Origin of the sequence: Bartonella tamiae Th239 (assembly GCF_000278275.1) — a bacterium.
GTDB lineage: Bacteria > Pseudomonadota > Alphaproteobacteria > Rhizobiales > Rhizobiaceae > Bartonella > Bartonella tamiae.
The window spans coordinates 1,828,104-1,885,774 of the sequence record NZ_JH725147.1; the positions used below are offsets into that span (position 1 = coordinate 1,828,104).

At 38.2% G+C, this 57,671-nt stretch carries 59 protein-coding genes and 1 pseudogene; 34 read left to right on the plus strand and 26 right to left on the minus strand.

Going from position 1 to position 57,671, the window contains the following annotated elements:
- Positions 1–58: 58 nt before the first annotated feature.
- Positions 59–385, minus strand: a complete 327-nt coding sequence (locus ME5_RS08245) for a hypothetical protein (protein WP_008040157.1) — start codon at positions 383–385, stop codon at positions 59–61.
- Positions 386–531: 146 nt separating this feature from the next.
- On the opposite strand from ME5_RS08245, the gene ME5_RS08250 reads away from it, so the two are divergent.
- The gene (locus ME5_RS08250; protein WP_245256556.1) at positions 532–1,329 is read left to right on the plus strand and encodes a glycoside hydrolase family 25 protein; all 798 of its coding nucleotides are present in this window, start codon (positions 532–534) and stop codon (positions 1,327–1,329) included.
- A gap of 332 nt (positions 1,330–1,661) precedes the next feature.
- Here ME5_RS08250 and metF read toward each other — a convergent pair whose 3' ends face one another.
- Positions 1,662–2,579 carry a methylenetetrahydrofolate reductase [NAD(P)H] gene (gene metF, locus ME5_RS08255; RefSeq protein ID WP_008040166.1) on the minus strand — a complete coding sequence of 306 codons (918 nt, stop codon included), beginning with the start codon at positions 2,577–2,579 and terminating at the stop codon, positions 1,662–1,664.
- Positions 2,579–3,622: an ArsR/SmtB family transcription factor gene (locus ME5_RS08260; protein ID WP_008040172.1), complete on the minus strand. Its 1,044-nt coding sequence runs from the start codon at positions 3,620–3,622 to the stop codon at positions 2,579–2,581. The genes metF and ME5_RS08260 overlap by 1 nt, the downstream gene beginning before the upstream one ends.
- Positions 3,623–3,796: 174 nt before the next feature.
- Between ME5_RS08260 and ME5_RS08265 the strand changes: the two genes are divergently transcribed.
- Complete coding sequence (locus tag ME5_RS08265) at positions 3,797–4,102, plus strand: DUF2293 domain-containing protein (protein ID WP_008040173.1); 306 nt, start codon at positions 3,797–3,799, stop codon at positions 4,100–4,102.
- 226 nt (positions 4,103–4,328) lie between these two features.
- Here the strand turns inward: ME5_RS08265 and ME5_RS10905 are convergent, their stop codons facing one another.
- The 3 genes from ME5_RS10905 to ettA form a co-directional block, all read right to left on the minus strand.
- A complete protein-coding gene (locus ME5_RS10905) occupies positions 4,329–5,012 on the minus strand; it encodes a L,D-transpeptidase (RefSeq protein ID WP_008040175.1) in 684 nt (227 codons plus the stop codon).
- A gap of 476 nt (positions 5,013–5,488) precedes the next feature.
- Positions 5,489–6,253 (minus strand): trans-aconitate 2-methyltransferase, encoded by a 765-nt coding sequence (tam, locus tag ME5_RS08275; protein ID WP_008040176.1) that lies wholly within the window; start codon positions 6,251–6,253, stop codon positions 5,489–5,491.
- 416 nt (positions 6,254–6,669) lie between these two features.
- Positions 6,670–8,319: an energy-dependent translational throttle protein EttA gene (gene ettA / locus ME5_RS08280; protein ID WP_008040179.1), complete on the minus strand. Its 1,650-nt coding sequence runs from the start codon at positions 8,317–8,319 to the stop codon at positions 6,670–6,672.
- Between the two features lie 222 nt (positions 8,320–8,541).
- On the opposite strand from ettA, the gene ME5_RS08285 reads away from it, so the two are divergent.
- The 3 genes and pseudogenes from ME5_RS08285 (at position 8,542) to ME5_RS08295 (ending at position 10,944) form a co-directional block, all read left to right on the plus strand.
- Positions 8,542–9,180 carry a hypothetical protein gene (locus ME5_RS08285; protein WP_245256516.1) on the plus strand — a complete coding sequence of 213 codons (639 nt, stop codon included), beginning with the start codon at positions 8,542–8,544 and terminating at the stop codon, positions 9,178–9,180.
- A gap of 334 nt (positions 9,181–9,514) precedes the next feature.
- A pseudogene (locus ME5_RS10795) lies at positions 9,515–10,225 on the plus strand (glycosyltransferase family 2 protein); the annotation flags it as partial.
- Between the two features lie 383 nt (positions 10,226–10,608).
- Entirely contained in the window at positions 10,609–10,944 is a 336-nt protein-coding gene (locus ME5_RS08295) for a lipid-A-disaccharide synthase N-terminal domain-containing protein (RefSeq protein WP_008040183.1), read from the plus strand.
- A gap of 298 nt (positions 10,945–11,242) precedes the next feature.
- On the opposite strand, the gene ME5_RS08300 is transcribed toward ME5_RS08295, so the two are convergent.
- Both ME5_RS08300 and ME5_RS08305 read right to left on the minus strand, forming a co-directional pair.
- Positions 11,243–12,919 carry an ArnT family glycosyltransferase gene (locus tag ME5_RS08300; RefSeq protein WP_245256517.1) on the minus strand — a complete coding sequence of 559 codons (1,677 nt, stop codon included), beginning with the start codon at positions 12,917–12,919 and terminating at the stop codon, positions 11,243–11,245.
- Positions 12,920–13,385: 466 nt separating this feature from the next.
- Positions 13,386–14,684 carry a UDP-glucose dehydrogenase family protein gene (locus ME5_RS08305; protein WP_008040187.1) on the minus strand — a complete coding sequence of 433 codons (1,299 nt, stop codon included), beginning with the start codon at positions 14,682–14,684 and terminating at the stop codon, positions 13,386–13,388.
- A 93-nt stretch (positions 14,685–14,777) separates the two neighbouring features.
- Between ME5_RS08305 and pncA the strand changes: the two genes are divergently transcribed.
- Positions 14,778–15,386: a bifunctional nicotinamidase/pyrazinamidase gene (gene pncA / locus ME5_RS08310; RefSeq protein WP_008040188.1), complete on the plus strand. Its 609-nt coding sequence runs from the start codon at positions 14,778–14,780 to the stop codon at positions 15,384–15,386.
- Positions 15,387–15,639: 253 nt separating this feature from the next.
- Here pncA and ME5_RS08315 read toward each other — a convergent pair whose 3' ends face one another.
- Complete coding sequence (locus tag ME5_RS08315; protein ID WP_008040190.1) at positions 15,640–16,716, minus strand: DUF475 domain-containing protein; 1,077 nt, start codon at positions 16,714–16,716, stop codon at positions 15,640–15,642.
- Positions 16,717–17,487: 771 nt separating this feature from the next.
- Between ME5_RS08315 and ME5_RS08320 the strand changes: the two genes are divergently transcribed.
- The gene (locus tag ME5_RS08320) at positions 17,488–18,099 is read left to right on the plus strand and encodes a YceI family protein (protein ID WP_008040191.1); all 612 of its coding nucleotides are present in this window, start codon (positions 17,488–17,490) and stop codon (positions 18,097–18,099) included.
- A 495-nt stretch (positions 18,100–18,594) separates the two neighbouring features.
- Positions 18,595–19,821 carry a cytochrome b/b6 domain-containing protein gene (locus ME5_RS08325; RefSeq protein WP_008040192.1) on the plus strand — a complete coding sequence of 409 codons (1,227 nt, stop codon included), beginning with the start codon at positions 18,595–18,597 and terminating at the stop codon, positions 19,819–19,821.
- A gap of 979 nt (positions 19,822–20,800) precedes the next feature.
- Here the strand turns inward: ME5_RS08325 and ME5_RS08330 are convergent.
- Positions 20,801–20,986: a hypothetical protein gene (locus ME5_RS08330; protein ID WP_008040193.1), complete on the minus strand. Its 186-nt coding sequence runs from the start codon at positions 20,984–20,986 to the stop codon at positions 20,801–20,803.
- Between the two features lie 644 nt (positions 20,987–21,630).
- On the opposite strand from ME5_RS08330, the gene ME5_RS08335 reads away from it, so the two are divergent.
- The 3 genes from ME5_RS08335 to ME5_RS08345 all read left to right on the plus strand — a co-directional run bounded on the left by ME5_RS08335 (position 21,631) and on the right by ME5_RS08345 (position 25,635).
- Positions 21,631–21,933, plus strand: coding sequence for a DUF2218 domain-containing protein (locus ME5_RS08335; RefSeq protein ID WP_008040194.1), 303 nt, complete (start codon positions 21,631–21,633; stop codon positions 21,931–21,933).
- A 766-nt stretch (positions 21,934–22,699) separates the two neighbouring features.
- Positions 22,700–24,169, plus strand: a complete 1,470-nt coding sequence (locus tag ME5_RS08340; RefSeq protein WP_008040195.1) for a glycoside hydrolase family 32 protein — start codon at positions 22,700–22,702, stop codon at positions 24,167–24,169.
- 203 nt (positions 24,170–24,372) lie between these two features.
- Positions 24,373–25,635 carry an oligosaccharide MFS transporter gene (locus ME5_RS08345; RefSeq protein ID WP_008040196.1) on the plus strand — a complete coding sequence of 421 codons (1,263 nt, stop codon included), beginning with the start codon at positions 24,373–24,375 and terminating at the stop codon, positions 25,633–25,635.
- A 179-nt stretch (positions 25,636–25,814) separates the two neighbouring features.
- Here ME5_RS08345 and ME5_RS08350 read toward each other — a convergent pair whose 3' ends face one another.
- The 3 genes from ME5_RS08350 to ME5_RS08355 form a co-directional block, all read right to left on the minus strand.
- On the minus strand, positions 25,815–26,765 hold the full coding sequence (locus tag ME5_RS08350; RefSeq protein WP_008040197.1) for a ketopantoate reductase family protein: 951 nt from the start codon (positions 26,763–26,765) through the stop codon (positions 25,815–25,817).
- 197 nt (positions 26,766–26,962) lie between these two features.
- A complete protein-coding gene (locus ME5_RS10415) occupies positions 26,963–27,118 on the minus strand; it encodes a hypothetical protein (RefSeq protein ID WP_196793577.1) in 156 nt (51 codons plus the stop codon).
- A 782-nt stretch (positions 27,119–27,900) separates the two neighbouring features.
- Positions 27,901–28,086, minus strand: coding sequence for a hypothetical protein (locus ME5_RS08355; RefSeq protein WP_008040193.1), 186 nt, complete (start codon positions 28,084–28,086; stop codon positions 27,901–27,903).
- Positions 28,087–28,814: 728 nt separating this feature from the next.
- On the opposite strand from ME5_RS08355, the gene ME5_RS08360 reads away from it, so the two are divergent.
- Complete coding sequence (locus ME5_RS08360) at positions 28,815–29,366, plus strand: DUF924 family protein (RefSeq protein WP_008040199.1); 552 nt, start codon at positions 28,815–28,817, stop codon at positions 29,364–29,366.
- A gap of 237 nt (positions 29,367–29,603) precedes the next feature.
- On the opposite strand, the gene ME5_RS08365 is transcribed toward ME5_RS08360, so the two are convergent.
- From ME5_RS08365 to ME5_RS08395, 5 genes are all read right to left on the minus strand, one after another.
- Positions 29,604–30,086 carry a carboxymuconolactone decarboxylase family protein gene (locus tag ME5_RS08365; protein ID WP_245256518.1) on the minus strand — a complete coding sequence of 161 codons (483 nt, stop codon included), beginning with the start codon at positions 30,084–30,086 and terminating at the stop codon, positions 29,604–29,606.
- A gap of 191 nt (positions 30,087–30,277) precedes the next feature.
- A complete protein-coding gene (locus tag ME5_RS08370) occupies positions 30,278–30,619 on the minus strand; it encodes a hypothetical protein (protein WP_008040201.1) in 342 nt (113 codons plus the stop codon).
- Between the two features lie 1,357 nt (positions 30,620–31,976).
- Positions 31,977–32,786, minus strand: a complete 810-nt coding sequence (locus ME5_RS08380) for an XRE family transcriptional regulator (RefSeq protein WP_245256519.1) — start codon at positions 32,784–32,786, stop codon at positions 31,977–31,979.
- Between the two features lie 780 nt (positions 32,787–33,566).
- Entirely contained in the window at positions 33,567–34,103 is a 537-nt protein-coding gene (gene sodC, locus ME5_RS08390) for a superoxide dismutase family protein (RefSeq protein ID WP_008040204.1), read from the minus strand.
- A gap of 641 nt (positions 34,104–34,744) precedes the next feature.
- Positions 34,745–35,035, minus strand: a complete 291-nt coding sequence (locus ME5_RS08395) for a hypothetical protein (RefSeq protein WP_008040205.1) — start codon at positions 35,033–35,035, stop codon at positions 34,745–34,747.
- A gap of 601 nt (positions 35,036–35,636) precedes the next feature.
- Between ME5_RS08395 and ME5_RS08400 the strand changes: the two genes are divergently transcribed.
- A complete protein-coding gene (locus tag ME5_RS08400) occupies positions 35,637–36,047 on the plus strand; it encodes a hypothetical protein (RefSeq protein WP_008040206.1) in 411 nt (136 codons plus the stop codon).
- A 709-nt stretch (positions 36,048–36,756) separates the two neighbouring features.
- Here ME5_RS08400 and ME5_RS08405 read toward each other — a convergent pair.
- Together ME5_RS08405 and ME5_RS08410 are read right to left on the minus strand one after the other, a co-directional pair.
- The gene (locus ME5_RS08405; RefSeq protein WP_008040207.1) at positions 36,757–37,419 is read right to left on the minus strand and encodes a hypothetical protein; all 663 of its coding nucleotides are present in this window, start codon (positions 37,417–37,419) and stop codon (positions 36,757–36,759) included.
- Between the two features lie 256 nt (positions 37,420–37,675).
- Complete coding sequence (locus ME5_RS08410; protein WP_008040209.1) at positions 37,676–38,359, minus strand: hypothetical protein; 684 nt, start codon at positions 38,357–38,359, stop codon at positions 37,676–37,678.
- Positions 38,360–38,867: 508 nt separating this feature from the next.
- Between ME5_RS08410 and ME5_RS08415 the strand changes: the two genes are divergently transcribed.
- The 4 genes from ME5_RS08415 (at position 38,868) to ME5_RS08430 (ending at position 42,146) form a co-directional block, all read left to right on the plus strand.
- Positions 38,868–39,389 (plus strand): PBSX family phage terminase large subunit, encoded by a 522-nt coding sequence (locus tag ME5_RS08415; RefSeq protein WP_245256520.1) that lies wholly within the window; start codon positions 38,868–38,870, stop codon positions 39,387–39,389.
- Positions 39,390–39,701, plus strand: coding sequence for a phage tail fiber protein (locus ME5_RS08420; RefSeq protein ID WP_245256521.1), 312 nt, complete (start codon positions 39,390–39,392; stop codon positions 39,699–39,701).
- A gap of 3 nt (positions 39,702–39,704) precedes the next feature.
- Positions 39,705–40,178, plus strand: a complete 474-nt coding sequence (locus ME5_RS08425; RefSeq protein WP_008040216.1) for a hypothetical protein — start codon at positions 39,705–39,707, stop codon at positions 40,176–40,178.
- Positions 40,179–40,250: 72 nt separating this feature from the next.
- Positions 40,251–42,146, plus strand: a complete 1,896-nt coding sequence (locus ME5_RS08430) for a phage tail tape measure protein (RefSeq protein ID WP_245256522.1) — start codon at positions 40,251–40,253, stop codon at positions 42,144–42,146.
- On the opposite strand, the gene ME5_RS08435 is transcribed toward ME5_RS08430, so the two are convergent.
- Both ME5_RS08435 and ME5_RS10665 read right to left on the minus strand, forming a co-directional pair.
- Entirely contained in the window at positions 42,143–42,961 is an 819-nt protein-coding gene (locus ME5_RS08435) for an OB-fold protein (RefSeq protein ID WP_425338864.1), read from the minus strand. The genes ME5_RS08430 and ME5_RS08435 overlap by 4 nt on opposite strands.
- A gap of 206 nt (positions 42,962–43,167) precedes the next feature.
- Positions 43,168–43,341 carry a hypothetical protein gene (locus tag ME5_RS10665; RefSeq protein WP_008040222.1) on the minus strand — a complete coding sequence of 58 codons (174 nt, stop codon included), beginning with the start codon at positions 43,339–43,341 and terminating at the stop codon, positions 43,168–43,170.
- A gap of 564 nt (positions 43,342–43,905) precedes the next feature.
- On the opposite strand from ME5_RS10665, the gene ME5_RS08440 reads away from it, so the two are divergent.
- The 13 genes from ME5_RS08440 to ME5_RS08500 all read left to right on the plus strand — a co-directional run bounded on the left by ME5_RS08440 (position 43,906) and on the right by ME5_RS08500 (position 50,696).
- On the plus strand, positions 43,906–44,133 hold the full coding sequence (locus ME5_RS08440; protein ID WP_008040223.1) for a hypothetical protein: 228 nt from the start codon (positions 43,906–43,908) through the stop codon (positions 44,131–44,133).
- Entirely contained in the window at positions 44,134–44,478 is a 345-nt protein-coding gene (locus ME5_RS08445) for a phage baseplate protein (protein ID WP_008040225.1), read from the plus strand. It begins immediately after the preceding gene.
- 7 nt (positions 44,479–44,485) lie between these two features.
- Positions 44,486–44,797, plus strand: coding sequence for a phage baseplate plug family protein (locus tag ME5_RS08450; protein ID WP_008040226.1), 312 nt, complete (start codon positions 44,486–44,488; stop codon positions 44,795–44,797).
- The gene (locus ME5_RS08455) at positions 44,790–45,425 is read left to right on the plus strand and encodes a baseplate hub protein (RefSeq protein ID WP_008040227.1); all 636 of its coding nucleotides are present in this window, start codon (positions 44,790–44,792) and stop codon (positions 45,423–45,425) included. The genes ME5_RS08450 and ME5_RS08455 overlap by 8 nt, the downstream gene beginning before the upstream one ends.
- On the plus strand, positions 45,409–45,615 hold the full coding sequence (locus ME5_RS08460) for a baseplate hub protein (protein ID WP_008040228.1): 207 nt from the start codon (positions 45,409–45,411) through the stop codon (positions 45,613–45,615). The genes ME5_RS08455 and ME5_RS08460 overlap by 17 nt, the downstream gene beginning before the upstream one ends.
- Positions 45,612–46,310, plus strand: coding sequence for a Gp138 family membrane-puncturing spike protein (locus ME5_RS08465; protein ID WP_008040229.1), 699 nt, complete (start codon positions 45,612–45,614; stop codon positions 46,308–46,310). The genes ME5_RS08460 and ME5_RS08465 overlap by 4 nt, the downstream gene beginning before the upstream one ends.
- 42 nt (positions 46,311–46,352) lie before the next feature.
- Positions 46,353–46,730: a hypothetical protein gene (locus ME5_RS08470; protein WP_008040230.1), complete on the plus strand. Its 378-nt coding sequence runs from the start codon at positions 46,353–46,355 to the stop codon at positions 46,728–46,730.
- The gene (locus tag ME5_RS08475) at positions 46,723–47,928 is read left to right on the plus strand and encodes a baseplate J/gp47 family protein (protein WP_008040231.1); all 1,206 of its coding nucleotides are present in this window, start codon (positions 46,723–46,725) and stop codon (positions 47,926–47,928) included. The genes ME5_RS08470 and ME5_RS08475 overlap by 8 nt, the downstream gene beginning before the upstream one ends.
- The gene (locus ME5_RS08480) at positions 47,925–48,599 is read left to right on the plus strand and encodes a baseplate wedge 1 family protein (protein WP_008040232.1); all 675 of its coding nucleotides are present in this window, start codon (positions 47,925–47,927) and stop codon (positions 48,597–48,599) included. Before ME5_RS08475 ends, ME5_RS08480 begins: the two co-directional genes overlap by 4 nt.
- Positions 48,600–48,622: 23 nt before the next feature.
- Complete coding sequence (locus ME5_RS08485; protein WP_008040233.1) at positions 48,623–49,006, plus strand: hypothetical protein; 384 nt, start codon at positions 48,623–48,625, stop codon at positions 49,004–49,006.
- Positions 49,007–49,078: 72 nt separating this feature from the next.
- Positions 49,079–49,516 carry a DUF2793 domain-containing protein gene (locus tag ME5_RS08490; RefSeq protein ID WP_008040234.1) on the plus strand — a complete coding sequence of 146 codons (438 nt, stop codon included), beginning with the start codon at positions 49,079–49,081 and terminating at the stop codon, positions 49,514–49,516.
- Entirely contained in the window at positions 49,513–50,091 is a 579-nt protein-coding gene (locus ME5_RS08495) for a glycine-rich domain-containing protein (RefSeq protein ID WP_008040236.1), read from the plus strand. Before ME5_RS08490 ends, ME5_RS08495 begins: the two co-directional genes overlap by 4 nt.
- A gap of 5 nt (positions 50,092–50,096) precedes the next feature.
- Positions 50,097–50,696, plus strand: coding sequence for a hypothetical protein (locus ME5_RS08500; RefSeq protein ID WP_008040239.1), 600 nt, complete (start codon positions 50,097–50,099; stop codon positions 50,694–50,696).
- A 44-nt stretch (positions 50,697–50,740) separates the two neighbouring features.
- Here ME5_RS08500 and uraH read toward each other — a convergent pair whose 3' ends face one another.
- Positions 50,741–51,163 carry a hydroxyisourate hydrolase gene (gene uraH, locus ME5_RS08505; protein WP_008040242.1) on the minus strand — a complete coding sequence of 141 codons (423 nt, stop codon included), beginning with the start codon at positions 51,161–51,163 and terminating at the stop codon, positions 50,741–50,743.
- 538 nt (positions 51,164–51,701) lie between these two features.
- On the opposite strand from uraH, the gene ME5_RS08510 reads away from it, so the two are divergent.
- The 4 genes from ME5_RS08510 (at position 51,702) to ME5_RS08525 (ending at position 53,780) form a co-directional block, all read left to right on the plus strand.
- Positions 51,702–52,367 carry a lysozyme gene (locus ME5_RS08510; RefSeq protein WP_008040244.1) on the plus strand — a complete coding sequence of 222 codons (666 nt, stop codon included), beginning with the start codon at positions 51,702–51,704 and terminating at the stop codon, positions 52,365–52,367.
- A gap of 15 nt (positions 52,368–52,382) precedes the next feature.
- Positions 52,383–52,652: a hypothetical protein gene (locus ME5_RS08515; protein ID WP_008040246.1), complete on the plus strand. Its 270-nt coding sequence runs from the start codon at positions 52,383–52,385 to the stop codon at positions 52,650–52,652.
- A 159-nt stretch (positions 52,653–52,811) separates the two neighbouring features.
- Complete coding sequence (locus ME5_RS08520; RefSeq protein ID WP_008040249.1) at positions 52,812–53,363, plus strand: type 1 glutamine amidotransferase domain-containing protein; 552 nt, start codon at positions 52,812–52,814, stop codon at positions 53,361–53,363.
- 69 nt (positions 53,364–53,432) lie between these two features.
- On the plus strand, positions 53,433–53,780 hold the full coding sequence (locus tag ME5_RS08525; protein ID WP_008040250.1) for a hypothetical protein: 348 nt from the start codon (positions 53,433–53,435) through the stop codon (positions 53,778–53,780).
- A 309-nt stretch (positions 53,781–54,089) separates the two neighbouring features.
- Here the strand turns inward: ME5_RS08525 and ME5_RS08530 are convergent, their stop codons facing one another.
- Genes ME5_RS08530 through ME5_RS08540 form a run of 3 tightly spaced genes read right to left on the minus strand, consistent with a single transcriptional unit; the run spans position 54,090 to position 57,519 of the window.
- Entirely contained in the window at positions 54,090–55,724 is a 1,635-nt protein-coding gene (locus ME5_RS08530) for a dipeptide ABC transporter ATP-binding protein (RefSeq protein ID WP_008040252.1), read from the minus strand.
- Positions 55,721–56,572, minus strand: coding sequence for an ABC transporter permease (locus ME5_RS08535; protein WP_008040254.1), 852 nt, complete (start codon positions 56,570–56,572; stop codon positions 55,721–55,723). Before ME5_RS08535 ends, ME5_RS08530 begins: the two co-directional genes overlap by 4 nt.
- On the minus strand, positions 56,572–57,519 hold the full coding sequence (locus tag ME5_RS08540; RefSeq protein WP_008040256.1) for an ABC transporter permease: 948 nt from the start codon (positions 57,517–57,519) through the stop codon (positions 56,572–56,574). Before ME5_RS08540 ends, ME5_RS08535 begins: the two co-directional genes overlap by 1 nt.
- Positions 57,520–57,671: the final 152 nt, after the last annotated feature.

A 57,671-nucleotide genomic window follows, 5' to 3' on the forward strand; every position in this document is an offset into this window, starting at 1 on the left:
GTATCACGAATGAGTGCATCCATTATCGCCAATGAATATCAATGAAAAAAGATTCACATTATTTCGTATTGTTAAAAGACAAAGGACGATTCATTGACTCTTGCGCTGTTTTAGCCGCACGTTCGCCAAATTCTTCTGCCTGTTCTTGACTTTGCCCGCTTTTCAAAGCAGCTTCAATAGCATCGGCGCGTGCCTGACGAATAGCTTCCTGTTTTTGTTCAACTGTCATATTAAAAGGTGTACGCATCTCTTCTGGTATAGACGTTTGTGAGTATTGAGAATTTGAAGCCCCCCAAAAAAAATGGAACGCCCATTTTCCGCCAAAAAACACCAATAGCAGAACAATCAGAAGACCAATAATGCGACTCCAACGAAGTTTTCTCATATTTTTTTTCCAATTATAATTTTCATATGCCATTCTTTTACTTTTTTAAGCGATGGTCAATCTATGATAAAAGTGGCCAATGATCAAAGTGGGAGTTAAAATTGTTATTTCAAAATAGTGCACCAAAGTGGTTACGTCAAACCTTTATTCCGGTGATTTTGGGTTGTTTTCTTTCTGGCTGCGCATCATCATCTTATGATATTGCTGATCTCATACAAGAGCCTAAAAAAGTTAGTTCAAGCCTTGCGCTTGTCACAGTCAATGCTCCACGTTTCAATGATCGCAAACCTCATGAATGGGGCAATAAAAATCCATGGCAGTATCCCGTACACGGGACGGATGTTTCAAAATATCAAGGCGCTATTGATTGGGCAAGTGTCGCCAAAAGCGGGATTTCATTTGCTTTTATCAAAGCGACTGAAGGCGGTGACAGAGTTGATGAATATTTTGTCCGTAATTGGAATGGCACAAAACAAGTTGGTCTGCCGCGTGGTGCTTATCATTTTTATTACTATTGCCGCAGCGCCCAAGATCAAGCAAAATGGTTTATTAAAAATGTCCCAAAAGATAATAGTGCCCTTCCACCTGTTTTAGATATGGAATGGAACCATCTTTCTCCCACGTGCAAAATACGACCACCTGCTGCAACAATACGCAGCGAAATGCGTGTCTTCTTGAGTATGATTGAAAAACATTATGGGAAAAAACCCATTATTTATACAACAGTTGATTTTTTTGATCGTAACGATCTCGATCAAATCAAAGGATATAATTTTTGGCTTCGCTCTGTTGCAGGACATCCTGAGGAAAAATATGGCCCACATCCATGGACATTTTGGCAATATACAGGCACTGGCACCATTCCTGGTATTACAGGCGATGTTGATATTAACGTTTTTACTGGCAGTCGAAATGATTGGAAAAAATTTGTCAATAATGGTTAAAACGCAGACAAAGTCGCATTTTATAAACATTTCTTATAAGCGATCATAATGATAATTATAAAATAAAAAAAACCCGACCGAAGAAAACTTCAGTCGGGTCCTATCAGAGGGATACCAGTTGCGGGGGGGATTATGGTATCCCTTATCGATATGTCTGTCGTGTTTATAAAACAAAACAGTAAAATCGATATGATGTTTTTTTGAACTGACTGCAAGAATTTGTTTAAAAAAAAACGTATCTGAGACAAATTTTATTATAATTTTACCGATAATAAAAAAGAAATATTATATATTGTCTCATTTTGACGCAATTTTTTTTATATCGATAAAAATCAGTCTGTATGATTCTCATTATATCGTTTATCAGCACGAATACCGATCAAATGACACATTGCATAAACAAGTTCTGCACGATTTAACGTATAAAAATGAAAATCCTCAACGCCTTGTTCCACAAGTTCTAACACTTGTTCTGCAGCGACAGCGGCAGAAACAAGCGCATGTGTTTTCGGGTCATTTTCCAATCCGTCAAATCGTTGTGCTAACCACTCAGGTATATGTGTACCATTTCGTGTACAAAAATTTTTGACTTGCCAAAAATTATGAATAGGCAAAATTCCCGGCAAAATAGGAATTGAAATCCCCGCTTTGCGAACTTTTTCAATATAGTCTTCATAAAAATGATTGTCGAAAAAACATTGTGTAATGGCTTTTGTTGCGCCCTGATCAATTTTTCGTTTTAAAAAATCAATATCAGTTGCAAAATCAGGACTTTCAGGATGTTTTTCTGGATAAGCAGAAACGGTGATTTCAAAATCAGAATCTATCGCTTTAAGACCTTTCACAAGATCAATTGCATTGGCATATCCACCTGGTGTTGGTTCATATCGTCCACCAATACCATTGCTAGGATCACCTCGTAGAGCAACAAAATGACGAATACCCATAGCGCGAAATTGTCTTACAACATCATCAACCTCATCACGTGTTGCATCCACACAGGTCAGATGTGCAGCAGCCTTTAAGCGCGTTTCATTAATAACACGCTCTACCGTGCGGCCTGTACGTTCTCGCGTCGATCCCCCAGCACCATAAGTGACAGACACAAATTCTGGCTCAAGCGGTGCCAAACGCTCCACTGTTTCCCATAGTGACAATTCCATATTTTCACTTTTTGGTGGAAAAAATTCAAAAGAAACTTTGAGTTTTTCGCCAATATCTGCTCGGCGAGAAAGTTTTTTGGGTGCCATTAGGCTATCTCCATAAAAGGGGGCTTATGCATTGCCATCAACAAACGAGGATCACGCGCTAGCCAAAGTTTCACAGTAAGCCCCTTTGCATCACCACTTTTTGTTGGTGCAAAACTAATGGTTTTTTCAAGATTTAATCCGCTTTCTTCTAGCCAGTTTTTCATTTGCTGATCGGAAAAGCCCAACCGCAAATGGGCATGATGTTCACGCAAAAATTCTAAATCATGCGGGGCAAAATCCACCACAATCAAACGTGCGCCTGCACGCATAACACGTGATGCCTCACGCAGTGCCATTTGAGGATCATCTAAAAAATGAAGTACTTGATAAATAGTGACAAAGTCAAAAGATTCACGTTCAACAGGTAATTGTGAGACATCCCCAAGACGCACTTGCGCATGTTGGATTGCATGATGATCAAGATTCACACGCGCAACTGACAACATATCACGATTTATGTCCACACCAACTGCACGTGTATAAAGTGGTGCAAAAAGTTTTAATAAGGATGCCGTCCCCGTTCCTATATCCAACATCGCTTGAAATGGCGTATTACCAACAATTTCCACCATTGTTTTTTCAATCGTAGTGTCATCAATATGCAAAAGACGTAAATCGTCCCAATGGGCTGCATTTTTTGAAAAATAGCGCGCAGCATTTTGGCGGCGCTGTTGTTTAACTTGTTCAAGCCGCTCTAAATCATGAGTAATGGCCAAATCATTTATGTTTAAACGTTCAGTAACAGAGTTAATTAATCCTTTTCTTAAAACACATTCAGATAAAGCAAAATAAGCCCATGCCCCTTCTTGATAACGTTCAATCATTTGCGCTTCATGTAATAAACGCAAATGTCGCGATACACGTGGTTGCGACTGTCCTAATATTTGAGTGAGATCTGAAACAGTAAGATTACTATGACGCAAGAGCAATAAAATGCGCAATCGGCTTGGTTCTGCAATCGCTTTTAAAACATCTACCATCGCTTCAAGCGCTAAAGAGGCTTCATCACATGTTGTATCATCATGATTCAAGCGATTTTCCATAAACATTCCTTTAAAATTTAGATATAAAGATATCTTTATGTAATTTACAAAGTCAAGCAAATTATCACTTTTATGAGAAGACATTGTCAGATTTAAAACCCACAATGATTAAAAAGACTGTATTTCGCAATTGAGGATTTGACAGAAAACTTTTCTTCTATCACATTTAGAAAAATGACAACAAAACGCCAAACAGCGATCAATAAAGCCTTACGCGATCTCATACCGCAAGTGCCTTTTGCTGATCGCGAAGAAATTATAAAAGCCGCAAACAAACCGCATCTAAAAGATGTCTCGCCTGCTATTGCTGTTTGGCTTTCTGTCATTGCCTATATTCGCCATTATTATACGGATTATGACAGATTACGCGATGAAGGTTATGATAAGGATTCAGCACGCTTTTTTGTTTTAGAGACAACAAATGTAAAACTAACACAATGGCGTGCGACACGGTTTTTAACAAAAGAAGATGTTTTCTAAATAAAAATATCAAATCGTATAAAAGACACAGCCAAGAAACGCAAAATCTCGCGAAACTTAAAACAATAAAGAGGCAATCATCTATCATTGCCTCTTTTATAAGACATCACTCCGTTACATCATCTTTATTTGTTTTAAATCTCAGGCATAAAGCTTTATAAACCAGCGGATACTAGCCTTAAAGACAAATATAGTCCTGAACTACGAAAATTTTTCAAAACAAAGATTAACGTACGATGACTTTGCCACCAGGTTTCACGCGCTCATAAAGATCGACGACATCAGCATTAAGCATACGAATGCATCCTGCTGAAACGCTTTTTCCTATACTGGAAGGCTGATTTGTACCATGAATGCGATAATATGTATCAATATTATTTTGGAATAAATAAAGCGCGCGCGCTCCTAATGGATTGTTTGGCCCTCCTGGCACGCCATCAGCAAAACGCTTATATTGAGCTGGATTACGCTTGATCATATCTTGTGTCGGTGTCCATTTTGGCCATTTACGCTTAAATTGTAAATTGGCAACGCCTTGAAATTCAAGACCAGCCGCACCAACACCCACCCCATAGCGAATGGCTTTACCATGACCCGTTATCAAATAAAGGTAGTGATTGCGTGGTTCCACAATGATTGTTCCGGGTGCTTCACGAGAAGGATAAGAAACCACTTGACGTTGAAATTCATCTGGTATTTTTACGTGAACCGCTGGAATTTTAAACTGCTCGTCCGCACTTTGTTCATAGCGTTCTTCCAATGGTTTGGTTGTGATTAAAGTAGAAGGGCCACGCGCATATGTTAAATTGCCGCCCTCTCCTTGCGTTGTGGTGGTACAACCTGCAAGGCCTGTGCCTAAAATACCGAGCAGTGCAAACCACGCAATTTTTTTTCTTAAAAATACGATCATTTTTTTTAAAACCTTTATCCACCCCAAAAAACATCTTTCTTTATCTAAACGTGGTTAAGATAGTGTCAACAAAAATGAACTCAATACACTGAATTATACATCAGATTGATGTTTTTTTGAAAACTAAGTTTCAAAATCACTATCTTGAGAAAGAAAAACGATATTTAACTTTACAATACAAAATGATCATGTTGTTTTTACGAGGAAAAAATACAAAGAATACTTTATTGATTAAAACCGATTGTTTTTTTAATAAAAATAAAGTTTTTTAACAATGTGTTTGACGTTGAACACCTATAGAAAAACAAAGCTTTAAATGCTCTTCAACTTCACAAAATAAGTTTTAATTTTAGTTTTAAAAATGAAAGTCTTTTACCTCATTTAAAAGAACTATAATCGATTGTACTTATTTGAGCGATAAACATACAAAAATGACGATCAAATGTGTATTTTATTATGTAAGCCTCTTAAAAGAATTATCGACCTAAAACCATAAATAAACGGGGAAAACGTAAAAGCACGCTACCATCATTATTTCGAGGATATGCTTTGATTATTTTTTCTTGATAAAGCGCCAAAAATTCTTCGCGTTCTGTATTTTCTAATGGATCAAGAAATGACTTTAGAGCAGCACCTTTCATCCATTCAACAATAGCTTCTGGCCCACTCATAACGTGATTATAGACACTATGCCAAAGATCAATATGACGTGCATAAGGTGAAAAACTATTATAATAAACCTGCACATCTGGCAATTTTTCTCGCGCGGCTTTGCCAATACGATCTTCCCACGGACTTTCTTGAGATACTTCAATCATGGCGCGATGGCTCGGTTCGTCTAAATTATCTGGAAGTTGCGCTGCTAAAACGCTACCCTCTTTCATAGATTGCAGCAAACGTACCATTTGATCTCGATGATCTGGTAACCATTGAAAAACAGCATTAGAAAATACGAGATCAATGCCATGATCTGGTGTCCAGTTTTCAATTTTTTGAACAGAAAAATCTATGTCAGGAAGGTCTTGTTTTGCCCGTTCTATCATATTGGGTGAACTGTCAAAACCAGAAATAACTGCATACTTCCATCGGTCTTTAAGCACTGTTGTTGAATTGCCCGGCCCACAACCTAGATCAACAATGTTTTGTGGTTTATCTAAAGGAATAGCTTGAACAAGATCACGCACGGCGCGAGTGCGTTCATCCTTAAATTTTAAATAAAGGTGCGATGACCAATCTTGCATATTTTCCTCCTTTTAAAACACTTGTGAAAAAAAGAATATCAATAAAACATATTGTCATACCTTCTTTTTAAGCATCATAAATTTCAATCATAGTCATGTTCAATCGTAGTCAATTGCTTAAATTTCTTTTAGACATTCCGTAAGCTTAAAATGTATCATAAATAATTCAAAGCACCATTCAACACTTGCGTGAATGTTTTAAAATCACTCCAATAAATCTTTTTGCGTGCGACAATAAAAAAATCATTTTATGGTGTTTGAACATCACCTTTATGATTGTAAATATTATCATATCTATAAAGAACAAAAAGAAAATAATTATATAGATTCAAATCTAAAGATAAAACGTATTCTTAAAAAAATACGCCTTCATTAAAAGAAGACGTATTTAAAGTTCAGTTTTTATGATAATTTTTTTAACGCGTTAAACGTTTATAAGTTACACGTTTTGGATTGATGGATTCAGGACCTAAACGGCGCATTTTATCCGCTTCATATTCTTCAAAATTGCCCTCAAACCACTCAACGTGACTGTCGCCTTCAAAAGCGAGCATATGTGTTGCCAAGCGATCTAGAAACATACGATCATGGCTAATCACCACCGCACAACCAGCAAAATTTTCCAATGCATCTTCCAAAGCTGCCAAGGTTTCCGTGTCCAAATCATTTGTTGGTTCATCAAGCAGCAAAACATTGCCGCCTTCTTTCAAAAGCTTCGCCAAATGCACGCGATTGCGTTGCCCACCAGAAAGATTACCAACTTTTTGTTGCTGATCGCCACCTTTAAAATTAAAAGCACCACAATAAGCACGGCTGTTCATTTCAAATTTACCAAGCTTAATGATATCATTACCGCCAGAGATTTCCTCCCAAACCGTTTTATCTGCTTCCAAAGCATCACGACTTTGATCAACATAGCTCATATCCACGGTTTCACCAATCCGGATTTCACCTTGATCAGGCTTTTCCTGACCTGTAAGCATTTTAAACAATGTTGATTTACCCGCACCATTGGGACCAATAACACCAACAATACCGCCTGCAGGTAATTTAAACGATAAATTGTCAATCAAAACACGCTCACCATAAGACTTAGAAAGATTTTCAACTTCAATAACCACTTGTCCTAAACGCTCACCAACGGGAATAATAATTTGAGCGTCTCCCGGGCGGCGTTCATGAGACGCTTTCACCAATTCATCATAAGCTTTAATACGCGCCTTTGATTTGGCTTGCCGCGCTTTCGGACTTGAAGCCATCCATTCTTGTTCACGCGTAATCGCTTTTTGACGTGCGGCATCTTCACGCCCTTCTTGTGCCATACGCTTAGCTTTAGCTTCAAGATAGGCCGAATAATTGCCTTCGTAAGGAATGCCATGACCGCGATCCAATTCTAAAATCCACCCTGTGACATTATCAAGAAAATAACGATCATGGGTGATAATCATCACGGCACCGGGATAATCGCGCAAATGTTTTTCCAACCAAGCCGTAGTTTCTGCATCAAGGTGGTTCGTTGGCTCATCCAGTAAAAGAAGATCAGGCTTGGAAAGCAAAAGCTTACACAATGCAACACGCCGTTTTTCACCGCCAGAAAGTTTGGAAACATCCGCATCGGCAGGAGGACAACGCAGCGCATCCATTGCCATTTCTACTTGACTTTCCAAATCCCACAAATTTTGACTATCAATAATATCTTGAAGTTTTGCGCCTTCATCTGCCGTTTCATCAGAATAATTCATCATTAATTCATTATAGCGATCCAAAATGGCCTGCTTATCGGCAACACCTTCCATCACATTGGCACGTACGTCCTTGTTTTCATCCAATTGTGGTTCTTGAGGCAAATAGCCACATGTCGCTCCTTCCGCAAGCCATGCTTCACCCGTATAGTCCTTATCAAGCCCTGCCATAATGCGTAAAACAGTTGATTTACCTGCACCATTTGGCCCCAAAATACCAATTTTGGCATCAGGATAAAAAGATAAATGAATATCTTCTAAAATCTTTTTATTGCCATAAGCCTTATTGAGACCTGCCATATGATAGATAAATTGCCGCGCCATGTGTTTTTTCCAATTTTTATCAATCTGCATAAACCGCAGATATTATGTTTTAAAATTCTATCTACCTCAAAGCTTCTTCAAGGGCAAGATTTGTCACCAAACATTCATACACGCTAAAGGCAACATCTTGCTAGCAAAAATCACCAATTTAATCTATTCATGTTACGAGCGTCAAAACTATGAAGAATTTAAAACTTAACATTTAAAAATAGCAGAACGTTTTTGTCAAACACAATGACCGCCCTTAACCAAAATAAACTACAAATACTTATACCCGATAGCTTTTATGATGCCAATTTTCAAGATTGGCAAATAACAGACAACGCCAATAACAAAGCTCCAATCATAAGCGGTCGATGTCTCAATTTAATGAAGAATGCATCTCTTTTTCCTTATCGCCTTGATAAGGGAAAAATGATCGCACCACTTTTTTCCAAAGAACAAAAAGACACTATGCAAAATTCTTACACAAAAACTTTTCTTTATGCTCCAAACCCGCTTGGGCTTTGGGCGCTAGATTTTTTTCATAAAAATATAGGACATTCACGACCACCAAAAACTAAAATGCAAGACGAAAATCACGAAAGCGAAAGCCTCCTTCCACTTCATAAGATTGATGCGCTCATTTTAAATAACAGTTTGTTTTACACACAATTTTCAATAGCTTTCATGCGCTTGCGCTTAAAAAATGAACGCCGTTTAATGGGCTCTGATGTCCCCAGCCGTTTTATGATGCGTGCCTTGCGTCGTCATCTTGCTGTGGCTGATTATTTTTATTTTCATGTTGGTCAATGGTTATGCCTTACAGAAGATGTTCCCCAAAAACTTCAGTATTGCAAAAATAAAATACGATGGCTATGATATTTGAAACCTTCTATTTATTTTGAAAACACCAATATTACAGCTTATACAAGATATACGTCACAATAAGTCTTGTGTTGAAACCCGAAAAAAAATTTTGTTTTATTTTTTTTAAAAAATTAATACGATTGAAGTAAAAAATAGAGCACCGTAACAGGCACCATCATTTCAATTGAAAATTTCATCATATTTGCTCTATGCTCATTCATTTAGTTTTAAAAATACAATAAAATTCTTCGATCAATGTTCACTCTTTTATATTAGTTCATTGGACACAAAAGAATTTCGATGCTATGCACCTGCAGTCACTATCTTTAGGATTCTATGATTTTTCATGAAACTTTCTGTTGTTATTCCATGTCGCAATGAAGCCGATAATCTTGCCTTCTTACTGGATGAAGTTGATGAAGCAATGGCAGGACGCGATTACGAAGTATTGGTTGTTGATGATGCCTCAGGCGACCATACAGGCGAAATTTTAAAAACACGGTTAAATATCGGAAAACCAGTGCGCTATATCCGCCATGACCGCTATGCTGGACAAAGCGCAGCAGTGCGCTCAGGCGTTTTTGCAGCTTCGGGTGAGATTGTCATCACCATTGACGGCGATGGTCAAAACAATCCTGCCTATCTGCCCAAACTGGCTGATGCGCTTATTGCTGCAGAGCCAGATGTTGGACTTGCTGCGGGACAACGTTTGAAACGCACAGATACTAAACTCAAGCAATATTCCTCTCGCTTTGCCAATACTTTACGCCAAGCAATATTAAAAGACAATACGTTTGATTCTGGTTGTGGGCTCAAAGCCATTTACACCGATCTCTTTCGCCAATTGCCTTTTTTTGATGGTTGGCATCGTTATTTGCCAGCTCTTGTTTTGCGTGAGGGATGGAAAACCACTCATATTGATGTGGTCGATCGCGAACGCGTTCATGGAAAATCCAATTATGGTATTTTCGATCGCGGATTACGCGGCATCCTTGATCTTTATGGTGTTTGGTGGTTGAGACGGCGGCGAAAAACGGTTCCCAAAAGCGTTGAAATATATAAAACAAAACACCAAAATGCGCAAAACTCTGAAGGATCCAAAGCAACGTATCAAGCACATGCATTGAACACCTGTGCAAATGTATCAAAAAATAACAAGGACGGTAAAATTAAAATCAGTCCTGCCAAGGCCCTTAACACAAAACCTAAAAAAGCCTCTGTAAATAAAACTGCAACCAAGTCAGCCGCACATCAATCAGAAACACAAAACTCAAAGATCAAAGAGTCAGCATCAACGCATAAAACACAATCATCTCATACACGCAAAACAACCACAAAAAAAGAAACCTCTTCACAAAAAAGAAGAACAACAAAACTTTTGGATAATAAAGATCATCCTCAATCTTCCTCTTTGCAAAAATCGTCATCAAAGGCAAAATGATGACTGAATTATTTACTCAAATTGGTCAGTGGTTGCATGATGTTTTTGTAGCGCAATGGGATGGATGGATTATTCTCGGCTTTATTGCGCAAGCACTTTTTATGATGCGCTTTGTTGTCCAATGGTTAGCATCAGAAAAAGCTCGAAAAAGTGTCATGCCTGTAGCTTTTTGGTTTTTTTCTTTTGGTGGTGGTCTCTTACTATTAATTTATGCCATACGCCAAAAGGATCCTGTTTTTATTGCAGGGCAAGGTTTAGGACTTATTGTATATTTGCGCAATTTATGGTTGATCTATGGGGAAAAGAAAAACCATCCCGGTGAAAAAAAATCCTAAACACCAAGACAGATTTGTCTCAATAAACGAATAAAAACGAAATTAAAGCATGAAAACACCGTGTAGAAACCGAAACCATCTTTATTCGTGGCTTTATTTGTAACCAATATTTGGATAAAACTTGATCGTCATCATTTTAACAAGCGGCTTACGTCTTTAAGGTTGAAGATTTATCATCGTCTTAAATATCATTGTTATATTTAAAATATATTTTATCGGATTGCGAATATGCATGGTGATCAAAAGCGTTCTTTTAATAAACGTTACTATTATAAAGAGAAAAGATAAAATTCAATTTTTAAGGATAATAACGAAAATAAACTGTCCTTACTTGCTCGCTATTGGCTTTAAAGCCAAGTGTTACAAAATAAGTGTCACCAAAACTTTCATTCTGTGTTTTTTTCAAAATAGTGACCAATTGTTCAGGCATTGTTTCTGAGCCTTCCCATAAAACAATAAACGGACGTTTAAGCCTTTTAAGAACCAAGGGGCTATCTTTATGAAGTGTTTTGAGTGAAGGATCAATAAGGCGTAAATTTCCAGGCAATTGGGGTCGGTACCCCAAAATCATGTCAAAAGACCCGTGCGCGGTTAAGCTACGATAAAGTGTGGAATAGTCCAACAATTGCTCTGCCGGTTTGTCGCGATAATAGGTCGTGGCAATATTAATATATAGCACGAAAGGAACGATAAGTGCTGCACATACACCGATTATCCCATAAATACGCACAAAGTGAAATCGCGTCTGTAAACGAGCTAAAAGAAGCGTAAAGTAGGCAGGAGAAAGAAATAAAAGGGGTTGTAGCCAGCGATCTTTAATAGTGGTAATGCCTAAAATCAAAACGGCCGCCGCAATACAACACAAACCAAAAAGCAAGATAGAGCTTATTAAATTTTGAGCAAGTACTCTTTTTTCTATACCATTATAAGAGAAACAAAGATGATCAGAATTGAGCTGAGTTTGATCAACACAGGCATCATGACCTAAATGGTGTTGTAAATGACTATCAGTGGACTCCCTTTTGGTTTTTAAAAATTGAATGTGATATGCTTGATCTTCTTTCAGGTAAGATGACGGTGTTATTCGGGGATCAGAAGAGCGATTTGAAAATTCTTTTATTTCTTTTTTCAAACCAATTTTTTGCAAGAAACAAAGCACAATTGCGATAATGAGTGCCACAAAGCAAAAACTTAAAACCGCAAAGCCAAAATCAGCCAAACCAGAAAAACGATCAGCAATAAAATGACCTGAATGACCAACCGCTAATTTATTGGCACGCTCTGTCAAACCAGCTGGGTTGTTAAGCATAAAGATTGCTGCAGGCAAAAGGCATATAAAAGTGACCACTAAGCTGGATAAAAACCACCTTGTTTTAAGACATGAGCGAAAAGGCAGACATAAAAAAGCACCACCTAAAAGGGCAATTAAAAATAAGGTGCCATTATATTTTCCTAAAATGGCGCAAGCCATAGTTATCCCGAAAATAACACCACGTAAATAATTTGGCTTTCGCCAAAAAAATGCAAAAGCTGCAAAGCTCCATGCTGATCCTGCAGTACCCATAATAGAATGGGTAAGAGCGCGTTGTGATTCCCAACCAATTTGCGGCAATAAAAACAAGCCAAGCATTGCGGCGGCCGCAACAGTGGGTTTGACATAGAGCAAGCGTAAACCAATATAAACAGCAAAAAATGTACTGGCCAAAAGCGAAAATTTTAGTACTTGCAAAACAGCAAGTGAAAGACCAAAAATCTTTGTTAACCCGAAAGCTAGCCACGTATAAAGAGGCGGCTGAGACCCCCCATAGCCCCAAGTCCAAAAACTGACATTTGAGGCTAATTCTGCATCGTCAAGACCTGCCCCTTGTGAGATGAACGAGATGTAAATAATTTGAAAAACAAAATAAATCGCGATAAAACACAGTGCACTGCCAGCATAATCTATCTTTATATTATTTGAATGACGAACGGTCATTTTAACTTTAAACCCTAAACACCTTATACAATTAATATCCGATAATGACGAAGAATAATCTTGAACCACAATGGTATTTGCTCAAGATATTATTTTTCAATACGATTACATGGTGATCACATTACGCATCATTATTTTTAAAACTTAAATGATTGCCTGAATGAGAACTCTCAGCTTCTTCCTATTGAATTTCGACATTTTAAAAATTAATGAATGATGTATATCCCATCATGATCATTCATATATCTTAAATATGTTTTATTTTTAAAGAAAACATAACTAAACTTTTGTTTGAATTGAATAAGACGGAAAAATGACATAAGATCATTCTATCTTGTGAAATGCATTTGTTATTTTTTTATTTTTGTCTGGCTATTGCATGAATTTTTGTAAAACGTCTATGAATTAATATTTGTAATATCTTTCCATATATGAATCGATTTGAAACAATAATTTTACGCTTTCATCAGCGTCCAAGTGATTGATAGTCGAGTGCAATATCATGAAAATCGCTGGCTTTATAAATATTACGCAAATCAATCAACTTGCCTTGCGGCATAAGGTTCGCGAGTTTTTTAAGATCAAGTGCGCGATAGGCGTTCCACTCCGTCACAATTGCCAACACCCCTGCCCCTTGTGCCGCCTCATACGCCGATGCGCACCATTGAACGTCATCCAAAATTTTTGCTGCAAACACACTGCCTTCAGGGTCATGAGCGCGTACGGTGAGTCCTTCTTGTTGAATAGCACGAATAATATCCAAAGCAGGTGATTCACGCACATCATCTGTATTCGGTTTAAAAGTCACGCCTAAAATACCAACTGTTTGACTGCCACGTTCTTTTGCAGCTTGAATAATGCGCTCGCCCATTGCTCTTTTACGCTCTTCGTTGAGCGTGATAACCGTTTCAATAAGTCTTTGAGGCGCGTGATAACGCTGACCAATCGCGGCAAAAGCGCGTGTATCTTTTGGAAAACATGAACCACCAAATCCTGGTCCTGCATGCAAGAATTTTGCACCGATGCGCTTATCCATTCCAATTGCATGCGCCACTTCTTGCACATTACCACCCGTTTTTTCACAAAGATCGGCAACCTGATTGATAAAAGTAACTTTCATCGCCAAAAAAGCATTGGCCGCATATTTGATCAATTCTGCATTTTCAAGCGACGTTATGATCAAAGGCGTTTCACGAAGGTAAAGCGGACGATAAAGCTTTTGCATTGTTTTTCGTCCTCGCTCATCTTCCACACCAACAACCACGCGGTCTGGGCGCATAAAATCTTCAATAGCTGACCCTTCACGCAAAAATTCTGGGTTGGACACCATTGAAAAATCAAGATCAGGACAGGTTTTTTTTATACGATCACGAATATTGGCACTAGTGCCAACCACCACTGTTGATTTAATCACAAGAACTGTGCCTTGTTTCATCGCATGAGCCAGTTGATCTGCAGCTTTTTCAATATATTGCAGATCTGCTTCACCATCACTACGGCGAGAAGGCGTACCAACAGCCAAAAACACAACATCTGCATCACGCACACTTGTGACAAGATCTGTTGAAAAAGACAAACGCCCTTCACGCTGATTGCGTGCCATCACGTCATCAAGTCCAGGTTCAAAAATAGTCACTTCACCGCGCGTCAAACGTTCGATGATACTGGGATTGGCATCAACACAGGTCACATCAAAACCAAACTCCGCAAAGCATACCCCCGAAACCAAACCAACATACCCTGTGCCAATCATTGCTATTTTCATTCTTGTCGTCCTAACTTCTTTGTTCTATTCTTTGATAAGAGTTTTTAATGCTAAGTTCAACCATCGTTCACGATCTTCTCACAGGAGAAAATGATGCAAAATGACGCTTTAATTGTTATTGACGTTCAAAATGACTTTTTACCTGGTGGTGCTTTATCCGTCACCGATGGTGATCTTATTCTTCCAATTGTCATTGATTTGGTTATACGCTATGATCATGTGATTGTAACACAAGATTGGCATCCGCAAAATCATGCAAGTTTTGCCTCAAACCATGACAATCAAGCCCCTTATGACACGATGCATTTTGACTATGGTCCTCAAACCTTATGGCCAGATCATTGTGTTCAAGGCACGCAAGGAGCAGCATTGCATGGGGCGTTGCCTCTTGATAAGGCTGAACTGATCATAAGAAAAGGCACAAATCCTGCAATTGATAGCTATTCAGCCTTTTTTGAAAATGATCGTACAACGCCAACGGGCCTACAAGGATATTTGCGTGAAAGAGGATTGCAAAAACTTGTTTTTTGTGGTCTGGCAACTGATTTTTGTGTTGCTTATTCAGCACTTGATGCCATCAGATGCGGTTTTGACGCCAGTGTGGCTTTATCTGCCTGTGCGGCTATTGATTTAAATGGTTCGCTTGATCACATGCTTAAAACCATGAATGAAAGCGGTGTTGAGCTGCTTATGGTGGCTTAACTATAGTTGATTAAGTATCTTAGGTTAAAATGATGAAAAGCTCAATTGTATCTCATACTCAAAATGAGCTTTTCAGTGCGTGGATTTTTAGCATAAACGTATAAAATTTCGCTTTTGAAGCCACTTAATTAATATTCCAATATAGTTGGACTTTGCATGCAGATATATCAAGCTTAAAGTCTAACAATCTCATCACAGCAAAAAAATCGCCGCTGATAGTATTTTACGCACATCAATAATAACAGTTTGTTTTTTAAAGATCGGTTTTTTGTGCTTCTTCCTGCTCTTTTGCTAACCAATGAGGATGCGCGCGATTATAGCGTATTGACGATATAAGTGCGGTGAGAATAAAGCACATACCAATCAATCCTGTAATCACTTCAGGGATATGCACCAAGGTTTGCACATACATAATGATTGCGAGGATTAAAATGGCATAAAACGCACCATGTTCAAGATAGCGATATTGCATTAACGTGCCTTTATCAACCAGCATAATTGTCATTGAGCGCACATAAAATGCTCCAATACCTAAGCCGATGGCAATGACAAAAAGATTTTTTGATAAGGCAAACGCGCCAACAACTCCATCAAAGGAAAAGCTTGCATCCAAGACCTCCAAATAGATAAAAGCACCCGCGCCACCTTTATAAACTGTATCCATGGTTGGTTTGCGTGCGTCTAAAATTGAGCCTAAGGCTTCAACACCCAAAAAGGTTAAAAGTCCATATATTGCTGAAATGAGGAAGGTATGTTCATCACTTTCTTTCACAAGCGCAGCAAAAATCAAAATGAGCACCAAAGCACTAGCTACTTCTATACCATGAATAGATGCAAATTTTTGCGCACGCTTTTCAATCATGTTGATCCAATGGACATCTTTTTCCGCATCGAAAAAATATTTCATCCCAACCATAAGAAGAAATGTACCACCAAAAGCGGCAATACCAACATGGGCATCCATCATAATTTGTGCATAATGTTGTGGGTTCCACACCGCTAATTTAATTGCTTCCCATGGGCTGACCCAAGCAGCAAAAGCAACAACAGCCAAAGGAAAAATGATACGCATCCCAAAAACGGCAATTAAGATACCCCATGTTAAAAAACGATGCTGCCATTTTGGTGTCATGTCACGTAAAACACGAGCATTGACAATAGAATTATCAAATGAAAGCGAAATTTCTAAAACACCCAAAACACTACAAATGAATAAAAATTCCAAGGCACCTTTGACAGATCCCGTTTCAAAATAGCCAAGCCAAGTGCCTAAGGCCAAACCAATAAAAGTAAATATAAAAGCCCATGTAAAATAGCGTAAAACGCTCATTTTCAACCCTCTCATGCACTCATCTTTAGCGCATATAACTTATGTTATAAAAAGACTTAACCCACTTTAAAACGAACAAAGCGGAATTTGCCCAATAAACCATTTTTATTTGATTGTGTCCTTTAAATGAGAATCATTGCAGCATAATGCTGTCCATAACATGTCATGATTTTCAATTAAAACCATTTTTCCTTCAATCAAAACCAACTTATAAAAGGTAATGTTTTTCATTTTAAAAGCATTCAATCATCACCCTTTTTATTTTTCTCATAAGCAGATCCTAATCCAAAATACTAAAAATTTTGATGTCCATCTCAAATAAGGGGAGGAATTTTAGCCCAAACACGCAACAATCCAAAAGTTATAAACAGGAAATAATGACGATATATTTTATGATAAACGTGAACTTGCCACAACTTTGCCCAATTATATGTCCGTTTGAAAAAAGCGCCTGTTTCAAGTAATCAAAAACTTTTTCATAGTTATGATATTTTGTGTACTTGTATGTATACCCCCTGAATTTTCGACTTTCGCCGTTCACCTTGTGTTTAAAAATAAAATAAATTCAATGCCAATTATATGGAAAGTATCAAACAAAAACGCAAGAGCAATGCGAAGAATTCATGTAAAAACGCTATGTCGCTCTACAATTTTGGCAAAATAAAGTCTATTGTCAACGTAGTAAAAACTATCTGTATTCATTAACGCGGTTTTCAACGTTAATAAACTGCGTTATATTGGGACAATACTTTATATCAGAGGAGAGTATGTATGTTATTTAAAAAACCACTTATGGCCGCAGCACTTGTTTTCTCAAGCCTTTCGGTTGCATCCGCTGCAACACTTGATGTTCCAAGTGGCAAATATGAAAATGATGCGGCACATACCAATGTGCTTTGGAGCGTTACACATATGGGTCTATCCCATTATTATGGCCGTTTTGATTCAATCAAAGCCACTTTGGATCTCAATTCTGATGATGTGGAAAAATCACAATTGCATGTAACGATTGATCCAAAATCAGTTGACACAAATTTCCCCGGTAAGCCAAACAAATTCAATGAAGAAATTGCTGGTGAAAAATTCTTCGATGCTGGTAAATTTAAAAGCATCACATTTCAATCAACGAGCATTGAATTGACAGGTGACAAAACAGGTAAAGTAATGGGTGATTTAACATTTCATGGCGTGACAAAGCCTGTCACACTTGATGTCACTTTAAATGCTGCATTGCCTGAACATCCTATGTCAAAAAAACCTGCCATTGGCTTTTCTGCAACAGGCGTGATCAAACGCAGTGATTTCGGCGTTGATGCTCTTGTTGGTCCTGTTAGCGATGATGTTAATTTGACAATCGAAGCTGAATTTGCACCTAAAAAATAAAGTTTCATCACTTTTATCCTTTTTTTATAATGGATAACGATGCGAGAGATACAAAGCTCCGCCTATCGATACGGATTGGCGGAGTTTTTTTGAGTCAAAGTATTGCCAATGCTTACAGCCATCATCAAAAAATGACAGTGATCGCTTTTGATGGTTTTCAGGACGATGCTCATTTTCGGACATAGGATTTTAAACATAGGACTTATCTATATTTTTATTCAAAAAATGTTCTAAAGCGCTTTTAATAAGATCGCTTGAGCTTTGATGTTTGAGAGTAAAACTATATTTGTAAAAAATTGATCGCTATGCGCAATGATAATGCTTTGGTGAAATCATCAATGAAGATAATCACAGTGGTCATGACCAAAGTGAAAAAGCTTATAGAATAAAAAACACAATTAGAGTTATTGCGAACCTTTCAATCAATCGTTGAAAATAACAAAAACACTCAGCATTCATCAATGAAATGCTAAAATATCATTTGAGGATTTTATCATGTCACAATCTGCACAAAAAACACCTCTTTATGGATATAATTCTGGTGCGATGATCTTACACTGGGTCCTTGCACTTCTCATCATTGTTATGCTGATTATGGGCTTTTCCATGCAGCATATACCACAAATTGATGATGGGATACGCTTTTCAATGATTCAGATACACAAAACCTTAGGTGTGCTAGTTTTAGCACTTACACTTGCAAGGATAGCCTGGCGTTTGATGAATAAACCGCCTGAGCATGCCCCTATGTCTAAAATTGAAGAATTGACCGCCAATCTTGTCGTGGTTTTGTTTTATATATTAATGTTGGCTGTGCCATTAAGCGGCTGGATTATGGTTTCTGTTTCACCAACGGCTATCCCCACATTGTTTTTCAAAATATCAGGGTTGATCTGGCCCAATCTTCCTTTAGACAAAAACGTTATCACGCTCGCTTATATGGAAAAAGCGCATATGGTTCTTGCTTATTCGTTTGTTGTGTTATTGGGTTTGCATGTTGGTGGTGCGCTGAAACATATGATTATTGACCGTGTTCCCGAAATTCAACGTATTGTGCCAAGTAAAACATTGCCGCGCAAAGCCGTTACACCAAAAAGTGTGGCAGTTTCATGGATCATTATCATTGTATTTTTAGGCGCAGGTCTTGGTATTGGACAGCTTGATCTTCACAAAACAGCAAGCCATAGCACACCCCAAAATTTCATTGCCACAAAAACATCTATAAAAGCCAATTGGAGTGTTGATCATGACAATTCAAGCTTAACTTATGGCATGGATTTTTCAGGAAAAACTGAAAATGGCAATATTGGCAATTGGGTCGCAAATATTGCTTTTGACCCTGACCATCTTGAGCAATCACGAGCTGAAATTTTGATTGATAGTGCATCCATCAGCTATAATGATTCTTATGTGTCAGGTTCCATGAAAGATGCTGACGGGTTAGATATTGCCCAATTTCCGCAAATTTCTGTTCTTTTAGACCAATTTGTTCATCAAGAAGATAAACATTATCAAGCAAGTGGTACGATTGCCATACGCGGTGTTGAAAAACCGCTCACATTGGATTTTACTTTTGAAAAAACAGGTGAGAAGGCTCATGTAACAGGACGGACTGATTTGGAACGTCTGGCTTTTGGCATTGGTCAACAAAGCGATTCAAGTGGTCAATGGCTTGGCAAAATAATTCACGTTCAGTTTGATCTGCAAGCACACGCCCAATAAACATAATAAAATAAAAGTATAAGACACCTCAATCTTAGGCTTAAAACCAATGAATTTGAATGAAATAACACCATAAACCGCAAAAAATAGACCCACAAAAAGATGGAAACGGTTTTATGTCCTTTATAGATGAGAAATTTTATTGCTAACTTTATTGAGCCGCATGAAAACTGTCTCTATTTTCTGCGGCTTTTCATTTCATTCTCAAAGGCGTCTTTATCGCATTTAAAAAAAAGAAAAGAGCATTAGCCTTTTTCTTGATTTGGCTTTAAGCTTACATCACATAAATACCAAGATAAGATAAAGAATAAAAAAAACGATCGTTAATAAAACATCTTTGCCTTGATTATAAATAACAAGTTTTAAAATTTAGAAAGTTCCGCATTTTATTCAATATTTTTTAAAAATTTTTGGCTTTCGTTTAGGAATACAAATTGTTTAAAAAACCGTTTTTAATCCATCTTTTTTATGTCCATGCATTGCTATCTGATAGATCCAAAATGAATGAAGATAAAAAGACAAAAGCGATCCATGATAATCAAGCAGGCATGGGCTTTATGAGAGTATTTTGCCGCAATCGTATGATCTCTTTTGAGAGTGGTTTTTATAAGGAATTATTCGATGATTGTTTGTCCATATTTTTGCTGAAACTAAGCATTGCGCGCAATTTCCATCAAAAGCGCCTTTTTATCCTCATCTAAATTGCTGTAAAGCGTGATCAATTCCACCGCTTTATCTGTATCCAATTGAGAGCCTAAAGACAGCTCTTAATCGATAAATGCCATCAAAATCTGTGTAGCAAGGTTTAAAAATGGGGTGGATAATGCAGTGTGATCGACAGAATTATCATGAAAAATTCATATATAGCTGTGTCATAATATTGCGCTTTTTTTTGTAAATTAAAACTGCCAATATGATTTTTTTCTGCTTCCCATTTTTCATTTTTTTTCAAACTACACATTAAGAAAATGTGCCAATTCTAAACGGCTTTCGCCTTTTTGCATACGTATCGCGCAAGCGCTTTGCCAACAGCATCATCTACTTTATGCGCATTGTCATCTGTATCAATCTTGGCAACACATTTTGTCTTGGTGATAGGCTTTGGTTTTAAAACAGCTGATTTTGGTTTTCTAACAGCTTTTGTGTTGTGATCATCATCGCTCATGATCATCTTCCTTTAAAAAATACAGGGCATCCGCCGTATATGACACAAAGATGTCAGAGAGGTGGTAACTCAAGACAAACAGTCCAATTTATTCCGAACCCCGTTAGGGAAACCTTATTCATCGGCATCCCCAACACCATTTCCCCGAAGGGATAAGAAAGGGAGCACGCCATTGTTCCTGAAAAATATAATTTTGCGGGTCAAAAGACGATTTTTCTATATACGTTTTCTAGACTCAAAACAGGACGTCTTGCGCAAAGCTCACCCCTCCAAAAGTCGAGGCTTTATACGCAACTGTTCATTCGCTACAATAGGCAAAGGAATTTTCAAATCAATGAATAAGAAAAAGGCTTTTGCCCTTTCTCATAAAAGGCTTTCGCCTTTTTTATTCAATCATAATAAGAAAGAAGAAAACTGATAATCAACAATTCAATCTATTCCGCTCGTCTTTAAAAGAAAAATCCCTATTCATCGGCATGTTGAATATCTTTTTTTCGAAGGGATAAAAAACTATTAAAAAAGAAGAAAGATCCATACTGGAAAATCAAAACAAAACATGGCTATAATGAGATATTTTGTTGGACATCATTGTTTCCAATGAAAAAAATACAGTAATGATCATACTTATAGCAAGGAAGAAAATTATGGCCATTCAATCACGCACGCTTATTCAAACAGACCACGCGAGCAAATATCTTCAACAACTTGCAAAACATTGGAGCCATAAATTAGCTGATCTAACTTTTGATGAAACCACAGCTCATATTCCTTTTCGTCAAGGGGTTATATTGGATATGTTTGCCAATAAAGACGCACTGGAAGTACAATTTATAACGACTGATGAAGACGATGCACTTAAAATGGAAGGTGTTTTCGATCGTCATTTGGAACGCTTTGCCTTTCGTGAAACCTTGCATATTGATTGGCATCGTAAAACGCTTGCTTAAAAGGCTTGCAGTGTGTGTGTCATGTCATTTTTTATCACACTACCGCACGCCTCTTTATGCCCAAGTGACACCATAGACCTTATCAACACATCTCATAATAGGACACGATATGATCGCGTTAAAAAAGAGGTTAAGTGCGTTTTTTGCATGAAAAGCTGTTTGATATGATGAATAAAAAAGCATGACCCATCACGCAACACAATGAATATGCACGCTCTTTCATGTGACTTTTTAAGTATGAAAAACCGTCATCTCATTATCACTTTTTGTTTCGACTCAGTCCTACTTTATTTTAATCTATTGACACAACAACCGCAAAAAAAGATGAAGAAGAAAGTAAAAAGCGCAACATATATCCTCTTTTTACCTTCTAACAAAGGTGAATTACTACCTCTTGTCACCTTTGCTTAGAAAAAAGGTGATTGGTAACTTTGTTAAGCTGCATTGAAAATATTTTTACTTTTTAAGGCTCCTCTTTTCGTTCTCAAAAAACATTCACATATCATTTCGATAAAATAAAGAAGCACTAAAGCCTAAACTTTTTAAAGACTTCATTGCTTTATTCCATAATCTCTTTTTCTCTTTTTAAAATCGATTGAAGTTGTGATGCAGAATTCATATTGACATTAGGGAGTTATGTCTATTGGATTAAGTCTTTCAAAAGACAATGATTGAAGATGATCATTTTAACTATGATTTAAGTGTTTATTCTTCAATATATACGTTTTATAATGATATATGCTTGTTTTACTGGAGGAGTATCGCAATGAGCAATCACACCGAAGACGCCACACGTTTTGTCACAGCGTTGAGCGAAAAAGTGAACAAACGTTATTATCCCAATTATCACCTCGCACCGCCTGCAGGCTGGATTAATGATCCCAATGGGTTAATCTTATTTAAAGGCGAATATCACGCTTTTTACCAGCATTATCCTTATAGTGGGCAACGTGGTCCCATGCATTGGGGACATGCGGTGAGCAAAGATCTTATCACATGGGAACACAAACCTGTCGCCTTTGCCCCTGGTGAAGGTGATGACCGCGATGGTGTTTTTTCTGGTTCTGCTGTGGATAATAATGGTGTTTTAACCATTCTTTATACTGGCCATGTTTTGCTTGAAGAGACACAAGACAGCAGCACAGCTCGTCAAGTACAAATGCTCGCCACAAGTGAAGATGGTATTCATTTTACCAAACATGGCACGGTGATTGAGCCGCCAGAACATGTCTATCATTTTCGCGATCCTAAAGTTTGGTGGGACGGCAAACAATGGAAAATGATTGTTGGTGCCAGCGAAGACAATCGCGGACAGGTTTGGATTTACCATTCTGATGATTTGCGCAATTGGCAGTTTGAACAGGTGCTTTTAAAAGCCAAAGACAATCAAGGTTGGATGTGGGAATGCCCTGATTTTGTTCAAATTGGTGATCGTTGGGTGTTGATTGTTTCGCCTATGGGCATGGAACGTGAAGGCTTTAAATATAACAATAAAATGCAGGTGGGCTATTTTGTTGGTCATTTTGAAAATAACACATTTGTAGTCGATCAAGATTTTACAGAATTAGATAATGGGCTTGATTTTTATGCGCCGCAATCTTTTTCTGGCACAGATGAGCCTATCATGTTTGGCTGGTTTTCCATGCCTGAAACACTCATTCCTGAACAAGAAGACCATTGGGCAAGCTGTTTCACCCTGCCACGCGTTTTAAGGCGTGATGGCAATGCATTATTGCAAGTACCACTACCTGCATTAAAAACATTGCGCCAAGACCACACACATTTTTCCAATATTGAATTGCGCAATCAAAATCTTCTCACGTCACTTCAAACACAAAGCTGCGAAATTTCCTTGCGTCTTAATCTTGTTGAAAGCAATGCCGAACGATACGGTATCATTGTCGGCAATAATGAAAAAACAGGCGAAGGTTTACGTATTTTGGTCAACAATCAAGATCGCCGCCTTTATCTTGACCGTAGCCTGATGAAAACTGGCTCTTTAGGGCAAAGAAGTATTCCACTTGAGGCGGGAGAGATATTGGATCTCACCATTTATGTCGATCAATCAACGTGCGAGATTTATGTCAATGGAGGAAAACACGTCTTAAGCTGCCGTTTTTATGGGCAAGATATTGGTCATTTGGCGCTTTTAGCGGAAAATGGCACGATGAAGGTTGAAACGCTCGATCATTGGAAAATGCGCAATATCTGGTTGCCTTATTTTACCAATATTTAAAGATCCATGACACGCTTATGCCCGTCCACAGCCTTCTGGCGATTAAAATTTATCCATCATATCTATTGATCGCCAGTTTGCATTTATAAGTCATATGCCAGTTGTGGCTAAGCGAGCATAACAGACTCGTCAAATATGGCAACATACATATACCAGTAATGGCAGCATACCATATGCCAATTCATAAGAGTGGGGAGGACTCGATGATAAACGTTACGCAAAGTCTAAGCTATTTTAAAAACAGGTATTACCGCTACGCATCGGGATATTCTGGTCTATTTTTTATTGCTTGGTCACTATGGTGGTCTCTTTATGCCATTTGGCTTAAAAATACAATCGGATTAACAGGTACCCAAGTGGGCATGCTTTATTCGGTCAATCAATTTACCAGCATTATTGTTATGATTGCTTATGGTATTTTACAAGATAAACTTGGTCTTCGCAAAAATCTGGTGTGGCTGATTGGCATAGTCATTGCGCTGACGGGCCCTTTTTTGATTTATATTTATGAACCGCTTTTACGTAATAATTTTATGATTGGTCTTATTATTGGCTCAATATTTTTTGGCTTAGGTTATTTGGCGGCGTCGGGGCTTCTTGAAAGCTTTACGGAAAAAATGGCTCGAGCTTTTAATTTTGAATATGGAACATCAAGGGCTTGGGGCTCATTTGGCTATGCTGTTGGTGCCTTATTTGCAGGAATATTTTTTACTATTAATCCGCATATCAATTTTTGGCTTGTTTCACTTTTTGGTGTCATATTTCTTATCATCAATACACGCTTTAAAAGCCAAGACGCCGTTGAAGTCACAAAAAATGCACAAAAAATTTCTGGTGAAGACTTCTTTGCCGTTTTTAAAAATCTCAAATTTTGGATTTTTGTTATTTTCATCACGGGAACTTGGTCTTTTTATAATGTTTACGATCAGCAAATGTTTCCACCCTTTTATCAAGGCTTGTTTGATTCAGAAGAAAAAGGCATACAGGTTTATGGCTATTTAAACTCGTTTCAAGTGGTTTTAGAAGCCATGGTTATGGCGACCATTCCTTTTTTCGTCAACAAAGTCGGGGCAAAATCAGCCCTTTTAACAGGCGGCGTAATTATGATCTGCCGTATTTTTGTTTCTGCCTCATCAGAAAGTATTTCTATCATTTCTTTTGTCAAACTTTTTCATGCTATTGAAGTGCCACTCTTTGTCATTGCGGTTTTTAAATATATCGTGTCAAATTTTGACTCTCGATTATCCGCCACGATTTATCTTATCGGCTTTCAAATTGCTAGCTCACTTGGTATTGTCATCCTATCAACACCTGTTGGCATGATGTTTGACGAATATGGTTATCACACTGTATTTTATTCATTTTCAGCGATTGTGGTTGTCATGTTGATTTTTGGATTTTTATTCTTAAGCAATGCCGATGATAAAAAACTGAATAAAGATCCTATAATTGAAAAAGGCTCCTAACCCAAACGGTCTCAAATCTCTTCCATCTTTTGTAGAGATTTGAGACACTTGCTCTTTAAAAGTTTTTTAGAATTTTATCATAACCACTTAAGACACGTTTTAATGATCATTCGACATGTTGCGATATAGCTTAAAAATACTGAAAATTTAATATTTTTTTGAAAAATATTTTTCAAAAATTAGTGTGATTGTCCTGCATTTTCCCGCGTAGAACGACGCTCTTCATAGGCTTTAACATGGGTATAAGCCAGTTCCAAAATAGGATGGTTTAAGCCATATTTTACAGCTCTTTGAACCATGTCACCCAAAATTTGATCCCCTTCTGTTGGTTTTCCAGATTCAATATCACGCAACATTGATGCGGTTGTTTTAGAGTGTGGATTAACTAAAAAAGTTTTGGTTTCATCAATTTTTTCAAGATCAAGCGGATACCCTTCCGCAGTGGCAACCAGATTATTACAGCGCAAGCATTCCATCATTTGCGCTTCGCCACCTTGAACACGCGTAATCTCGCCAACATTGGCGCGCATCAAACATGTCATACCAGCAAGTGTTGCAAGGCGGACCCATTTATCCCACATGCGCTGCATGGCATTATCCACAGCGCGCACTTTGAGCCCTTTTGCCCCTTCAAATAAATTGGCAAAAGAAGATGCACGCCCATCAACGCCCCCATCTTGGGCGCCAAAAAATCCCAAAGCATCAGAATTAAGATGGTGCACTACGCCATCAGCACCAAGCGTTGCTTGAATAACCACACAGCCTGCCATCACCTGATTGCGGCCAAATACAGCATTAAGCCGCTCCATATGCGCCATACCATTTAAGATTGGAAAAATAACCGTATCCGCTCCACAAGCGGGGCGGATAGATTCAATCGCACTGTCAAGATCATATGCTTTTGGTGTCAAAAATACAAAATCATAAAACTCTTTAAGCTGATCTTGTGTCATTGCGCGCACTTTAAGTTTTGCTTGTCCTGAAGGACTTTCAATAAGCAGACCATCACGCTCTAATTGTGCTTGACGGTTTTGGCGTACTAAAAAGGTAACATCATGGCCGTTTTCAGCCAGCCTACCTCCAAAATATCCGCCCACTGCTCCTGCCCCCAGAACCAAAATACGTGCCATAAAATATTACTCTCCATCGTAAAAAATCACGAGCAAGCATAAATGAAAATCATTTGCAAGAAAAGACGATTAATAAAGAAAAACCTGAAAGTATAAGCCATCAGGTTTCTATATCATAGCAAAAAGAAAACTGACTTATTACAGCGTGCGAGCAAACCACCGTCAAGATTGTGCATTTCCTGATAGCTCTCACCATGTTAGGAAACAGGAGAGTTCACAGGATGCCTCAACAATGTTGTGTTTTCAACCGAACCATCACCATAATAAAACCCTGCAGTTTTTGTGCTATGATCATAAGATGCCACACCCGCACGGACATATTGGTTTTTGAGACCCATTTTCAGGCGAACCATCGCCAAATGCATTGCCAGCAAAAGCCCTACCAACACTCATAAAAACAAGACTTGCTACAAGGACCTTTTTTTCATTTTTTTCTTTTTTTATAAAGCCGAAACAAAACATATCGCTAGCGTTTCAAGTTAGGATATCTTCATAACCTAGTGATTTCATCACTTTGACTTAAAAGTGATTTTGTCATCTCGACTTAAAATATATATGGAGAGGTCTTTGATTTCATGCCAATCATATCCTTGTTTATTGCTCACGCTTTTGTAATCTTTCAAACATGGTTTTGCATGACGATATAAAACATCAAAATGAATGAAGATAAAAAGACAAAAGCGATCCATGATAATCAAGCAGGCATGGGCTTTATGAGAGTATTTTGCCGCAATCGTATGATCTCTTTTGAGAGTGGTTTTTATAAGGAATTATTCGATGATTGTTTGTCCATATTTTTGCTGAAACTAAGCATTGCGCGCAATTTCCATCAAAAGCGCCTTTTTATCCTCATCTAAATTGCTGTAAAGCGTGATCAATTCCACCGCTTTATCTGTATCCAATTGAGAGCCTAAAGACAGCTCTTAATCGATAAATGCCATCAAAATCTGTGTAGCAAGGTTTAAAAATGGGGTGGATAATGCAGTGTGATCGACAGAATTATCATGAAAAATTCATATATAGCTGTGTCATAATATTGCGCTTTTTTTTGTAAATTAAAACTGCCAATATGATTTTTTTCTGCTTCCCATTTTTCATTTTTTTTCAAACTACACATTAAGAAAATGTGCCAATTCTAAACGGCTTTCGCCTTTTTGCATACGTATCGCGCAAGCGCTTTGCCAACAGCATCATCTACTTTATGCGCATTGTCATCTGTATCAATCTTGGCAACACATTTTGTCTTGGTGATAGGCTTTGGTTTTAAAACAGCTGATTTTGGTTTTCTAACAGCTTTTGTGTTGTGATCATCATCGCTCATGATCATCTTCCTTTAAAAAATACAGGGCATCCGCCGTATATGACACAAAGATGTCAGAGAGGTGGTAACTCAAGACAAACAGTCCAATTTATTCCGAACCCCGTTAGGGAAACCTTATTCATCGGCATCCCCAACACCATTTCCCCGAAGGGATAAGAAAGGGAGCACGCCATTGTTCCTGAAAAATATAATTTTGCGGGTCAAAAGACGATTTTTCTATATACGTTTTCTAGACTCAAAACAGGACGTCTTGCGCAAAGCTCACCCCTCCAAAAGTCGAGGCTTTATACGCAACTGTTCATTCGCTACAATAGGCAAAGGAATTTTCAAATCAATGAATAAGAAAAAGGCTTTTGCCCTTTCTCATAAAAGGCTTTCGCCTTTTTTATTCAATCATAATAAGAAAGAAGAAAACTGATAATCAACAATTCAATCTATTCCGCTCGTCTTTAAAAGAAAAATCCCTATTCATCGGCATGTTGAATATCTTTTTTTCATAAGGAAACAGTAAATTCTGTTTTTATAATCATTCTATTAACATCTCATGAGGCATATTTCTTCATGCTGGTCATAGGTTTGTTTGATTAATTTATCAAAGTATTAATAAACGCCTATGAAAACTGGGGATAGCCTTTAAAGAGCGTTAAATGCCCTTCTTCTGCCTTTATTTACAGTAAAATCAACCCAAGGTAGACTTGCATCTCGTATGGTAATACTGGAGTTGTAAAATGGACGAAATAACACTCAAGCCGAGAGATGTTCTCGATTTTTGGCTTGCGGCTGGTCGTGATCAATGGTTTGCTAAAAATGAAGCTTTTGATCAAACCATCACACAACGTTTTAAAAAATTATGGCAAAAAGCTTTGGCGGGACGCTTAAACCACTGGAGTGATGATGATGAGGGCCTTATGGCATTAATCTTAATCCTTGATCAATTTCCTCGCAATATGTTTCGTGATGATGCGCGAGCTTTTTGCAGCGATAAGCAAGCAAAAAAGTTTACAGAAAAAGCCTTAAATATTTCTCTTGATAAACGCGTCGATCCATCCTTACGCGGTTTTATCTATCTTCCGCTTGAGCATTCTGAACATATTGACGATCAAACAAGAAGTCTTGAACTGTTTCAAAAATTAGGCAATGACTCTATGTTGAGTTATGCGCAACTGCATTATGATATTATTGCAAAATTTGGTCGTTTTCCCCATCGTAACAAAGCCTTAGGACGGATCACAACGCCACAAGAACAAGACTTTCTCGATAATGGCGGTTTTAAAGGCTAAAAACCGTTGCATTTGATAAATCGTTATTTTGCCAAAACTATTATATTTTTTTAGTTTTTCGTTCTGTTTTGCATTAACAATTTTACGTTTTATGAACTTTCAAAGTCTTCTCGCGTCAGGTTTTTACATGCACACGAGTGCAAGCTTTTCTTAAAAAAGCGCTATACAGCTTACATCGAAACTCGCTAAAAAATGACAAAGTTTATTTATCGCAAGACAATCTTGTAATCGAATATGTTATGACAAATTGGCTTTTTCCAAACCATAAAGCTTATCGAAAGATCCCGGCTTAATTTTCGATGCAATCATAATACGGTTCCAACTATTGATAATCACGATGAGGTAAATGAGCTGACCAATTTCATCTGCTGAAAAATGATGTGTCAATTTTTCATAAAGTGAATCCGAAATGCCCTCTTCACCAAGTTTTGTCAAAACATGGGTTAATTCAAAAACAAGTTTTTCATTTTCAGTAAACAACTGGGATTCACGCCATACAGGAATGTGCATCATGCGCAATTCACGCTCACCATCAATTTTTGCTTCCTTCACATGCATATCTAAGCAAAATGCACATTTATTCAAATAAGAACTATAAATAAAAACCAAATGCTTTAATGTCTTATCGAGACTTAATGCATCAGCTTGATGAGAAAAATCACTCATCGCTTTGGCCAATGCAGGTTGTGTTTTAAATAAATCTACGCGACGTGTCATCATCAACTCCTCTTTATCCATTATTTCTAACAATATAGGGCTTAAAGAAATGTCATCCAATTAATGTTTTATCTTGATTATCTGCATTCATAGGTACGTTTCATAGGCATGTTTTATTTAATAAACGTGCCTTTAGCCAGATCAGTCGTTTTAATAAAGTGTGAGACGATCGAACGAATTTATGTTTTAAAGCTTTATAACACATCATGCCTTTTAAGCCGATTTTGAACAATATAGGGATCTTCGCTATACTCAAAATCCCATTCTTCAAATACACGAGCTTGAAAACTGTCGCTATTTTGTGCCTGATCGCGAATAATGGCGGCCAAACGCTGCACAAACGGGTCTAAACTGGCATCAGCGTCAATATAGCTATCGTCCATTTTATAATTGCGCAAAAAAACCGTATCAATACTGACATGATTGCGATAAATGCTGGCCAGCAAACGCGTTTCTAAATCTGGCACCAAAAGCGCCTCGCTATCACCATCAACAATCTGAGCTGTAAAATCAAATGTAGAAAAAGGAAGGGACATCGTTCTCTCCGCCTGAGGCTTACCTCTTAACAAGAAGGTTTTAACTATACGCATAATGCGTAAAAATACAAGGGTAAAAAATGCATAATGCGTATAAAACCTTGACAAATGATTCTTTTATGCGTATAGGAGTTTTCAGCAGTGACAGGGTGCAATTCCCTGCTGATACAAACTGCAAGCGCGGGTATCGAAAGTCCTCCGGTGCTGTCAGAAACAGAGGACGGGTTCGCCGAGAGGCACTCTGGCTTTGTCCCCTTTCTTTTTATTTTGGGACGGATTGGTTTTTATAAAACCAATGCCAAGGATACTCCTTACTTCATGGGATTTTGATTATTCCTATGGGGTAGGGGGTATCTGTGGCTTTTTTCCCCTTTTAGTCACCATAAAACCAATTTTCAGCTTCACTCAAAAGCGATCACATTCTTAAAAATAAAAGACCTTGATTTAAAAAAAAGAAAAGTGCCATTGTTAAAATGGAAAAACGTTTGATGCTTCTCACCACTCAAAATATCTTTCTTAAAAAAGATATTTAAAAATAACAGCAACGCGAGAAAATAAAAAAACGACCAAAGCTTATCCAAAACTCTAAACCATTATGCCAAGACACTCAAAAGTCGCAACCATAAACAGAACACTCAATATACATTTACCTCTTTAAAAATATGTGTGCGTCGATACAGTAAGCTTCAATAAAGCTAGAGTTGATAAAAGCACGTCTGATGAAATCAGTAATGAAATCGTGCCTGATGAAATCAGTGATCGAGTGAAATCAAAAAAGGGTTTAAAAAGTCAATTTTAAAAGCATTTTCAAGGAATTATCAGAAAAAGATCATAAAATTATTTTTTAAAAAGAACTATATCTGCCTCACTTGTCAGTCTTTACAGATTTTTTCTTTCCATATTACTTTTACATTCAGTCTCAATTTTAAAACTTCATAAAAGATTTGAACGAAAAGGGTCGTCAAAAGCTGTTTTTTACCTTTTTTACACACAGAGTGACCATTGATCACACTAATGCATGAAAATAAAGCACCATCAAAATTACAAAGAATACAATAAAGGAAAATTGTAAATATACTTATATTTATCAGCTATTTAAAAGAAAATAATGACTCATTTTCATAACAAACCATCAAAATATTTTTTTTAAAAAAAGAATCTAAAATCAAAGACTTCTGATAAAAAGCGGATTCTTTTTCTCAAAGCCCCCTCTCCTTTCTTATCGTCACTTAAAAGCTTAAAAAAGCGCGCATAGTCTATCAACACAAGTCTTATTGTTTAATAAAGATCGTTTATCACGACCATTCTTAGGCTTTTAGTGCTTAAAGAATCGGCTTAAAAGTGTTTTCAACCCTATTCACATTGCATCACCAGAAAGGGCAATATAATGAACCGATATCACCCTTTCATGATCAAAACACAATTTTTCACCGGGATTAAACTGTTCCAAAACCAATTCTTGCGCATTATGGCGTAAAAACATTTTAATAAAGGCTTGTGGTGCGCTGGCATGTTCATCCACCATAATTTGTGCCACGACAAAATCACCTTTTTTAACCCGCCTTGTCGGGTCACAATAGACAATTTCACCATCTCGATAACGCGGCCACATCGATTCACCCGACACCTGCACAGCATAAGCCTCATTGACATCACAAAGTTGCGGTGGGCACAAAACATCAAACAAAACATCACCATTAAACTCAAATTCACCATTCACGCCTGCAACGGCCTTTCCATAAACGGGCAAGCGACGGTCTCTATTAAATGAAACATTGCCCGCAATGCGGGCATTTGAAACAGGAATAAAATCACTTTCAGTGGATTCGGCAAATCCTGAATATTGTACGCCATTTTTGGAACTTAAGGAATGACGATCTTCTTTTTGCCACTTGCTTAAAAGTCGCAAACGCACATCGGGCAGACTTAAAGCCCAAACCTCATCTGCTTCAATCGGTGGATGCCCTTTACCCAAAAGCACACGCGCTAATTTTTCCGTCAAATCAATGGAAAAATATTCTTTATTAAACTCATCACTATTCTCATAACGCTGAATGCTAGAAGCCCGTTTATAGCCCATTGCTCGTGCCAATTCATCCATTGATAAGCCAGCACGCTCACGCAAATGCCGCATCTGTGTTGTGACTGAAAACATTGTTTTATCCATAAGCCTTTAAAATCCTGTGTTATTATACGCAAAATGCGTTTACGTTTTCCACGTTGACTTCTATACGCAATTTGCGTATAAAGGGTCAACTGAGTCGTCAACGCCACACATGAAGAAAAGTGCCATGCCAAATCATCACACTGCTGTGATCAAACATTCTCAATGCGCATCACAAAAAAAGCCTCGCAGGCAAAAACCAAAAAACTTTCCACTGAGGTGGGTCAAAAACCACACTGATAAAAACTTGTACTATAAAACCTATTGGCGCGCTGACGATACTAGTGATGATCTTGCCGCTACTAGGTAACCCCTTCGCTTAATCATACTATGCAAATAATAAAAACGGCTTTAAGAACCAAACTCAAAAAATGATTCATAGTCAATAATTTAGACACTCTTCATGACTCACTTTCTTAAACACTTCATGTCACGTATAAACTGCATTAAAAGAGTGAAAAAACAATTCAGCTGTGCAAGAGTACCTAAATTTTTGCCTTACTGCTTTAATCAATGAACGATCCATTATTCAAAAAAATAATCTTTTAAACAACACAAACACCCGTTTTTTTAAGTCATATGGACCAATATTTTAACGATGTATTGAGCTATTGTTAACGTCAAAAGTCATTAATGACGTTGATTGGCAGTATTGACATCAATTTCTTTTTCATTTGCGTTGGCTTTTAGAGCTTATGCTTAAACACAGGGGATGAATTTTAAAAAATGAAGATGTTCAGATTTTGCATGCATTTTTGAAAAACACGCTCACTCTTTCCATATTTACTCAATCACACCACACGCAAAGCGCGCCCCACCACCACCTAATGGTTTTGGTTTATCAGAATAATTGTCATGACCAACATGCACCATAAGAGCATGTCCATGTGTGACATCAAGTGTTTTTAGTTTTGGTGCCAAAACAGGCAATGTTGCATTGCCTTCACGGTCAACATAAAGAGATGGAAGATCACCTAAATGACCATTGTCATCCCACGGAGTAGAATGGCGCGATGTTTTCTTGGGATCAAGATGCCCTCCAGCTGCTCCTGCTGGTGTCACTTTGCCATCGCTTGTGGTCGGACCACAATCTGGATTTTCATGAATGTGAAAACCATAACTTCCTTGACGAAGCCCATGCAATTTTGGTGTAAAAACCAAACCATAAGGACTTTGGGTGATGCGTACATGACCAATTTCTGCACCTTGCCCTTTTTCAGTCGCTTCATGCAAAGTCACGTCAATTGATTGTGCTTGTGCTTGATAGGCTGGCAAAAAATATGGCACTGACATAAAAAAAATAGCAAAATAACGTTTCATTGAAAAACTCCTTTTCACGTAAACCAAATGTTTAAGAAACCAATAAGTTGCACATATACTCATAGGCTCATACATTTGAATGATAGAGCATGAGCTTAACACGGAAAAAGTAAATTTGAGTCTGATATTAAGAGCTTATAACGAAAACTTGATTCTTTATTGAAAGAGAAGTCTTATTTCATTCACCCATGCCAAATGCCTCTTCTACAGAATGATTTTGACAATGTTATGCTATGTGATGTGATTTTTTATTATGATATGTCTAACACGACAATTAACAAAAGATATCACCATTTTATTGGCAAAGCACCCCCTACATCTCACAAGCGATAAACGTCCCCTAGTCTCATCAAAATAGAGTCAATAAGCCGAAAGAAATTAAACTGTCTTTATAAAGAAAAAAACACTTTAAAGTCATGGGCGCATAAGACGAAAAAGCGTGATAAACAATGATGCGACATTCTCATCATACCATCGAACAAAAGCGTCATTAGTATTTTAAAAGCTACTCTTTTTTTATAAATTTGATGAGGACACTTCAAATCAAAACCTTCATCTTTGATAGTACAAATTATATTTTCCTTACTCACAATATAAAAAACCCCGCCTAAGCGGGGTTATTCTTAACCAATCCAAAAAGATTAGCTGTTTTGATTTAGAGGTGAGCCATCTCCAAAATGACGACCATCATTCATATGATGATATTGCGCTTTTGGAGTGTAAATATGACGGCTTTGGACATAGCTATCTTCACGGCTACCATCACCAAAATGGCCTGCAATATTTAACTGGGATTTTATTTCATGCTGAACCGCGCCTTGCTGACCTGCAACATAATTATTAGATGGTGAACCATCGCCAAATACAGGGCTTGCAAATGCAGAACCACCTGAAAGAACAACAAGACTTAGAGCTACGATTAATTTTTTCATTTTTATGACTCCTTTTTTTTGGCATATCACCAATCAATTTTTGCTTATTATACGGTGATAAGCGATATATAATCTTTTTAATTGTCAATGATAGATGGTGTTTGGTTTATAGATTGTCAATAATAAACTAACAATAAAATTGAAAATCTGAATAATTTTTCATCACCATCCTAGTTTTAATAGTTCTTAACTTATATGGCGATGAAGTTTAGAAAATTCAACCGTTCATAGAATAATTATAAAAAAAGGATAATTAAGCACAGTATCGACGGATAAAGCCTTTTCTCTTGCCCTTTGAAATTCTAGGGTTTTAGCAAAAACTCTGTCACAATACAAAAATATGACATCCTTGTTACAAAAATAACTGTCGCAATTTATGCCTTTTTATGCTAGACATTTTGCTATCGTGAAAACAGTTCTATCCACACTGATTTTTTTCAAGCAAAGAGTTTAATAAACATAAAAGATTATAAGAAAAAAACGACTTTGTCGTATGGCAAAAGCTTTTAGCCTTTTAAAGTGGATATAAAATTTAAAGAAGCTTTACACTCTTATAGAGGCAAATTTATCATCGACCTTTTCAATACATTAGGTATATGGAATGAAAAAAACACTTATACCAGATGAGGAGATTTTAGCGCTTGTCAAAAGCCTAGGAGAAGCGCAAGCGACCAAACGTGAAATGGCACAATATTTAACTCTCTCGCCCGCAGTTTTGGAAAGCGCATTTAAACGCCATAAAATTTTGCAAGAAACCTATGATAAAGCAAAAATAAGTGGACTGATCGCCCTTAAAAAAGCACAGCTTAAACTTGCCCAAACCAATGCAACCATGGCCATTTGGCTTGGCAAGCAATATCTAAAACAAAAAGATAAACATGACATTAGCGCATCTGAAGCAACACCTTTCATCTTAGAGCGGATTGAACATATTATTATTGACCCTCAAAACGATAAAAACTTGAAAGAAGATCATCACACAACAAAAATATCAAAAGAAAAATCTACATAATAATAGTATTGTGAAGCCTTCTTGTGGCATAAAGAAACTTCTAAAAAGAAACGTGTTGCGGTCAAAAAACGAGATATTTAAGCGCAAGACAGTCAAAAAAGTGTTCTAGTTCTAAAAAATGGTATGGTCTTTGGTAAAAAGACGTGTGAAAGCTCTGCTAAGACCCCATTCAATGCGTTAAAATTCTATAATAAGCAGTAAAAATATGAAAGAAAGCGATAACTGGATAAACGATCCATTTTACCTTTTCTGACAAAGCCCATTGAAGCGGTTTATGTGCTTTGTATATGGAAAATTTTAGCGTTTTTACTTGTCAAGAATCTTTAAAATTAGTCATAATTTCTTCAGCTCTTTCTTTGTTCTTGCATAAATTTTTTCCATAGCATTTGTTAAAATGAATGGGGCTTGAAGCTAAAAATTTAGATAATCAGATTGATGCAAAATTTTGATAAAATTTATCAGTAAGAGTATTCAAAATATATTTTTTAAAAAAATACACGACTCCATTTCGACTTTAATCCCAATTCAATGTTGCTCATAATATAGGAATAGAAAAACACACTGATCACAAATGTTATAATAAAAAAGACCACACCCAATAAAAGGCGTGGTCATTGATAACAACAAACATGTCAATCAAAAGACAACACTTTGTCTTATGGACTAGATTTAAAAAAGTAAGATTTATAAAATTTAGCCCATCAATGTTTTAAAATTTTGGTGTAAAACCACTTTCTTTTAAGATGTTATAATAGGTGCCATAACGGGCAGAGTCTTTTAAAGAAATATAAACATCAGCGACCGATTGACCATTGGCATTCATGGTTAAAACCGCGCGCATGATGACACCACAATCCTTATCAGGTTCTTGACCTACTGGTTTATAACATTGTTCAGATGTTTTGGAAGAATTTTCAATCCAATCCATGCTATGTGCTTGAGTACCAATTTGCGCTTCATGTGCATTGCCAAATTGACGGATCAAGTTTTGCTTGACCTCTTCAAGGCTCGGCTGTGGCGCACCATTCGAATAGACAATATTGCGCAAAATGAGTAAAGGCAGCTCATTTTCAGAATCTGTTTGCGTAAAAAAAGCAATATCATCCAAAGGTTTTTGTGAATCATAACCCACATTATTAGGATTATTTATGCTAAAGGCTGTAACAATTGCATCAGACCCCATAGGCAAGATATCTTGTTTTGCATTGGAAAATTTTTCTTGGACTTGCTTTTTAAAAGCACCAAGAGTGGTATTTGTTGTAAATCCTTCGATATCCATTTTGTTTTGCGCATGATCACGCATAAAAAAGAAAACAGCAACGGCGGCTACAATAACAATGATAACACTGATAAGAATTAAAATTTTGCGCATGAATGCTCTCCAAGCATAAAATAAATTTAAATTGCGATAGCCTTATACGTCTGTTATAGCAAACGTCAAGAATAAGCGCTTTGTTATAGACAAGAATTCATTCTTATTCCTTTATGGTAAAATAAAAATTATTTATGTTTTATAATGTTTTTGCTTCTGAATTGTTTTAAATGAGCCACAAAGATTGGCTTTTTATTGACTGCATGGATGCCTTCATTCGTCAACAGCACATTATTGCTTTTTTTATTAACGCAAATTATTGCTGGGATTGTTGTGCGTGAGGATGCAATTGTAATTTTGGTGCTTCTTTTTGACGCATCGCAGCAAATTCAGCAACCCGTTTTGGATCTTCAATAAAAATTTGTATCTCGCTCACATTATGCCAGTTATTTTCTGTATTAATCACCATAGTTAAAATATTGCCGCATTTATTTAACGGTGACACATCTTGCAAACGCGTGCATTGATCAGGTGTTTTATCTTTGTTTTCCACCCATTGCATACGATTTTGATAGCCAAAGGCTTGTGTTTCATAAGCGGGTCCCAATTGCTCGATTAACTTTTGGCGCAAATTATCAAATAAGGGTTTATCAGGATTGCCATGGTAGGTCGTTGAGCGACCAATAAAATTGGGCTTTTCTTGAGGTTGTCCACGCACAGAGGCGAAAAACACCACACTCTCTGCAGCAATTTCACCATTTTGAAAGCGATCCACCATGGTAAAGCCCGTCATAAACTCACCAGAGTCGTTGCGAAAGTCGTAAGTGGATTTGTTGGCTGACAAAGTTTTGCCTTTTTCAATAAATTCAGCCAAGCTGGTTTCAGTGGTAAAACCTAAAATATTCATGGGACTTGCACTATAGACAGGTCGCAATGCCATGATAAAAAACGCCATAAAGAAAAAAACAGGCAAACGAAAAAGAGTAAAATATATGCGCATTTTTAGTCCTATAAGGGCAACCACTTTTTAATTCACTCAAAAAATTTGGCAAAATTATTGCCATAAATGTTGAAAATCATTCTCTAAATATTCAAAATCTTTTTTTCGAGTCTTTTTTCATAAAACTTCATTTAGCTGTAGAGGATCAACAACGTCAAGAAATGTCATGCAAAAAGCGCATTTTCTTGATGCTAAGTGATATTTTAAAGTCTTTTATCACTTAAATACGGCTCATAAAATGTCAAAACACCAAAAAAATCTTTTTTCAAAAAAACTTTTGTGAAACATTTTAATAAAAACATCTGTTCATCAAAACTTATCGCTCACAATAGTTTTTTTAAAAACTCAAAAGCTTAAAACGATAAAGCGCTTTCGTTTTTTCAAACGATAAAAATAAAATGCATTTTACACATTTTATACAGAGGAAATGAGGCTCTTTAAAACAAAACGTTTTTCTTTTGACGATAAGATAAACATATTTCTAGATTTTAATGAAAGACGTGACGCTTTGAAACAAATTTTACAATTTGCCACGCCGCGTGTTTTCAAACCCTTGCTGAAACCCTCACGCTATAAGGGGGCTTATGGAGGGCGCGGTTCAGGCAAGTCACACCATTTTGCCGAAAAAACTTTGGCTGCAGCCTTAATTGCGCCCATGCGCATTGTCTGCATTCGTGAAGTGCAAAAATCCATTCGTGAATCGGTGAAAAGATTGCTGGAAGATAAGATCAAGCAATTAGGACTTGGCGCTCATTTTGATATTTTAGATCAGCAAATTCGTGGCAAAAACGGCTCGCTGATTATTTTTCAAGGCATGCAAGACCACACTGCCGAAAGCATCAAATCGCTTGAAGGATATGATATTGCATGGGTTGAAGAAGCCCAATCTCTTTCAGCGCGCTCACTCAGACTTTTGCGTCCGACACTTCGTAAAGAAGGCTCAGAAATTTGGTTTACTTGGAACCCAACAAATGCGGATGATGCGGTGGACGCTTTTTGCGGCAAGATAATCCCCCACCTGACGCCATAATTGTGGCGGCCAATTGGTTTGACAATCCATGGTTTCCAAAAACCTTGGAAGCTGAACGCTGTTTTGATTCCAGCAGGCAGCGATGATCGCAATATGGAAATTTTAGTGGAAGCCAATCGTGTTGGCCGCAATAAGTTTTCGGCAAAAGACATCATCACCTTGACAGGTATTTATCCTGATGGGCGCACAATCACACTTTCAAATGGTGTGATTACGGATGGTACAGTGGCAAAATCTGTGTCTTCATCGGCACGCATTAAATCAACCTCCTATGTTTTTGCCTTTGAGGCGATGGCACGGACGGGGGTGTAAACCATGCTATTGGAACCCAAAGAAATTGTTATAAAAACACAAGACCAAGAAGGAAAAGTCTTTGTCATATCAAAATTTCCGGCTGTACAAGGTCGTGTAATTATCGCCAAATATCCCACAAGCAATATTCCAAAAGTGGGTGACTATGCGACATCTGAAGAAACAATGTTGAAACTGATGGCTTTTGTTGGTGTCAAAGATGACAATGGAAATATTTTGCCCCTTAACACAAAAGAGCTTTTGAATAATCACGTGCCTGATTGGGAAGCACTGGCGAGATTAGAATGGTCAATGATGGAGTATAATTGCTCTTTTTTCGGCAAAGGGCTGAACTCCGCTTTCTTCGAGAGTATCAGCCAGAAGGCCGTTCCGTGGATTTCACGAATATTGACCCTTTTATCGGCACAATTGTCGAAGCCGGCAAAGCAACCCTCTACGAACTCAAAACCATCTACACACTCGAAGACGCATTTATGATGTGGGAGGTCATCCAGACCTCTCGCTTTAATGAATGGCTTGCTATTAAAAATCAAAAGTGAAAACACCGCTATGAATTTTCTTGAAAGAGTAAGCTGCTTATTTGAAATTGATATCAAAGAAGCAGAAGAAGCGCTAAATCAACTGGGCAAACAGTTTATAAATTTCAGCGAGACTGTTAAAGATGGTGCCATCAAGGCTGCACAAGCCGCGAAAGAGGGAGCGATAAAAGCGACACGTGCTGCAAACGGCATTGCGCAAAAAACGACACAAGCCGCTTATAAAAATTTTCAAAGTTTAAAAACCCGTGCGCAAGAAACAGCAGGAGTTCTTGGGCGCTCTTTTATGCGCACACTCAACGCCATTAAAGAGGCTGTTTCTCAAGGAAAAAACAGCTTTATTCAGGCCTTTAAAACAGCCACAAATCAAGCCAATCCGCATGTACAAAAATTTATTGAAAAAGCAAAAAAAGGCTTTTCCAATCTGGCTCAAAGCATCAAAGGACAAATGCAGTCAGCCTTTTCCATTCAAAACATGTTTAACAATGCGCTAGCGCGCATTGATAGTTTGGCAGATTTTGGCAAAGTCGCCCAAAAAGCACGCATAGGTGTTGAAAGTCTTGATATTTTATCAAAATCGGCACGTAGTCTTTCTGGCGATGTTGGAGCGGCGCAAAATGACATTCAATCATTTGCTGATAGTGTAAGCTCAGCCTTAGCTGATAAAGGCAGCCAAGCAGCTGCTATTTTTAAAGATCTTGGCAAATCACTGACAGATTCTAACGGTGACATTGAAGATACAGCTGTTTTGATTGAAAAACTAGCTGATAAAATGGGCACGCTGAACAAGGTTGAGCAAGAAACAACACTCAAAAATCTTGGCATTCGCGATCCGGGGATGCGCAGCTATATCCAATCTGATGCTGAAACGCGCAAAGGTCTTGGCGAAACGCATAAAAAAAATGGCGCGGTCACTACACAACAGGTTGATGTAGCAATCAAAGCACAAAAAGCTATGAATGAGCTTAATGATGCATTTCAAGGTGTGTCGAATGAATTAACAACTGCAGTAGCCCCTGCCCTAAGCTTTGTCTCCAATAAATTAAAGGAATTTATTGTTTTTGCCAAAGAGAATAAGCCTGTCATGGTTGGTGTTTTTGCCGCTCTTGCCCTTGGTGCTGGCACTTATGCCATGGCTATGGCCAGCGCTGCTCTGGCTACCATTGTTGCAGCTGCCCCCTTTTTAGCCATCGTCGCCGTGGTGACCGCCCTTGGGCTTGCCATCTATGATGTAACCAAATTTTTGCGCGGACAACCCTCAGTATTGGGGGATCTGGCCAAAAAATATCCCGCTCTTGGCAAAGCAATTGAAATTATTGGAGATGCTTGGGAGGCGGTAAAAACACGCATTCAACCTGTGATTGATCTTATCAAATCAATCGGAAAAATGATTATCTCAATCTTTTCAGGTGATATGGAAGGTGCAAAAGAAGCTGCTTTTGAAGCCTTGAATGCGATAAAACAATATTTTCAAAATGCCTGGGATGATATTAAAAATGTTGTTAGTACTATTGTTAACTGGGTGAAAAAGAAATTATGGGAATTATTGCCCAATTGGGCAAAACGCTGGCTTGGTGGTGAGGGAGAAGAAAAACGCGCCGAAGTCGAAGCACAATCAAGCGGTGATGATGATCTTCGCCCCCCTGATGAGAGTGTTGCGACAGCGCAAATCCATTTGGAAACAACGAATACCCATGCAGTACCTGAAAATGCAGCTGAAATAGCCAAAGCGCAAAAATATGAAGACAATAAACAGACCAATGTCACCGTCGGACCAACAACGGTGACCGTCCATACAAATGAAACCGCTAAAGAACTTGAAAATATTGCTAAAAAAACAACAAATAAAGCTTTTAAACAAAGTTCATCGATCTCATCTTCTGGCTTTGATGATAGTAGACAAAATTAAGGATTAAGAAAGGGCGGTAAATTTAATTTTTCACGTGCATCTTCATAGGCTTGTTCAAATTCTGAACTATCAAACCAATTTTCAGACATAAAATCATTTAAATCACATTTGACAGCTGTTGAAACATCAAGACAAGGTGAATTATCAGGTGCAAAGCCCGCAGCATATTTATATCCAAAAAATAGCAAATAGGGCGTGATACCATTAAAATCTTGAACCATAGAACTTATATCCTCCCCCGCTAAAAAAGCACGCGCAATCTTTTGAGCTATTGGAAAGGCAGCTTTTATAACTTCAGAACGTACAATACAATCCTTAAACGTCGGCAGTAAATCATCTACAGCGCCACCATAGCAAATGAGCCGTATTTCTTCACCAACATCATAATCTGCTAAAACATCCTCCATATCATCACGCAGCAACGCCTCACTATCTCCATGACGAAAATTAGACGTATCAAACACAATCGTCAATCCAGAATAAGGTGTTTTTTGAATTGATGCAATTTTACCATCAACTGCGATAATTTTATTTTTATAAGTACGTTCAGCCTTTAACACATTGCTATCAAATTCATCAGCAACCGTCTGTGCGACAGCACGTAATTCCACACGTTTTAAATCTGGAAAAATATAATAAATATCATCATCACCGCGGGCATATTTAATAGCAAGCCCAGTTGTAAGAATCGTGATAAATTTTTCCTCTTTTTCTTCTAAAGGCATTTGTGCTTTTGCATGATAAATCCATGACAATGAAAGCACCATAAAGACAAACAGCGACAAAACTGATTTTGATAAAATTGGGATGGTCAAATGTATCTTACTGAATGATAAATCAGGGTGTGCTTTTTATATCATAAACCTCTCCTTCGTTTTTAATAGCTCATCTTGCCATTTTAAGACACTATTGAGCCAATGCAAATTTCCTTAAATACAATGATGAAAAGCAATCATTTTCTGTGTGTTTTAATAACGGCATCTGCGTTCATAAAAATGGACTCCTCAAACACGTTTTTAATTTAAATATTCATTATTAACACATGGCATACTGCAAAGCGTGTTTCTTCTTCCAAATCATCCATAATGCGTTTCAATTTATCTGAGCGGTCATCATAGTGAGATACATTATAAGGTTTGGCTTGATAATTGCCTTTATGCAAAAGATAAATCATTGTATAAAAATAAGCACTCATACTGTGCTTGGTAAATTCAACCTTGCGTTTTTCATCAAGCGAAAGAATAAGGCGATGCGCATTTATTCCACAATTTTGAACTCCACTCCATAAATTATTAACACCAAAATCATTATCATAAAAACTTACCCCCTTAACAAAAGCAAAAAGCCGCCCATAACGTGTTTTATTATAAAAATTGCAAGAAGGAAGTTTAAGTTGATGCGTGAAGGTTACAGCTTTTTTGAAACGTCATCAACCGCAATAAAAAAGGCGTCAGTATCTGCTTTTTCCATTGGATCACAACTTTTTATCACTTCAAAAAACTGCCGTGTCTTGTAGAATCTGTGAAGGTGTCGTGGCTTCTTGCACGACAATATTTATTTGCCCACGTCGAAAAACACCATAGCAAAATGTAACAAAACCACCAATGATCCCTAGAAAAGCACCAAAATAATTATCATAAACGTTGAAAAACCTTAATTTTGCAACGTTAACGCAAAACGGTAATTTTACTGCCTAAACGCAAAATAACATTTCCTTATTTTATTAAAATCCACCTTTCCTTTATAAGAGGACATCACCATGCCCACCTCCCTTGCACGGCTTGAAGAAGCGGCTTTGAATTTACGCGGCCCCTCTTCTGCCGCTGATCGTGTTTTTATTATGGAAGCCAATTCTTATGAGCAATCATTTCCTGATGCACGCCCTTTAAATTTACGTGTTGATGATAAAGCCCGCATGGCACAACACCCTTTAGAAGACGGTTCAACCATAACGGATCATTTCGTGATTGAGCCAATTTCCATTTAATTGTCTTTGATTTTCATCGCAGGTTATCGTGATACGCATGCTCGTATCAAAGCGGCTTATGAAGAGGCACGTCTTTTAACCATTCAAACCAAAACAAGCACCTATCCCAACATGGTGATAACGGCACTGCCGCATGAAGAAACCACTGATTATTGGGATGTCATCCTTGTCAATCTCAAGCTTGAAGAAGCCCGCTTCATTCAACCTCAAAAGGGCACATTAAGCATTCAAGATGTGTTAAATAGTGCGGATGCCTCAACACTTAATCGCGGATCACAGCAGTCCATCTTGAGCACTATCAACGAAGTCGCACGTGTTGTCGACTATTTTAAAACCTATCGTTAGGTCAATCATGCGCACAATCAATCTTATTTCTGTACCCGCTCAAACCTTTTCTCTACGCCTTGATAATAAACGTTTTCGCTTACGTATCAATGAAGGTTTGGGGACAATGCTTGCCGACATTGATGTTGACGGAACAAAAATTATCAATGCCACCCGTATACTCGCTGGTCAACCACTTATACCTTATCAATGGTTAGAACATGGCAATTTTATTATGTTAACGGAAAAAGGCGATCTCCCAGATTGGCATCTATTTAATAAAGATCAAACACTTATTTATCTTACAAAAGAAGAAATGGCAGATTTTTATCATGGATAAATTAGATTTTCGCCGTTTGCGTGTTTCTATTGAAGTTGACGGGGTGATGCAAAATTTTGAAGGAATGCATATCAATGTTTCTGGCGAAAAAACTGCCAATGCAACAGAAAATTCCTGCACGATAGAAATATTTAATCTGGCACGTGACACACGCAATTATCTTCTAACCGAAACAAGCCCTTTTAATCAAAATCGAACACGCAAACGCGTTATTGTTGAAGCTGGTCGTGAATCAAGTGGTTTAACGCAAGTTTTTATGGGCGATATTACTGCTGCAACGCCCTCCCAACCACCCGATATTGGGTTAAAACTGGAAGCACGCACGGGCTCTTACATCAAAGGCAATTTGGTTGCCCGTTCTGGCGAGCCACAACAGCTTTTGTCCGAAATTTCTAAAATTATTTCTGATGATGCGGAGGTCAGTTTAGAGTTTGAGGCAACAGATCGAAAAATTTCCAATTATGCTTTTACTGGTGGCGCATTAAAACAAGTCAACGAACTTGCTGAATTGGGAATGATCAACTCATTTATTGATGATGATGTGCTCGTTGTCAAAGATATGGAACAACCGCGCCTGCAACGCCGCCGTTTTTTTAAGCAAAGAAACTGGCATGATCGGTATTCCTGAAATTACCGAACAAGGCATAAATGTGCAAATGCTGTTTGATAATCAAACAGCCATTGGCGGGGCAATTGATGTTCAAAGCACTTTAAACCCTGCGCTCAATGGCGCTTATGAAATTTATAAGTTGGCATATGAATTATCCTCACATGAAACACAATGGTATTACAGGGCAGAAGCAAAGAGGCTTTCATGACATATAAAAACACAAAACCTTCCATTGATCCTGCCGACAATGGTTCGCTTGAAGGTTTATTGCGCCATGCAATGAAAAAACAAGCACAAAATACTGATGGCATGATGCCTGCACGCGTCATCGATTACGATCGCAAAACAAACCGTGTTAAAATACAACCCTTGGCAAAAATCCAAGGAACAGATGGGCAAACCCTATCACGCGCGCCCATTGCTAGCATACCTGCCTATCGCTTTGGCAATAATGGTGCGCTGATTTCCTTTCCCATTCAAAAAGGTGATCTAGGCTGGGTCATGGCTGGTGATCGTGACATCAGCTTGATTGAGCAAAGCGGCTATGACGAACAACCACCTAATACCAATCGTTTTCACTCATTTTCAAATGGCATGTTTTTTCCAGACTCTCTTAAAGAATGGGCCATTGACGATGAAGATCTTGATAATACAGTGATCGGTACAACTGATGGGGAGGTCAAAATTTCCTTTGGCAAAGGTGAAATGAAAATTGTTAGCGCGCAAAAAATTACCATTGAAGCGCCCAAAACCGAAATTATCGGCGATCTTAAAGTACAAGGCCGTCTAGAAGCCCAAGGGGGCATATATGGCATGAATGGATTATCTTTTGAACGACACCGCCATGAAAAAGTAAAGGCAGGCAATGAATATTCAGGAAAACCAAACGGAGAAAGCGCATAATGACACGTTCTTTTGCCGTTGACGACCATAATGATTTAACACTTGGGGGATTGGCAAAAAGATCTCAATAAACATGCAGATCATACCCTTAAAAACAGCCCCCAAACCCATTTAAAAAGGCTTGGACAAAATCTTCAATTCGTCGATGATTTACAAGCAGTTTTAAACATTTGCGCCCATGCCGCCAAAGCCATTCGCCATGAAATGATCTATGCGCAAACACAAGGCTTGCCTGATTTTCAATTTATATGGATCGGCAGTGTTAATCTTGCCGCATGGGAGGTTGCATTTCGCGCGCGTATCAAAAACATAAAAGAGGTTACTTCTTTAGAACATCTTTCTATTTGGTGTGAAGGCGACATCATGCGCTACAGCGCAACAATCAAAACAATTTATGGCACAGGAGATCTTCATGGCTGATTACCGCTATCTTGTCAATAATGGCACGATTGTGCCTGACACAGCTGAAACACTTGAAGAGGTGCGTGAAGAATTTCGCAACGCATTTGGCTCTGACCTTGATGTCTCACCTGAAACACCACAAGGCGTGCTCATCACCGCTGAAACAAAAGCACGTGATAGTGTTATTAAACAAAATGCCGCGCTTGCCAATCAAATCAACCCCAATCTTGCCGGCGGTATTTTTTTGGATAGTATATGGGCTTTAACAGGAGGAAAGCGCGTTGCTGCAACCCCTTCTATTTTACGCGCTGTCCGCCTATACGGACAGCCAGGAACATTGATTGCTTCTGGCACACAGGCACGTATTGGTCATGACGGTCCTCTTTTTGAACTTATACAGAGTGTTATGCTTGATGAAAAAGGTGAGGCTGATGGCACATTCCAAGCTTTGGAAAATGGCCCAATTAGCGTTGCACCAAAAGCACTTGATACCATTGTCACGCCAATTTTAGGCTTAGAAAATATTTCCAATCCATTGGCTGCAGAAATCGGTCAAGCACTCAAAAGCGATCAAGAAGCACGCTTGCGACGACGCAAAACTTTGGCCTTACAAGGGGTTGCTTTACCTGAAGCCATTATTTCAGGTCTTTATGATAAAAAAAATTTAAAAGGTGTCAAATCGCTATCCTTTTTAGAAAACACCTCAAATCAGCCTTTAAAAATTGATGGCGTGACACTTGCACCTCATTCCATTTATGCCTGTGTTGATGGTGGACGTGATGATGAAATTGCCGCCCAACTTTTGCATAAAAAAAGTCTTGGTTGTGGATGGAATGGTGCGATCACAGTTGATGTTAAAGATCCAATCGGTGGGCAAATTTACCCTGTTTCTTTTGATCGTCCTGAACGCATCAAAATTTGGGCAAAAGTCAGCCTGCGTAATACGAAGGCAAGCATTGACCCTTTCCGCATTGTACGTGATGCCATGCTTCAATATGCAAGAGGTGAATTAGAGGGCGAAGAAGGATTTCTTGTCGGTTCAAATGTTTCTTCTTTTGAACTTGCAAGTGCCATTAATGCCAAAATGCCTGCGATTTATGTCAGTAATTTGCTAATTTCGAAAGACGGTCGTACCTATACAACAGAAGAAATTCCTATTGCTATTAACCAAATTGCCTTTCTTACCGCTGGCACAATTGAGGTAATCGCTTCATGACAAATGTTCAAAAATTTGATTTTTCAGTTCAATTGCTCAAAGCTTTATTATGGCAATATGAAGATGCTAAGCATCTGCAATCTCTCCTTTCACAAAAAAATCAATGGTATGAAGAGTTTCAAAGTCAATTTTGGCAAAACTGGTATCATGATGTCTTTCATCTTGATACAGCCAATGAATTCGGTTTAAGTGTCTGGTCTATTATTCTAGATGTTCCTTTGACAGTCGGCATAGCTGGTACGGGCGCACGCCCTGTTTGGGGCGTTGGATCCTATAATGGCAATTTTTCAAAATGGGATAATCATGAAGGCACTTATGGCACAAATTTTGGTCGTAATGGGGATGCCGTTTTTGGAGTTTCACCTGAACAAAAACGGCTTATTTTAAAACTACGCTACTATCAATTAATCTCACGTGGTTCTGTTTTAGAAGTTAATCAAATCCTTTCAAGCCTTTTTGGCAAAGGCGCTTATGTCCTTGATGGTTTAGATATGACATTTCGCTATATTTTTACCTTCAAACCACCTGCGAAAACTTTATTTGTTCTGGAACAATTTGACATTTTACCGCGCCCTGCAGGTGTTCAACATGACATCTTAATTATGCCTCACAATAGTTTCGGTCACGATCCTTATTACCTCAATTATAATACAAGCAACTTCCACCATTAATCAATCACATTTAAGGATAACACATGAATAATCCTAAATTTTTTCGGTTCCCCTTTGCGGCCACCGGTGACAAAACGCCCTTGCCTGATGAAGGTCAAGAAAACGGCACAATCAGCTATGCTGAAGGCTATGGTTTTGATTATGAACGCAACCCCGCAACGGATCCACAAGCTAAGCGTATCGAACGCGATAAAATGAACCAGCTTTATTATGACATTACGCATAATATTCGCCAATATCAATTACAAGGCGTTCCGCAATGGATCGACCAGAGCTCAAATGGCAATATGCCTGTCACCTATCAAAAAAATGCCATGGTGCGTTTTAAAATAAACGATCAACAAGAAGACATTTATATCTCGCTGAAAGATTTCAATACAGATACGCCCACTGATGTAAAATCTTGATATCGCTTTAGTCCGTATGAAGCACACCCCACAGTTCAGCTCACAACACCGCCCTTTGTGCCTGTCGTAAGCATGACAACCACCGCCCCTTCTACAGAACCCGAAAAAGGGAAAATATTTCTCATTCCAGACTCTGCTTTAGATGTTTGGAAAAACAAGATCGGGCAATTGGCTGAGTGGGATGGTAAACAATGGAAATATACTCAAACACAAGATGGTCATTGCATTGGCTTACCCAACGGCGATGTGTATATTCGTGTCAATGGTAAATACCAGCCTAAAATTGCATTGGATAGCCAATCAGGACAATGGAATTATGCTGAAGCGAGTGGCACTGAGAATGTATTGACTGCTAGACTTACCCCGTCTCCTCAAGCTCTTATTGACGGCATGGTTATTTTTCTAAAAGTGCGATCAAATAATACAGGGACTGCAACACTTAACATAAATGGCTTAGGCGCACTGCTATTCATTCATTTTACGGCACAGCCCTCCAAGGCGGTGAATTGATTGAAAATACAATTACTGAACTTGTTTATCAGCAAAAAAGTTGGAAAATTACAAGTCCAACAAAAAATTTAAGCTTTGGTTATGGTCAAGTCTATTTTTCAAACCCAGGTCAAATAAACTGGACTGTGCCAAAAGGTGTCACAAGTATTGAAATTGCAATTTGGGGCGGCGGCGGCGGTGCTGGTGGTGTTGGCGCACCTGGTGCAGCTTCGGGCGGCGGCGGATCAGGGGCATATGCACTAAAGCGGTTTAATGTCACGCCCGGCACAACATTATCAGGCGTTGTCGGTAGCGGCGGTACGCGTGGAAATTTTGGCTGGCATGGAGGAAATGGTGGCACAACGTCATTTGCTTCCACCATATCAGCCACGGGTGGCATTGGTGGAAGACCAAATCCAGCAGGTAATGGCGGTAATGGCGGTATTGCATCAGGTGGTGATATCAATGCCAACGGTTGTAATGCTAGCGCTGGTGGTTATGGCAATGGATCAACTGGTGGAGCTGGTGCATCGGCTCCTTTCGGCGGCGGCGGTGGTGGTGCAGGTGCGCCTGGCGCAATCTTTATTAAATGGTGATAATCATGAAAAAACAAACCTATGTAAGACTCCTAAACAATAGTGTTGATGAAGTTGTGCAACTTACAATCGACATAACCCCTCACGATATTTATGTACCTGAAATAGCAAAAGAGTTTATCAAAGCGCCTGACGGTGTTGAGCATGGTTGGACATTTCTTAATAATAAATGGGAAAAACCAAATTCTATTATAATAGCAATAGATGATATGAGAACAAATTTTAAAAATCTCGTTGATCAGGATGCTGAACAAGAACGTCTTAAATATATCACCAATGGCGTTGGCCAAAGCATGACTTACCAAGAAAAAATTGCACAAGCGGCAAGTTATTCCAAACAATATGCAACATTTCTAGCGGATACCGATAAAAGCCCTCATCCCAATGAGGAAGACTATCCGCTATTAAAAGCAAGCCTTGGCATTGATGGCGACACACTTTTGGAAGTGGCTGAAAAGGTTACATCTGCTTATAGGCAATGGCAAAAAGTGGGTGCAGCCATTGAGGAAACATGCCTTAAAACAAAACAACAGATCGACCAAGCTTCTCAAATTAGTGAAGTGGAGATCATTTACAATACACTTCTTTGGCCACAACTGAATTAAAGATGTTTTTAATTGTTTTCATTTTCAGTAACAATGCTAAGTCTTTAATTGCCACGATACGTTGAATAACCAAACGGGCTCAAAAGCAACGGAATATGATAGTGGTTCAAAGTGCCATCGACTTGAAAAATAACCGGTATTTCAGGAAAAAAAGTTTTTTCTTTTTGTGCTTTGAACCAATCTCCTGTTTTAAAAACCACACGATACATACCCTTCGTTAAGGGTTCATTTTTTGGAAAAAGCGCTCCAATACGACCTTGTTCATTAGTGGTTGCTTCATTGAGCTTTTTCCAGCTATCACCTTCTTGCTTTTCCAGCGTGACCACCACATTTTGAGAAGGCAAACCACTTTGCAAATTCAAAACATGAACACTGAGCGGATTGTCTTCGGCCAAAACGCTTGTAGACACTGTGATTGGCAATAAAAGAAAAAAAATTCCTACCAAGGACAAATATAGTTTTTTCATATCTTTTCCTTTAAAAAACTGTATGTGCATGCACTATAATTCAAAACATTTTATATTCATATTTAGCATTGACTGCCTATCATGAAAGATCGTTTCATAATAATCAATCAAAATGATCATGCTCTCAAAAAGAGATAAGACATTATACTCTTTTTATCGGATAACGTAATAACTCATCTTATAAGGCTAAAAAAAACGCAAGAGTTTCGTTTTAGTCACAAACCACACACCCCAAAATCATGAAAGAAAGTGACACGAGCAATAGTCTTTATACATCATGAATGTATCAGACACTCAATGCACATTTATGTGTCATGAAAGTCAATGCTTATCACTATTTGTCAATAAACAACACAACCTTCACTATAAGCGTAATGAAAGACAAACACACATTTATTATTCAAAAGAAAAGCAATTTTTAAAATAACACCAAAATTATAAAAGGTTTTGAAAAAACGTCCATGAGACTTTTTTAACGGTGATTTTTAATTTTTTTAACCCGCTTTTGCGGTTTTTTTTATGCCCGAAAGGAAAACCAATGACACGTAAAATCAATCAAACAAGTCTTGACCATATCAAACAATGGGAAGGCTTGCGTTTAAACGCCTATCGCGATGTCGCAGGTGTTTGGACGATCGGTTATGGCTACACAGCCGCTGCTGGTGAACCAAAACCAAAAGCTGGCATGAAGATGAGTGAAAAAGAAGCAGAAACTATTTTGATCCAAGATTTGACACAATATGAACAAACAGTCGAAAATGCTGTCACTGTAACACTCAACGATCATCAATTTGCCACTCTTGTTTCCTTTACCTATAATGTTGGTATCGGTGCTTTTAGGCGCTCAACATTGTTGAAAAAACTCAATGAAGGCGACTATGATGCTGTGCCTTCAGAATTGATGAAATGGGTCAATGCTGGCGGGCGTAAAATTAAAGGCTTGGTGAATCGTCGTCGTGCAGAAGGCGCATTATGGATTAAGGGCGATTTTGTCTCTTCCAATTATATCACGCCAGAAACGGATCAAAGCCATGTAGTTTTAAAACCAGAAGTGGTTGCTCCTCTTCTTGGTGCGGCGTCTGGATTAACGGGTTTTGCAACAGGGCATGGTCCATTCCAATGGGCACTTGCTGGCGTTATGGTCATCGGCGCATGTGTTGGTGTTTTCCATTTTGTCAAACGTATGAAAAATGCAACGCAATAGACGTGAGTATATTTTATGATGCGCTCTATCCGTTTGAGACTCATTGCTCTCATAGCAATGTGTTTTTTTTTGATCGCCGCTTTTTTAAGTGGCTTTTTTTATGGCCGCCTATCAGCACAAAAAGCAAGCTTACAACAAGCTGTTGAAGCCTTTCAAAAAAGGGAAACGATTGACCATGAAATATCCAATCTTAATGCTGTTGATTTGTGCATTGCCCTTGGCGGCATGTCAGACCAATGTACCGCCGTCTTGCAGCGGTTGGAAAAAACCACCGAAAGTCAATAATCCTGCGTATCTCGCCAATCATGAAACGGAAATATCACGTTGGATACTAGCAACAGACCGCTTTGGAAAAATAAAAAAATGTTGGACATAATGGAACTTTTGCGCCTTAAATAAACTTGGTGAAGAGAACGGAGATAAATTGAAAGAAAGGTTACAACAATGGCCAACCAAAATATCGCATTCTTAACCGCCAATGACGGTATCGAACAAGTTGAACTCACCTCCCCATGGAAAGCTGTTAAAGAGGCTGGTTATGAACCCCATTTGATTGCCATTCAGTCTGGCACTGTACAAGGACGCGATGGTTTGGATCGACAAGATACATTTGACGCCGATAAAACCTTAGACCAAGCGAATCCCAAAGACTATCTTGCCCTCGTTTTGCCTGGCGGCGTTGCTAATCCAGACACTTTACGGGCAGAAAAAAAGGCCCTTAAATTTGTTCAAGACATGCTGCATGATGAAAAAGTCGTTGCCGCGATTTGTCATGCCCCTTGGACTTTAGCCGAAGCCGATGTGATAAAGGGACGTCAATTGACCTCAGTGCATAATATCAAAACTGATCTTATCAATGCAGGTGGTGAGTGGAAAGATAAAGACGTTGTTGTCTGCAAAGGTGGACCCGGAATCCTTATAACCAGTCGTACGCCAGATGATCTTGAAATATTTAATAAAACACTTCTTGATTATTTAAAAAACAAAAAAGACTAATTGTCGAAACCTTCTAAGCTAAAACATTATTGCCCGCCATTTTGGCGGGCTTTTTTTATGGAAAAGATTATGCCTGATAAGAATATACCGCCCGACTGGTTTAGTGCTATCATTTATACAGCTATTACCGCCCTTGCCGGAGCATTGGGGGCGTTTGTAACACAAATAAATGGACCATCCCGCAATTGGGCAAAACGTGTCACAGAATGGATTGGCGGTGCTTTATGCGCCATATATGGTGCAGAACTTGTTGCCCAAACCATTCATCATCTTCTTGATAAATATGATTTTATCCATCCTGATTATGTGCTGCTTGAAAAAATTATAGGTTTGGCTGGTTTTTTATGTGGTGCGCTTGGCATATCTATTATTGATGGGCTAATATTTCTTATTAAAAAATATGGTCAACATCATTAAGAATGCCTATATTCTCAATGTATATAACACACACTTTTTATATGAAATATTTATGGTTCCATGCAAGCCTAATACCAGATAAGATAAGAATTATTGTCTTTAAGCCAAATCGTTTTGCCGAGCTATTAAGATTGCTTTAAATCTTTCATATTATAATATATTATGATAACGTTTTTATCGAAAAACCATTGACTAAAAAACTTTAGCTAAGTTTTCATTTTTTAAGGCTTCTTTTTTCTCATCCTATACTTGTTTTTTCCAATAATTAGGGATGTGCAATCCTCCTTAGATACTTTCTAATACATCTTATTATAATGATGCCCCCATCAATGAATGGTGAAGCGCATTGGCTTTTCCCGGAATGGCAGAAATCAACATACGGGTATAGGCATGGTGTGGTTTTGTAAAAATATCTTCAACATAGCCTGTCTCAAGTGCAATGCCATCTTTTAAAACGCTTACTGTATCGGCAATTTGGCGAATAACTGAAAGATCATGACTCACAAAGAGATAGGTGAGTGCGTGTTCTTTTTGCAATCGCTCAAGCAATGCCAAAATTTGTGCTTGTACGCTTACATCAAGTGCAGAAACGGCTTCATCAAGAACAAGAATTTCAGGTTCTAAAATAAGCGCACGGGCAATCGCCACTCGCTGTCTCTGTCCACCTGAAAGGGCATGAGGCTTACGCTCTAAACTAGATTGCGGCAATTCAACCTGATCAAGCAAAGTCAAAACACGTTGCCGACGCTCAAATTTATCGTGATGGTCAAAATTCCATAAAGGCTCTTCTATAATTTGACCAATAGTATAATGCGGATCAAGAGAACCAAAAGGATTTTGATACACCATTTGTAAGTGACGGCGAAAAGCACGCAATTCTTTAGGCTTTAAATGAGTGACATCCATCCCGTTTATCTTTATTTTGCCACTTGTTGGCGTTATAAAGCCGCATAAAGCACGTATAGTGCTTGTTTTTCCTGACCCAGACTCCCCCACAAGCGCATGCGTTGTACCATGTGCCACCTGAAAAGAGACATCATTAACCGCACGAAAAACTGTTTTTTTTTCTTTATCATTGCCTTTATAATCGACCATTAAATTGTCAACAGAAATGACGATATCGTCTGAAATAGTTTTTTTTCGAAACTTAATAGGGCTTAATGCTGGATCATGAGCGACAAGATTTTTTGTGTAATCTGACTGAGGCGATGAAAGCACGATCTGACTTTTCCCCACCTCTTGTATCCGCCCATTTTGTAAAATAATAATGCGCTCAGCCCGATCTGATGCAACACCCAAATCATGTGTCACCATAAGAAGAGATGCGCCATGCTCACGCTTTAAGCCATCAATCAAATCAAGAATACGTTTTTGCACCGTGACATCAAGGGCTGATGTGGGTTCATCGGCAATAATAAGATCAGGCTTTAATGCAATCGCCATGGCTATTAACACACGCTGTTTCATACCACCTGATAATTCATGAGGATATTGATTGGCGCGCTTTTCAGCTTCTGAAAATCCAACTTCTTCCAACAGTTCAATAACACGGCTTTTAATGTGATGTTTTGCTAAAGTTTTATGAATATGGAAAATTTCTGCTATTTGGTGACCAATTTTCATCAAAGGATCAAGAGAAGATGAAGGATCTTGTGGTATCAAAGAAATAATTTTGCCACGTAAAAATCGCAAACGCCTTGAAGACCATCGAGAAATATCATGACCATTAATGAAAATATGCCCCGTTTCTATTCGAGCATTTTTGGGCAAAAGTCCAAGAATGGATTGTGCTGTCGTTGTTTTTCCCGAGCCTGATTCTCCAACCAATGCCAGAGCTTCACCCTTTTGCATGTCAAAACCAATATGATGCGTAACCCGTCTCCACTGATGATGATCTTGATAAGCAATAGACAAATCTTCAATTCGTAAAAGTGGTGCTGTCATAAAGCCCCCCTTGCTGTGATAAAATGGCTTAATCGATTAGTTGAAATCACCACAGCAATAACAAAAAGCCCCGGCATGATTGTAAGCCACCACGCTGTTGCCACATAATTGCGTCCTTCAGCAATCAACAATCCCCATTCAGGTGTTGGCGGTTGCACACTATAGCCCAAAAAACCCAAAGTCGCGATTTGTAAAAGCGCATGCCCAAATTGCAATGCGCTATATCCAATAAGTGTATAAAAAGCATTAGGCAAAACATGACGATAAAGCACTTGAAAAAATGAAGCGCCAGAACCAAAAGCAGCCTCAATAAAATCAGCTGTTCGAATGCGCGCCACTTCCGCCCGTGACAAACGTGTAAAACCTGCAATGGAAGGCACACCAACCGCGACGGCAATTTGCAATGTTCCAGAACCTAAAAGCGTGATAAGACTCAAAGATAAAAGAAGCGATGGTATCGATAAAAGCATATCAATAAAACGCATCACCACCACATCAAAAAGACCGCCAACAAAACCAGAAAAAAGTCCCAACAGACCACCAATCATAAAACCAAAAATAACCGCTGCCATGGCACCACTTAGAGAATAAACCGCACCGTAAACAATACGCGAATAAAGATCGCGACCCAGTTCATCCGTACCGAGCCAATGTGCAAAACTGGGCGCACTCAAATGAGGCCCCACCTCTTCTATCGGATTATAAGCACTAAAAACCCAAGGCATCATAATAAATCCAAGAGCCAAAAAAAGCACCAAAAGACAAACAAGAAGATCTGGTTTTTTAAACACAACGCCAAAATGTTTGATACGTGGCTTCAAAATGTTTGTTTCAAATAAACGATCCATTAGAGTGCCCCTCTTTTTGTCCGAATTTTTAAGCGCGGATCAATCAGCGGAAAAATAAGATCGATCACCAAATTAATAATAACAAAGGCAAAAACTGACAGTACAACAATGGCTTGCAATACAGTAACATCTTGTGAACGCACCGCCTGTTCCGTCATTTTACCAATACCATTTAAGCCAAAAACAGTTTCTGTTACCACGGCTCCACTTATCAATTCACCAAAAAGAAGGCCCGCAATTGTCAAAACTGGCAAAGCGCAATTGCGTAGGCTGTGAAACCATAAAATACGAAAGCGTGACGCGCCTTTGGCTTCAACAACTGGAATAAAGGGGCGTGTTTCGATCTCATCAAGGGCGCGCATTAAAATTTGTGCCAAAGGCGCAGAAATGGGTATTGCAAGTGCACAAACAGGTAAAATCATTGCTTCTATGGGACCAGGTATAATGACTGAAACCCAACCAAGATAAAAAGAAAATATTTGTATAAAAAGAATACCTAACCAAAAAAGTGGTATGGCTGTAAATAATCCCGGCAAAGACAAAAAGATATTTTTAAGCCAATCAAAACGAGAAAACGACGAAAGAAACGCGATTAAAAAAGCTAAAACAACTGCCAGAAGGAAAGCAAGACCCGCAAGTTTTAATGTTGGAGGTATATTGGTTGCCAATTGTTGTGACACCGACACGCCTGCTTGTATGGAATAGCCAAAATCACCTTTTAAAAAATTGCTCAGACTTGTCAAATATTGATGGATAAGCGGCGCATCGACACCATAACTTTTGCGTAATTGCTCAATTTCTTCACCATTAAGACCATATTCTGGATTTAAAAATTTTAAAAGAACACCATCCCCCGGCAAGATTTGCAGCAAAAGAAAAGAAAAAGTAAAAGCTGCCCAAAGCACGATGAGTGATTGGGCTAAACGCGCAATAACGTATCGAAGCATCGATCATTTCCTTTTTTTATTCAAATTCGATATACGGTCTTGGTTTGGTCGATCTTTAAGCAGAGTAAAAAATAAATCGAAAATTCATCCCCTTTCTTTCAATAATATGAAGATCTTTCTTGACTTTATAAACGCACAAACACTTTATAAAA

What these genes read in the sequence shown, in the direction of transcription:
- ME5_RS08245 (WP_008040157.1), bottom strand. Translation starts at nt 385, where the DNA reads ATGAGAAAACTTCGTTGGAGTCGCATTATTGGTCTTCTGATTGTTCTG.
- metF (WP_008040166.1), bottom strand. Translation starts at nt 2,579, where the DNA reads ATGGCACCCAAAAAACTTTCTCGCCGAGCAGATATTGGCGAAAAACTC.
- ME5_RS08260 (WP_008040172.1), bottom strand. Translation starts at nt 3,622, where the DNA reads ATGGAAAATCGCTTGAATCATGATGATACAACATGTGATGAAGCCTCT.
- ME5_RS08265 (WP_008040173.1), top strand. Translation starts at nt 3,797, where the DNA reads ATGACAACAAAACGCCAAACAGCGATCAATAAAGCCTTACGCGATCTC.
- ME5_RS10905 (WP_008040175.1), bottom strand. Translation starts at nt 5,012, where the DNA reads ATGATCGTATTTTTAAGAAAAAAAATTGCGTGGTTTGCACTGCTCGGT.
- tam (WP_008040176.1), bottom strand. Translation starts at nt 6,253, where the DNA reads ATGCAAGATTGGTCATCGCACCTTTATTTAAAATTTAAGGATGAACGC.
- ettA (WP_008040179.1), bottom strand. Translation starts at nt 8,319, where the DNA reads ATGGCGCGGCAATTTATCTATCATATGGCAGGTCTCAATAAGGCTTAT.
- ME5_RS08295 (WP_008040183.1), top strand. Translation starts at nt 10,609, where the DNA reads ATGACTGAATTATTTACTCAAATTGGTCAGTGGTTGCATGATGTTTTT.
- ME5_RS08300 (WP_245256517.1), bottom strand. Translation starts at nt 12,919, where the DNA reads ATGACCGTTCGTCATTCAAATAATATAAAGATAGATTATGCTGGCAGT.
- ME5_RS08305 (WP_008040187.1), bottom strand. Translation starts at nt 14,684, where the DNA reads ATGAAAATAGCAATGATTGGCACAGGGTATGTTGGTTTGGTTTCGGGG.
- pncA (WP_008040188.1), top strand. Translation starts at nt 14,778, where the DNA reads ATGCAAAATGACGCTTTAATTGTTATTGACGTTCAAAATGACTTTTTA.
- ME5_RS08315 (WP_008040190.1), bottom strand. Translation starts at nt 16,716, where the DNA reads ATGAGCGTTTTACGCTATTTTACATGGGCTTTTATATTTACTTTTATT.
- ME5_RS08320 (WP_008040191.1), top strand. Translation starts at nt 17,488, where the DNA reads ATGTTATTTAAAAAACCACTTATGGCCGCAGCACTTGTTTTCTCAAGC.
- ME5_RS08325 (WP_008040192.1), top strand. Translation starts at nt 18,595, where the DNA reads ATGTCACAATCTGCACAAAAAACACCTCTTTATGGATATAATTCTGGT.
- ME5_RS08330 (WP_008040193.1), bottom strand. Translation starts at nt 20,986, where the DNA reads ATGAGCGATGATGATCACAACACAAAAGCTGTTAGAAAACCAAAATCA.
- ME5_RS08335 (WP_008040194.1), top strand. Translation starts at nt 21,631, where the DNA reads ATGGCCATTCAATCACGCACGCTTATTCAAACAGACCACGCGAGCAAA.
- ME5_RS08340 (WP_008040195.1), top strand. Translation starts at nt 22,700, where the DNA reads ATGAGCAATCACACCGAAGACGCCACACGTTTTGTCACAGCGTTGAGC.
- ME5_RS08345 (WP_008040196.1), top strand. Translation starts at nt 24,373, where the DNA reads ATGATAAACGTTACGCAAAGTCTAAGCTATTTTAAAAACAGGTATTAC.
- ME5_RS08350 (WP_008040197.1), bottom strand. Translation starts at nt 26,765, where the DNA reads ATGGCACGTATTTTGGTTCTGGGGGCAGGAGCAGTGGGCGGATATTTT.
- ME5_RS10415 (WP_196793577.1), bottom strand. Translation starts at nt 27,118, where the DNA reads ATGGTTCGCCTGAAAATGGGTCTCAAAAACCAATATGTCCGTGCGGGT.
- ME5_RS08355 (WP_008040193.1), bottom strand. Translation starts at nt 28,086, where the DNA reads ATGAGCGATGATGATCACAACACAAAAGCTGTTAGAAAACCAAAATCA.
- ME5_RS08360 (WP_008040199.1), top strand. Translation starts at nt 28,815, where the DNA reads ATGGACGAAATAACACTCAAGCCGAGAGATGTTCTCGATTTTTGGCTT.
- ME5_RS08365 (WP_245256518.1), bottom strand. Translation starts at nt 30,086, where the DNA reads ATGATGACACGTCGCGTAGATTTATTTAAAACACAACCTGCATTGGCC.
- ME5_RS08370 (WP_008040201.1), bottom strand. Translation starts at nt 30,619, where the DNA reads ATGTCCCTTCCTTTTTCTACATTTGATTTTACAGCTCAGATTGTTGAT.
- ME5_RS08380 (WP_245256519.1), bottom strand. Translation starts at nt 32,786, where the DNA reads ATGGATAAAACAATGTTTTCAGTCACAACACAGATGCGGCATTTGCGT.
- sodC (WP_008040204.1), bottom strand. Translation starts at nt 34,103, where the DNA reads ATGAAACGTTATTTTGCTATTTTTTTTATGTCAGTGCCATATTTTTTG.
- ME5_RS08395 (WP_008040205.1), bottom strand. Translation starts at nt 35,035, where the DNA reads ATGAAAAAATTAATCGTAGCTCTAAGTCTTGTTGTTCTTTCAGGTGGT.
- ME5_RS08400 (WP_008040206.1), top strand. Translation starts at nt 35,637, where the DNA reads ATGAAAAAAACACTTATACCAGATGAGGAGATTTTAGCGCTTGTCAAA.
- ME5_RS08405 (WP_008040207.1), bottom strand. Translation starts at nt 37,419, where the DNA reads ATGCGCAAAATTTTAATTCTTATCAGTGTTATCATTGTTATTGTAGCC.
- ME5_RS08410 (WP_008040209.1), bottom strand. Translation starts at nt 38,359, where the DNA reads ATGCGCATATATTTTACTCTTTTTCGTTTGCCTGTTTTTTTCTTTATG.
- ME5_RS08425 (WP_008040216.1), top strand. Translation starts at nt 39,705, where the DNA reads ATGCTATTGGAACCCAAAGAAATTGTTATAAAAACACAAGACCAAGAA.
- ME5_RS08430 (WP_245256522.1), top strand. Translation starts at nt 40,251, where the DNA reads ATGAATTTTCTTGAAAGAGTAAGCTGCTTATTTGAAATTGATATCAAA.
- ME5_RS10665 (WP_008040222.1), bottom strand. Translation starts at nt 43,341, where the DNA reads ATGAGTGCTTATTTTTATACAATGATTTATCTTTTGCATAAAGGCAAT.
- ME5_RS08440 (WP_008040223.1), top strand. Translation starts at nt 43,906, where the DNA reads ATGCCCACCTCCCTTGCACGGCTTGAAGAAGCGGCTTTGAATTTACGC.
- ME5_RS08450 (WP_008040226.1), top strand. Translation starts at nt 44,486, where the DNA reads ATGCGCACAATCAATCTTATTTCTGTACCCGCTCAAACCTTTTCTCTA.
- ME5_RS08455 (WP_008040227.1), top strand. Translation starts at nt 44,790, where the DNA reads ATGGATAAATTAGATTTTCGCCGTTTGCGTGTTTCTATTGAAGTTGAC.
- ME5_RS08460 (WP_008040228.1), top strand. Translation starts at nt 45,409, where the DNA reads ATGATCGGTATTCCTGAAATTACCGAACAAGGCATAAATGTGCAAATG.
- ME5_RS08465 (WP_008040229.1), top strand. Translation starts at nt 45,612, where the DNA reads ATGACATATAAAAACACAAAACCTTCCATTGATCCTGCCGACAATGGT.
- ME5_RS08475 (WP_008040231.1), top strand. Translation starts at nt 46,723, where the DNA reads ATGGCTGATTACCGCTATCTTGTCAATAATGGCACGATTGTGCCTGAC.
- ME5_RS08480 (WP_008040232.1), top strand. Translation starts at nt 47,925, where the DNA reads ATGACAAATGTTCAAAAATTTGATTTTTCAGTTCAATTGCTCAAAGCT.
- ME5_RS08485 (WP_008040233.1), top strand. Translation starts at nt 48,623, where the DNA reads ATGAATAATCCTAAATTTTTTCGGTTCCCCTTTGCGGCCACCGGTGAC.
- ME5_RS08490 (WP_008040234.1), top strand. Translation starts at nt 49,079, where the DNA reads ATGACAACCACCGCCCCTTCTACAGAACCCGAAAAAGGGAAAATATTT.
- ME5_RS08500 (WP_008040239.1), top strand. Translation starts at nt 50,097, where the DNA reads ATGAAAAAACAAACCTATGTAAGACTCCTAAACAATAGTGTTGATGAA.
- uraH (WP_008040242.1), bottom strand. Translation starts at nt 51,163, where the DNA reads ATGAAAAAACTATATTTGTCCTTGGTAGGAATTTTTTTTCTTTTATTG.
- ME5_RS08510 (WP_008040244.1), top strand. Translation starts at nt 51,702, where the DNA reads ATGACACGTAAAATCAATCAAACAAGTCTTGACCATATCAAACAATGG.
- ME5_RS08515 (WP_008040246.1), top strand. Translation starts at nt 52,383, where the DNA reads ATGATGCGCTCTATCCGTTTGAGACTCATTGCTCTCATAGCAATGTGT.
- ME5_RS08520 (WP_008040249.1), top strand. Translation starts at nt 52,812, where the DNA reads ATGGCCAACCAAAATATCGCATTCTTAACCGCCAATGACGGTATCGAA.
- ME5_RS08525 (WP_008040250.1), top strand. Translation starts at nt 53,433, where the DNA reads ATGCCTGATAAGAATATACCGCCCGACTGGTTTAGTGCTATCATTTAT.
- ME5_RS08530 (WP_008040252.1), bottom strand. Translation starts at nt 55,724, where the DNA reads ATGACAGCACCACTTTTACGAATTGAAGATTTGTCTATTGCTTATCAA.
- ME5_RS08535 (WP_008040254.1), bottom strand. Translation starts at nt 56,572, where the DNA reads ATGGATCGTTTATTTGAAACAAACATTTTGAAGCCACGTATCAAACAT.
- ME5_RS08540 (WP_008040256.1), bottom strand. Translation starts at nt 57,519, where the DNA reads ATGCTTCGATACGTTATTGCGCGTTTAGCCCAATCACTCATCGTGCTT.